The organism is Mesorhizobium ciceri WSM4083, assembly GCF_000519305.1.
Classification (GTDB): Bacteria; Pseudomonadota; Alphaproteobacteria; order Rhizobiales; family Rhizobiaceae; genus Mesorhizobium; species Mesorhizobium ciceri_B.
Map to the genome: position 1 here is coordinate 110,720 of NZ_JAFG01000009.1, position 44,281 is coordinate 155,000.

Sequence of the window (44,281 nt, forward strand, 5' to 3'; positions counted from 1 at the left end):
CCGATGCAGGCATTGGCTTCGTCGACCGTGCCGTAGGCGTCTACCCGCAGATCGGATTTCAGCCGCCTCTCGCCGGTGCCGAGACCCGTGGTGCCATCATCGCCGGTGCGGGTGTAGATCTTGTTGAGCTTGACCATTTCGCCTCCCCGGCCGCCGATACCCTCACTTGCGGGTGAAATACACCGCCAGCAGGATCAGCACCAGCGCCACCGCCTGCAGCATGACGCGCGCCTGCATCAGCTTGTTCGAGGTGACGCCGGAGCCACCGCGCATCATGTTGATGAGGCCGCGAACAAGCACGATCACCACGGCGACCATGACCAGAATGGCGAGAATGTTGAAGACGGTTGCCATTGTTTCGTTCCAGTTGTTTGGCGTTCAGGCGCGTTTGGCCATCAGGCGGTAAAGCATCGATGCCGGCAGGACGCGTTTGAGCACCGCACCGATCTTGGCCGGCACTGTTACCACATAGTGCGGGCGCGGGCGCCGCGACAGAAGTGCATGGCGCAGCGCCGCATGAACCACTTCCGGCCCTGGTTTCAAGGCCGATTGGCTGCCGCCGGCCCGCAGCCGCTCGAGTTGCGCCGCATAGTCCACGCGGTGCACGGAATTCTCGTGGTCGATATTCCTGAGAAACCAAATGAGGCCGTTGCTGGCGATCTTCGATTTCACCGGCCCCGGCTCGATCAGCGAAACGTGGACGCCGCTGCCGGCCAGTTCCTGGCGCTGGCAGAGCATCAAGGCCTCCAGTGCATGCTTCGACGCCGAATAGGCGCCGCGGAAGCGCACCGGGACGAGGCCAAGGATCGACGAGCAGTGGACGATGCGGCCCTGACCCTGGCGGCGCATCACCGGCACCAGCCGGCTGGTCAGGTCATGCCAGCCGAAGAAATTCGCCTCGAACTGCTGCTTGAGTGCTGCAACGGGTAGATCCTCGACGGCGCCCGGTTGAGCATAGGCGCCATTGTTGAACAGGGCGTCGAGTCGGCCGCCCGTGCGATCGAGCACCGCAGTCACCAGCGCGGCGATGGAGTCCGGTTCGCAATAATCGAGATAGAAGGCCTCGATGCCATCGGCTTCGAGGGCGGCGATGTCCTGCGGCTTGCGCGCCGTTGCGAACACCCGCCAGCCTTCCGCCTTCAACGCGCGGGCGCAGTACGCGCCTATTCCCGAAGACGCACCGGTGATGATAATCGAGCGCAACTTCTGCGCCGGACTGTTCGTGGTTTCGCCAAGGGTTGCCATTTGCCGCAATCCCTTCCCATATTCCCGGCGTGGAGACAATTGGAGGGCGCGGTTCTTGTTGCGGAAGATCGTAGCCCTCAAGCGGGTCCTCTACGACGCGCTTGGCCATTTCAACACCGATGACGGTTGGGCCATGGCCAGCCATCTGGCGATCACCTCGCTGATGGCGCTGTTCCCGTTCCTGATCTTCGCGACGACGCTGGCGAGCTTCCTGGGCGCGCAGGCGTTCTCCGACACGGCCGTGCATCTGGTCTTCGACACCTGGCCCGAACAGATCGCCAAGCCGATCGCGCGCGAAGTGCTCAATGTGCTGACCGTCAGGCGCACCGACCTTTTGACCTATGGTGTGGTGCTTGCGGCCTATTTTGCGTCGAACGGCATCGAGGCGCTGCGCACGTCGCTCAACCGAGCCTACCGCGTTTCGGAAACGCGCGGCATCATCTACCGCCGGGTGCAGAGCATCATCTTCGTTCTCATCGCCACGGCCGGTTTCCTGGCGATCAGCGTGCTCCTGGTGTTCGCGCCGCTGCTGGCGCGGCTCGCCGAAGCCCATATCGACTGGATCAAGCCCTATATGGGCACCATCACGCTGTGGCGTTACGTCATCGCTTCGGCGGTCATCGTCGGCGGATTGTTTGCCGTGCATTTCTGGCTGCCGGCGGGCAAGCGCCGCTTCGTCTCGCTGGTGCCGGGCATCGTCTTCACGCTGGCGGCATGGCTTATCGGTTCGACCATCTTCGCCACCTATCTCGACCACTTCTCGTCCTATGTGACGACCTATGCCGGCCTGGCCTCGATCATGATCGCCGTGGTCTTCCTCTACATGGTGTCGGCGATCTTTATCCTCGGCGGCGAGCTCAATGCCGCGATCAGCCGCTATCTGGAGGCACGTGCGCGGGTGGGATGACAGGTGGAATTGAGGAATTGAAGAACTGAAGAATTGGAGAAAAAGCGGGCCATATCCGGCGCTGTCTGTGCTTCTTCCTCAATTCCTCAATTCCTCAATTCCACAGTTCTTCCCTTGGCCTGCCGCGCCGTTGCCAGGCCAACGCCGAAGGTCGTGATCGCCATGCCGGCAATCTGCAGCGCGTTGAGCTGCTCGTCGAACAGGGCCCAGGCGATGACCGCCGTCACCGCCGGCACCAGGTAGAACAGCGACGCCACCTTCGACATCTCGCCGTCGCGGATCATCACCATCAGCAGGAAGATGGCGCCCAGCGACAGCACCAGCACCAGCCAGGCCATGGCGAAGATCAGCTCGCCATTGATGATGATCGTGTGGGTTTCGAAAGCGAGCGAGGCGAGGAGCATCAGCGAACCGCCGCCGACATATTGCCACATGGTCGCCGCGACGAGGTCGCCGCCGGAAGCGAAGCGCTTTTGCCAGATGGTGCCGGCGCTCATGCCGAGCACCGAGACCAGCGAGGCGGTCAATGTCGCCGCGGTCACGCCGCCGCCGAGCGCGCCGAGCTTCGGCCACAGCACGATGACGATACCTATGAGTCCGATGCCAAGACCAAGCCAGTGACGTGGCAGGATTGCCTCGCCGAGGAACTTGCCCGCAAGCACCGCCGTGATCAGCGGCTGCAGGCCGACGATGAGGGCCGAAAAGCCGGCCGGCATGCCCCTGTGGATGGCCCAGAATACGGCGCCGAGATAGACGCCGTGCATCAGGATACCGGCGCCGGTGGCATGCAGCGCCTCCTCGCGGGTGGCTCTCTTCGAGCCAAGCACAAGCATCAGGACGGCCAGCAGGATGGCGGCGATGACGAACCGCGCGGCGAGGAAGGTGAACGGCTCCGCCCACGGCATGGCATAGCGCGCGCCGATAAAGCCGGTCGCCCACAGGACGACGAAGGTGGCGGGGATGAACCGCTTGATGCTGTGCATGTTCCGCAGACCGCCGCGCTGGAGGGAGTTGATTGTGGCGCTGCTCTAATCCCGTTCACCCCGGCGCGCAAAGCGAAACGGTTGATCCATGGATCACCGAAATTCAACGCCCGGCGCATCTTGGCTTCCTGGTCTCACCGGGCTCAAAGCCCGACCATCCGCCTGACATCTTCGGCTGATGCGCCGGCATGGCGCAAAGCGGCAAGCCCGGTATCGCCCAGGCTCTTGGACAGCTTTCGCCCGTCAGGCCCGAGGATGAGGCGATGATGGAAATAGGCGGGTTGCGGCAGCCCCAGGAGTTCCTGCAGCAGGCGCTGCACGCCGGTGGCGGAAAACAGATCCTGGCCGCGCACGACGTGGCTGACGCCTTGCAGCGCATCGTCCATGACGACGGCGAGGTGATAGCTGGTCGGGATGTCGCGGCGCGCCAAGATCACGTCGCCCCAGTCTCGCGGGCGAGCTTCGATCGAGCGCGTCGCAAGGAGCGTCTCGTCGGAATACTCCGTCCAGGACAGGTCCTTGCCGACACGCGCCATGGCGGCCTCGACATCCAGCCGCCAGGCGAAGGGCGCATTCCCGGCAATCCGCCGCTTGCGTTCCCTGACCGGCAGCGCCTTGTCGGCGGCGGGGTAGAGCGGCACGCCATCGGGGTCGCGTGGCCAGTCGCGTCCGTGCCCTTCGCTGTCGGTGATGAAAGCGCGGATCTCGCCACGGCTCATGAAGGCGGGATAGACGAGTTCCTCCGCGATCAAACGCTCGAGCGCCGCCTGGTATTCGGCGAAATGCTCGGATTGGCGGCGCACCGGCTCTTCCCAGCCAAGCCCCAGCCATTTCAGGTCGGCAAGCACGCCGGCCTCGAATTGCGGCGTGCAGCGCGTCGTGTCGATATCCTCGATGCGCAGCAGCAGGCGTCCGTCGGCCCGTGCCGCCAGCTTCTGGTTGAGCAGCGCCGAATAGGCGTGGCCGAGATGCAGGTCGCCGTTGGGGCTGGGGGCGAAGCGGAATGTCAGGAGTGTCATCTCTCAGGCGGCAATCATGTTTTGCGGCGCTTCGCCAATTGCTACCCTGTCGACGGTCGAGGAACAAGAAAGCATGCGCCGTATCGTGACATCAGACGACATTGCCCGGGGGCTCGATGCGCTTTGCGTGATCGACCCGCGCCTGGAAAAGGTGCGCGGCATGGCCGGCGAGGTGCCGCTGCGGCTGTCCGAGCCTGGCTTCAGGAGCCTGGCGTCGATCGTCGTCTCGCAGCAAGTGTCCCGCGCCAGCGCCGATGCCATCTTCGGCCGGCTGACCAAGCTCGTCGATCCGCTGACGCCGCAGGCGATCCTGGCCGCCGGCGAGGACATGTTTCGCGAAGCCGGCCTGTCGCGGCCCAAACAGCGCGGCCTGATCGCTGTTGCCCAGGCCGTGGTCGACGGCCTCGACCTGCATCACCTCTGTTCGCTCGATGCCCAGGAGGCGATCACGACGATGACGGCGGTGTCCGGCATCGGTCCGTGGACAGCGGAAGTGTATCTCTTATTCGCCGCCGGGCATCCCGACATCTTCCCCGCGCGCGACGTCGCGCTGCAGAGCGCGGTCGGCCACGCACTCGGCATCGAGCCGCGTCCGCCGGAGAAAACCCTGATCGCATTGGCCGAATCATGGAGCCCGTGGCGAGGTGTCGCATCGCGGCTTTTCTGGTCCTATTATCGTGAAACCAGGGGGCGGGACGCCGCGCCGCCGGCCTGAATCCGCGAAAAATCATAAAAATCATGCATTTTTGGCGCTTCAGCGGCGCGACAATCCGCTTCACATCCCTGTCATGTCGGGCTTACAGTATCCGCGCCGTTCGGGTCTAGAACCAAGGAGGTGAACACGTGACGGTTGCCGTATCTCCGGATGGGCTTCCAGCACTGGTGCTGAATGCGGATTACCGTCCGCTCAGCTATTACCCCTTGTCGCTCTGGTCGTGGCAGGATGCCATCAAGGCGGTGTTCCTCGACCGGGTGAACATCGTCGCCGAATACGAGCACGCCGTCTCCTCGCCGACCTTCTCGATGAAGCTGCCGAGCGTGGTCAGCCTGAAGGCCTATGTGAAGCCGTCCAGGCATCCGGCCTTCACCCGCTTCAACGTCTTCCTGCGCGACCGCTTCCAGTGCCAGTATTGCGGCACGCCGGAGGACCTCACCTTCGATCACGTCATCCCCCGCCATCGCGGCGGTGCGACGACATGGGAGAATGTCGTTGCCGCCTGCTCGCCCTGCAATCTGAGGAAGGGCGGCATGATGCCGGCGCATGCCAAGATGTGGCCGCTGCAGAAGCCTTTCCAGCCGACGGTGCACGATCTGCACAACAATGGCCGCCTGTTCCCGCCCAACCATCTGCATGAGAGCTGGATGGATTATCTCTACTGGGATGTCGAACTGGAGCCTTGAGATCGTTCGAGAATTCGGGAGGCTGGCTCGTCTGGAGCGATTGTCTGCGCTTCCGATGCTCACGGACAAAATGTCCGCTCCGCTTCGGTTCTCGACAATCACTCCATACGACTCAGCCTGCCGAATTCTTTGAACGATCTCGCGTCGGCGCCATCGCGCCAAATCAGTCGCGGGTGAGGGCGCCGCGGAAGGCGACGGCGGCAAGGATCAGGCTGGCGATGGCGTTCCAGCCGGCCAGGGACAGGCCAAGGATGCGCAAGGCGGCTTTGTCGCAGGACGGCGGCACGAATTTGTCGAGCGCGTCGAGCACGCCCTTGCCGCCGGTGTCGACCGGTCCGGCACCCGCCGTGCAATCGGTCGGGCCGGCCCACCACTGCCATTCGACGCCGGAGTGGTAGACGCCGAGATAGAGGCCGTAGAGCATCAGGATGCCGCCGACGGCCAGCAGGCCGCGCGTCAGCCAGCTGGGTGCGTGCAGCATCGACGCAATCACCGCCAGCACCATCAGCGGCACGCCGATATAGTAGGGCGTGCGCTGTTCGAGGCAGAGGTGGCAGGGGATATAGCCGCCGAGATACTGGAAGCCGAGCGCCGACCCGACGGTGGCGGCCATGGCGACGGCGAGGAACACGGCGGTCAGCGTGCGCTGGCGTCCGGTGTCGGCATTCATGGTCGCTGTCATTTCAATCGGTCCGTCCGGCTCGCAATGGTTCTGTTCAGAACGCGTATTTGACCAGGATATAGAGCAAAATCAGGGCAGCCGCGCCGGCGCCGGCGATGAGGCCGAGGCGCTTTTCGATGAACTCGCGGATCGGTTCGCCATAGTGGCGCAACAGCCAGGCGAGCAGCAGGAAGCGGCCACCGCGGGCCACGATCGCCAGCACCACGAACAACAGCAAATTGACGCCGATGACGCCGGACAGGATCGTCACCACCTTGATCGGCGGCAGGTGGGCAGCGCCCGACGTGATCAGCATCAGGACGATGAAGCCGACGCCTGCCCCCGCGCGCAGCTGCTCGAACTCGTCGTACTTGCCGTAGAATTCGAGGATCGGCCTCGCCACCGCGTCATAGGCGTAGTGGCCGATGAACCAGCCGGCGATGCCGCCCAGCACCGAGGCGACGGTGGCGATCAGCGCATAGCGGTAGGCGCGATCCGGCCGCGACAGCGCCATCGGCAGATAGAGCACGTCGGCCGGCACCAGGAACACCGAGCTTTCGACGAAGGCGATGAAGGCCAGCCACCATTCGGCGGATTTGCGGGCCGCCAGCGACAAGGTCCAGTCGTAAAGTCCGCGAAGCATCGGCACTCCTAATGCGTGTCGTTCCATTGCGCAGGCAGGTGGGGTGTAACGGCATGCACCGAACAAAGACCCAGAGCACGCCATCCGTCCCCGCAGACGTGCCGCGCTTTGATGCGCCGCCTGTCTAGAAAGATTTTCCGCGCTGCACAATGGCAGCCCCGTCACGAAATCGAAAGGCGCAGTTTGGTCGCATCTTGGAGGCACTGGAGAATTGGCCAGTTGACGAACAGCCCTCCAACCGTATAGTCCCGCGCCATCCAGGCCGCCCGGCCTGAGCCCCTATGGCGGAATTGGTAGACGCGCTCGACTCAAAATCGAGTTCCGCAAGGAGTGCTGGTTCGATTCCGGCTAGGGGCACCATCCTTCACTCTTTGAGCTTCGGGTGGCAAATCCGCAACGCGATCAAGACGCTTTGCGCGTCACGGTGAAGTCACCGTCATTGGCCGCGCCGATCTCGCCAGCTGCCAGCAATTCGTCGAATATCCGTTCAAGATCGGCATTGTCATCGGCTGCCGGTCCGCTGAGCCGTTCCTGGCTTGTCAGCGTTTCCTGTGGTGAAGCTGGCGGTTCTCGTCGCGGCAACGAGCATGGGCGAGTTCGTCGGTCATGCCGCGCAAGCGGAGATCGGCGAGTTGAACCTTCACCGCGCCATAGTCTCGGAGCGCCGCGTCGCGCTCCTGGCGTAAGTTCGCAAGCTTGGTCTCCTAGGTTTGGCGCCGATGCTCGGCCACGCCCTCGGCGCGCTGCCCGACGCTCGGCGTTGCGCGGACCACGGTTTGATCGGTGGAGAGAGCGGTGGCGCTGCGCTGGAGCGGGCGCAACCTCTTTTCAAGTTCGACGGCCGTTCCTGCGCGGCGGCGGCGCAATCGCCGAGAACACCGCGCTGATGCTCGACCGTGGACAGCCGCGCCTGCAGGTCCTGCTGCACCAGCATCTGCGCAGAAAGTTTGCCGGTCAGTCGTTCATTGTGGAGCTGGTAGTCCGCGACCTTGGAACGAAGCAGCATGGCGGCCTGTTGCAGGGTGGAGTGCCGCGGCCAGTTGTAGGCGGCGCCACTACCGCCGCCCCAACAAGCTCTTCATGCGGTTGCGCAGCAGGCGGGCCATGTTGCGGGTTTCGCGGTAGAGGTGCAGTTGCGAGGCGGCCTGGCGGGTGAGGCGGTCGGCGTCCGGCGTCAGCCCGATCACCAGCGTGCCCATCGGCTTGCGCTCGGCCCACAGCCGGCTCATCACCGGATGGTCGGGCACCGCGCAGGAATCGGTCATCATGATGTTGGGATCGTCGAGATGCTGCCTGGTCACCTCGATCATCAGCAGCGTGCCGGGCGAATAGCTGGCCAGCGTCTCGTCATAGGCGGTCTTCCAGGTGTAGGCGATGCCGGCTTCGACGAAGACGATCAGGCAGGCGATGGTGCGGCCGTCGAGCGTCAGCGAGTGGATGCGGCACATGTCCTGCTCGGCCAGCCGGTGCACGGCTTCGCGGGCGAAGGCGGCGCGGAAGCGGTCGATCGCCATGGCGGTGCGTTCGCGGCCCTTCCAGCCGGCCGCTTCCAGCGTCAGGAAGCTTTCGATGGCGTGACGGATGTCCTCGGGACCGCGCGCGACGACATGCTCCAGCCTGCCGAGGTCGCCGAGGCGCCGCTTCAGGCGGCGGAACTCGCGATAATGGTGCGAGCGCAGCGAGGCCTTCAGATAATCATCGCCGTCGAGCTCACTCTCCAGCGCCGGGCGCTGGCTCTGGCCGGTGGTGACCAGCGTCAGGCCGCGCGCCTCGGCCACGGTGGCAAGCAGGCTCGCCACCGGGCCATCGAGCCGGATATCGGCCAGGACGAACACTTTCGGCAGCTTGAGGTGCGGGCGCGACAGCATCGAGAAGAAGTCTTCGACGACGCCGACCGGATCGTCGCGGTCGACCAGCGGCGTGCCGAGCGGACCGAACGGGCTCGACCATGTGCGCATGACCGGAACGCCGAGCGGCACCACCGGCCGCTCCACCGAGAACGGCACCAGAAGGCGCAGCCGGTTGCGGTATTCGTCGCCGTCGCGGATGACCGCCAGCCGCACCTCGCGATCCTCCAGCCGCGGCATGGCGGGCGCAAGGAAACGCGGGTTGAAGAACACGTTGGGTTCGACCGTGCGGGCGCAGAGATAGTCCAGCTCCTCGACCAGGTCGAAACCGGCGGATGCCGGGTAGATGGCGAGCTTGCGCTCGGGCCGGTTGTTGGCGAGGATCTCGATATGGGCGGGGTCGGCGTCGCGGGTCAGTCCGGCAAGGCCCGACACCATGGCGCCGGCGGTGCCGCCGCTGGTTTCCTCAAGCAACGGGATGGCAGCCATCACGCGGCTCCTTTCGCAGGGACGAAGATGAGCATGGCGATGCCGAGCTTGCGCCACACCGTGAACGAGAGCGCGCCGGCTTCGAAGATCATGGCAAAGGCGGTGGCCATTGCCGCGCCCCACAGGCCGAACATCGGGATGAGCACCACATTGAGGGCGATGTTGAAGGCCAGCGTCATGGCATAGACGGCAGCACAGATGTTCTGGTTGCCGCTCATCGTCAGCAGGCTTTCGCAGGGGCCGACGGCGGCGCGGGCCACGACACCGAAGACTAGCAGGAACAGCAAGGGATAGCCCGATGTGAATTCCGGGCCGAACAGCACCAGCATCGGCTCGCCGAGCGCCAGCACCAGCAGCGCCATCAAGAGCGAGGGCCAGAACGTCCACGACACCGTCTCGCGGGCGAAGGCGGCGAGCCTTTGCGGGTCGCCATGGGTGAACTGCGCATAGCGCTGGGCAACGCCGGCCTTGACGGCGAAATAGACGAAATGCACCAGCGCCAGCGTCTTCACGGTGGCGAAATAGACGGCGACGTCGTTGGGATCCATATAGGCGCCGACCATCAGCACGTCGGCATTGGTCAGCAGGAAGAAGAAGCTCTCGACCAGAAAGATCGGCAGCGAGACGATGAACCATTGCGCGAAATGGACCTTTGTCGGCCCGGCCGGAATCTGCCGTTCCATGCGCCGGGTGACACCGACGAGTTGTCCCAGCGTGGTGACGTAGGTGGCGGCGATCGAGGCGAAGATTGCGGTCCTGGCATCGGGTGCGTAGCCCGCAAACAGCATCAGCGCCATGAACAGCAGGATCAGCACCGGCCGCACCAGATAGGTCGGCGACAGGGCAAACAGCGCCCAGCTGTTGGCGCGTGCCAGGCCCGACAGAAGGTCGGACATGGCGATCATCGGCAGGCAGATGACGCCGAGGATGAACGGGATCACATAGTAGCTTTCGATCCAGGGTGCCGCCAGCCAGACGCCGAGCGCGCCGAGCCCGGCAATCAGCGTCGAGGCGATCAGCACGAACAGACGGCTGGCCAGCACGATGCCGCGCAACTCATCCATCAAGCCGCGCTCGCGGTATTCGGGAATGTAGCGGATGACGGAGGTGTGGAAGCCCAGGCAGGCGAGGTTTCCGACGATGACCATCGTCACCCAGACGAGGACGAAGATGCCGTATTCGAACGAGCCCATCCAGCGTGCCATCAGCACCTGGCTGACGAAGGCGATGACGGCGCTGACGATGCGGACCGAGAAGGCGATGACCGACATGCGGCTCGCCTCGCCGCGCTCGTCGGCGGTGAACAGCACGGCATCGATGCGGCCAAGCAACGGCCCCATGCGCAGCGCCCAACGCTGCGGCAAGAACCGCCCGGCAGTCGTGGCCGCGGAAAAGCGCACCCCGATTTCTCTCCGTTTTCCGCTTCTTTTCAGGCTTTGGTGTAGCGGAGACACATTAAGAAACGGTTGGGTGGGGAGCCCCCTTCTCCCCGTATAGTGACAGGGAGAAGGGAAGCGTTCGCTTACGCGAACGCCCCATGGCAGTGCTTGTACTTCTTCCCCGATCCACACGGGCAGGCTTCGTTGCGGCCGACTTTGCCCCAGGTGGCCTGGTTGTTGGGATCGCGGTCTTCGGGGGCGACGACAGCGGTCGTCTCCGGACGGACCAGGAGGGCGGTTTCGCCGCCTTCGAAGTCGTTCTCGCCGGTGGTGCCGTCGATATGGGTGCCGAACATGTCGGGGGCTTCCGGGGGCGGCGCTTCGGCGGCCTGGCGGACCAGTTCGACGCGCATCAGCTGCGCGGTGACGGCCTGGCGCAGATTGCCAAGCATGGCCTGGAACAGCTCGAACGCCTCGCCCTTGTATTCCTGCAGCGGATCGCGCTGGGCGTAGCCGCGGAAGCCGACGACCGAACGCAGATGGTCGAGATTGACGATGTGCTCGCGCCACAGATGGTCGAGCGTCTGCAGCACAACAGAGCGCTCGACATAGTTCATCACCTCGGGGCCAAAACGCTCGGCGCGCTCCTTGGCGGCGGCTTCGGCGGCCTGCGCGATGCGCTCGCGGATGTCGTCTTCGGCAATGCCCTCTTCCTTGGCCCAGTCATCGACCGGCAGGTCGAGGTTCAGGAACTCGGCGATCTCGGCCTTCAGCCCGGCAACGTTCCACTGCTCGGCATAGGCGTTTTCGGGAATGGCCTTGGCGACGATTTCGTCGATGACGCCTTCGCGCATCTCGGCGATCGTTTCGGAGAGGCCTTCGCCGTCCATCAGTTCGATGCGCTGCTCGAACACCACCTTGCGCTGGTCGTTGGAGACGTCGTCATATTTCAAAAGGTTCTTGCGGATGTCGAAGTTGCGCGCCTCGACCTTCTTCTGCGCCTTTTCCAGCGCCTTGTTGATCCACGGATGGATGATCGCCTCGTCTTCCTTGAGGCCGAGCTTCTGCAGCATGCCGTCCATGCGCTCGGAGCCGAAGATGCGCATCAGATCGTCCTGCAGCGACAGGAAAAATTTCGAGCGGCCGGGGTCGCCCTGACGGCCGGAACGGCCGCGCAACTGGTTGTCGATGCGGCGCGATTCGTGGCGTTCGGTGGCCAGCACATAGAGGCCGCCGGCGGCCAGCGCCTTTTCCTTCAGCCGCTCGATGTCGGCATTGATTTCCTTTTCCCGCGCCTCGCGCTCGGGTCCGGCCGGCATGTCGCCGAGTTCTTCCTCGATGCGCATCTCGGCATTGCCGCCGAGCTTGATGTCGGTGCCGCGGCCGGCCATGTTGGTGGCGATGGTGATGGCGCCGGGCTTGCCGGCCTGGGCGACGATCGCCGCCTCGCGCTCGTGATGGCGGGCGTTCAGCACTTCGAAATCGGTAAAACCTTCCTTGCGCAGGCGCTCGGCCAGCTGCTCGGACTTTTCGATGGAAGTGGTGCCGACCAGCGTCGGCTGGCCCTTGGCACTGGCTTCGCGGATCTCTCTCACGATCGCCTTGTATTTCTCCTCGACCGTCCGGTAGACCTCGTCGTCCTCGTCGATGCGTACGACCGGCAGGTTGGTCGGGATCTCGGTGACTTCGAGGCCGTAGATGTTGCCGAATTCCTCGGCCTCGGTCAGCGCCGTGCCGGTCATGCCGGAGAGCTTCTTGTAGAGGCGGAAATAGTTCTGGAAGGTGACGGAGGCCAGCGTCTGGTTCTCCGGCTGGATCGCCACATGCTCCTTGGCTTCGAGCGCCTGGTGGAGGCCTTCCGAATAGCGGCGGCCCGGCATCATACGGCCGGTGAACTCGTCGATGATGACGATCTCGTCGTTGCGGACGATATAGTCCTTGTCCTTCTGGAACAGTCGGTGCGCCTTCAGCGCGTTGTTGACGTGGTGGACGATGGCGACGTTCTCGACGTCGTAGAGCGACTCGCCCTTGAGCAGGCCGGCGTCGCGCAAAAGGTTCTCGAGCTTCTCGGTGCCTTCCTCGGTGAAGATCGAGGTCTTCTGCTTTTCGTCGATCTCATAATCCTGCGGCTGCAGCTGGATGATGAAGGTGTCGATGGTGTTGTACATTTCCGAACGGTCTTCGAGCGGACCGGAAATGATCAGCGGCGTGCGCGCCTCGTCAACCAGGATGGAATCGACTTCGTCGACGATCGCGTAATTGTGACCGCGCTGCACCATCTGGGCGCGCTCGTATTTCATGTTGTCGCGCAGATAGTCGAAGCCGAGCTCGTTGTTGGTGGCGTAGGTGACATCGGCGGCGTAGGCGGCGCTGCGCTCCTCGTCGGACAGGCCGTGGACGATGACGCCGACCGAGAGGCCGAGGAATTTGTAGACGCGGCCCATCCATTCGGAGTCGCGGGTGGCCAGGTAATCGTTGACGGTGACGACGTGGACGCCCTTGCCGGCGAGCGCGTTGAGGTAGACCGGCAGCGTCGCGACCAGGGTCTTGCCCTCGCCGGTGCGCATCTCGGCAATGCCGCCATTGTGCAGCACCATGCCGCCGATCAGCTGCACATCGAAGGGGCGCATGCCGAGCACGCGGCGCGCGGCCTCGCGGGCGGTGGCAAAGGCCGGGACCAAAAGGTCATCGAGCGAAGCGCCGTTGGCGATGTCCTGGCGGAATTTCGCGGTGCGGCCGACCAACTCCTCGTCGGAAAGCGCCCGCATCTCGTTTTCCATGGCGTTGATCGCCTCGACACGGGGCCGGGTCGATTTGACCCGACGGTCGTTGGAGGAACCGAAAACCTTACGGGCGAGACCGCCGAGACTGACCATCCACTGGTCCTTTCGATAGAATTCTCAATCTTGAGATGAGCGCCGGGCGGCCCCATCAATTCCACGTGAACGTGGACAAACACAAAAAGCGCCCGGAAAACGGTTCTGGACGCAAAGTCGTTGGACAGATAAGAGGGGGCTCAACTGATGTCAACGCCGCGCTGGCCCTGCTGGCTGCGCCAAATTCCGCCACAATCTGGCCGATCTGGAAGCACCCCTCTTAACAATCCCCACCGGAGTCCCCCTATGTCCCTGTTGTTTCGCCGCGCGTCGCTCGCCAGCCTTGGCTTGGCCGTCGGCCTGTCGGCCCTTTCGCTCTCGCCTGTGATGGCGCAGCAAACCGCTCCCGCTCCGGCGGATGCAGCAGCGCCAGCCGCGGCACCGGTCGATCCCAATAAGGTTATCGCCACGGTCAACGGTCAGCCCCTGACCGAAGCAGATCTGGTGCTTGCCGAAGGGGAATTGTCGCAGCAGTTCGCGCAATTGCCGCCCGAGCAGCGCCGTGCCGCCGCCCTTTCGGCTGCCATCGAGATCCGCGTCATGGCCGCCCAGGCGGTCACCACAGGGCTCGACAAGGATCCCGACTTCCAGCGCCGCATGGCCTTCCTGCAGCAGCGCGCGCTGCATGGCGAGATGGTCGAGAAGGGCGTCGTCGACAAGGTCACCGACGCCGAGGTCCGCGCCCGCTACGACCAGGAAATCGCCAACACGCCGCCCACCAACGAGCTGCATGCCCGTCACATCCTCGTGAAGACGAAGGAAGAGGCCGAGGCCATCATCAAGCAGCTCGACGGCGGCGCCGACTTCCAGAAGCTCGCCAACGAGCACACCAGCGATCCCTCAGGCAAGACCAGCGGCGGCGATCTCGGCTGGTTCGGACCTGGCCAGATGGTGCCTGAGTTCGACAAGGCGGCCTCCGCGCTCGAGGTCGGCAAATACACCGAGCAGCCGGTGCAGTCGCAGTTCGGCTGGCATGTCATCAAGCTCGAGGACAAGCGCACCAAGCAACCGCCGGCCTTCGACGACGTCAAGGACCAGGCCAAGCAGGCGGTCATCCGCGACAAGTATTTCGCGCTGGTCAAGTCGCTGCGCGCCGGCGCCAAGATCGAGATCCCCGACGCGAACCTGAAGAAGGCCGTCGATACGCTGGAAAGCGCCAAGTAAGACTGATAGCACTTTGAAAAAGGGCGCGGCAGCCAGGGTTTGCCGCGCCCTTTTTCATTGCCGTATTTTTAGGGGGCGGGCGCCGCTATGCCTTGCATCACGTAGTTGACCGCCTTGCGGATGGTCGCTTCGTCCTCGTTGAGGCGGTTGGTCAACAGATGTCTCCAGGCGAAGGAGGCGATCAGGTCTGCGACAACAGCTGAATCGATGTCGTCCGGGATTTCGCTCCTTGCCTTGGCGCGTTCGATGATCTGGCCGGTATGGGACCGTCGGCCCAGCGAGTAGTCGGCAAGGGCCGCGGCAGCGGTCTCGTCCGACTGTGCCTCGGCGATCAGCGACCGGAACACGCTTCCCGACGATGTCTCGCGCCAGTGAGCGAACAGGTTTTTCAGGAAGCCGACGAGATCCTCCTCCAGCCGCCCGGTATCGGGAACATCGACGCGCTTCTGGCGCTGATAGACTTCGAGCAGCAACGCCGCCTTGCTCGGCCACCAACGATAGATGGTGGGTTTGCCGGCGCGGGCCCGCCGCGCCACCGCCTCGATCGAGAAACCGGCATAACCGGCTTCGACCAGCACGGCCTCGGCGGCTTGGAGAATGGCATCGGCGCTGTCTGGATTGCGCCTTGCGCCAATCGATCTGCGTGCTGGATCGACGATTTCGCTCATTGGCCGTTCCTCCCAAAGCGGTTGCGTTTCGGCTGAAACGACAACCTGCCGCCACCTGTCTGCTTTGCCAATTCTTGCCAGCCAAATGGCAACCATTCCGGTGCAAAAACTCGCCTTCCCCGCCGCATTGTGCGGTCGCTGAAGCCATCTGGCCGCAAAAACGCCGATGCCGGAGATGTTATACATCATAGCTTGACGAAACGGAACGGCCCGTTTTATTCAACGAAACGTTCCGTTCCGATGGAGATCGTCATGACCACCATTATTGCATCCGGCTCCGCCCCTGCCGAGACGGCAATTTCAAGCTGGATGACCTTCTTGCTGGCTGCATCCTGCGGGCTGATTGTCGCCAACATCTATTATGCACAACCACTGATTGGCCCGATCGGCGCTGAACTTGGCTTACCGCCACACGCGGCGGGCCTGATCGTTACGATGGCCCAGATTGGCTACGGGATGGGCCTGTTGCTGATCGTGCCGCTCGGCGACCTAATTGAGAACCGGGGGCTCGTGCTTGGCATACTCGCCGTTGGAGCGCTCGCTTTGTTGGGCGCTGCATAACGCAGCCGTCGTCATTTCTGGCCGCGATGCTGTTTGTCGGCCTTGGCTCGGTCGCGGTGCAGATCCTCATCCCCTATGCGGCGCATCTGGCGCATGAGGCCAAGCGTGGCCGCGTGGTCGGTAATGTCTCGGTGGGGCTGTTGCTGGGCATAATGCTATCGCGCCCGTTTTCCAGCTTCATCACCGCGCTGTCGTCTTGGCATGTGGTCTATTTTGCTTCTTGCACGATCATGATCCTGCTGGCCTTGGTGCTGCGGTTTGCGCTGCCCAGGCGCGTGCCGACGACACGTCTGGGCTACGGCGCGCTTTTGGCGTCCATGGCGCATATCGTGCGCACCACACCGGTCCTGCGGCGGCGGGCTCTCTATCAGGCGTTCCTGTTCGCGGCCTTCAGCCTGTTCTGGACGACAACGCCGCTGCTGCTGGCCGGGCCTGATTTCGGCTTGACGCAGCGTGGCATCGGTTTGTTCGCGCTAGCCGGCGTCGCCGGCGCAATCGCCGCGCCGCTTGCTGGAAGGATTGCCGACCGCGGATGGAGCCGCCCGGCCACCGTCTTTGCCATGCTGTGCGTCGCTGTCGCGTTTCTCATGACCCACATCGCCCGCAGCGGCTCGACGCTTTCATTGGCGCTGCTGGTCGCCGCCGCCGTCGTGCTCGACTTCGGTGTGCAGACCAACCTTGTCCTCGGCTATCGAGACCTGTTCGCGCTCGGCGCCGCACATCGCAGCCGCCTGAACGGGCTCTACATGGCGACGTTCTTCATCGCGGGCGCAATCGGCTCAGGCGTCGGCGGTTGGGCGTATGCGCAAGGCAGTTGGCCCCTGGTGTCCTGGATCGGCCTGGCGCTGCCGGTTGCGGCACTGCTCTGTTTCGCGACCGAATTCATGTCGCGCGAAAGCGCGTGAACTCGTGCGCCGATCAGCTCATCATTGCATCGCTTGCGATGTCTCGGACTCGATGCGCCAGCCGCCGCCGGCCTTGAGCAGCCCAAGTGTGACGCGCGCCTTGCCGGTCAGGCGTGCCGCCGACTTGTCCTTTGGAAGATAGTCGTAGCGCATCGCAAAGACGGCCTCGGCGCGGTCCTCGCCCTGTGGAGTGACCTTCAGGCTACCGGGCTCCAGGCCAAGCGACCAGGAGGCCCATTGCGCGAACCAGTCGGTCTTCACTTTGACGATGGCATCGGCGTCGTAGCTTGTGCCGAAAATGGTGGCCGATGAGCTGTAGAGCCGCTTGACGGCCTCGCCCATCGCCTTGGTGTCCGGCGTCAGATAGTCCCGGCGCAGGAATTTCTCGATCGATGCGTTGTCGTCGCCCACCGAGCGCTCGAGCGTGGCGACTTCCGTCGAAGGCGCCGGCGTCGCGGCCGGCCTTTGTGGCTCTGCGGGTTGTCCGTCCGAGACGAATTCGAAGCGTTCGAGCAGCGAGCCTTGCTCCCAGGGGCGCTGGGTTTCGCGGGTTTGCGAAACCACGTCGCGGCGCACCGCGATCATCATGTCGTTGATGCTCTGGCCGGGCTCGGCGATGTGGCGCAGCAGGGCGGCGGCGAAGGGCGAGTTGCGTCCGCTTCCGTCCATGGCGACAGCGCCAGGTGCCGTCGAGAAGGCGATGAACGAGCCGCGCGTCGAATCGAACTGCGCCAGCCCGGCCAGCGCCGTCGCCGAGCGCGTGGTGGCGGTGCGGCTCAAGCTGCGCGCAAACGGGTTGTTGCGGCAGGCATCGAGAAACACCAGGCTGACCTTGGTCTGCTGTTCCATGATGTCGAGGACTTCGTCGATCGGCACCGCCTCGAGCTGCAGCTTGACCGGTACGTCCAGCCTGGCGTCGACCGGCACGATGTAGTTGCGCCCGTCGACCTGCAGGCCGTGGCCGGCATAGTAGAAAAGCCCGACGCCGGCGCCCTGGAGCGCATCGGAAAACGCGCCGATGCTGCGTTCGAGTTCGCGCTTGCCGAGATCATTGCCCTCGATGACCTCGAAGCCGATGGAGCGCAGCTTGTCGGCGATGTCGAGCGCGTCGTTGACAGGATTGGCCAGCGTGCCGGCTTCGGCGTAAGTGCCGTTGCCGATGACAAGCGCGACCCGCCGTTGCGGCTGCGCATCCGCGCTCAGCAGCAAAAGTCCCAGAAATGCCCATGCGAGGATCGCAAGCCTGCCCATGGGCCAGGATCATAACGCCATCGGCCCCGCCGGGCCAACGGATTTGAGATGCAGGCTTAACCCCGGGCGAGCTCGAGCTCCCGGACAGGAGCGACGAAAACGCCCTTGCGCCGGCGCGGTCTATCGGGCAAACCGGCCTTCCCTTGCGATTTTCCCGCCCGAGGCCTCCATGTCCACGACGATTTCGCCGCTTGCGCCGAAGAAATACCCGAAAATGCCAGAAATCGAGGGGGTGCGCATCGCCACCGCTGAGGCAGGGATAAAGTACAAGGGCCGCACCGATCTGCTGACCATGATCTTCGATGAAGGCACCGCGGTCGCCGGCGTGTTCACGAAATCGAAATGCCCCTCGGCGCCGGTCGACTTCTGCCGGCAGAATCTCGGCGCAGGCAAGGCGCGGGTGCTGGTCGTCAATTCCGGCAACGCCAACGCCTTCACCGGCAAGAAAGGCCGCGAGTCGACCGCGCTGACCGGCGAGGCGGCGGCGAAGGCGGCCGGCTGCACGGCAGCGGAGGTTTTCCTGGCCTCGACCGGCGTCATCGGCGAGCCGCTCGACACCGGCAAATTCAGCCATCTGCTCGCCGGGCTGGTCAGCAACGGCAAGCCCGGGCTGTGGACCGAAGCGGCAAAGGCGATCATGACCACGGATACTTATCCGAAAGTGGCGACCGCGACCGTCAAGCTCGGCGACACCGATGTCACCATCAACGGCATTTCCAAGGGCGCCGGCATGATTGCGCCCGACATGGCGACGATGCTCTCCTTCATCGCCACCGACGCGCCGATCGCCGCCCCTGTCCTGCAGGATCTGTTGTCGCGCGGCACGGCCAAGACTTTCAACGCGGTCACCGTCGACAGCGACACCTCGACCAGCGACACGCTGCTGATCTTCGCCACCGGCAAGGCCGCCAGGCGCGGCGCGCCTGACATAACCGATCCCAAGGATGCCCGCCTTGGCGCGTTCCGCCGGGCGCTCGGCAAGGTGCTGAAATCGCTGGCGCTGCAGGTGGTGCGCGACGGCGAGGGCGCCCGCAAGCAGGTCGAAGTCACCGTCACCGGCGCCAAATCGGCGCGGTCGGCCAAGCGCATCGCGCTGTCGATCGCCAATTCGCCGCTGGTCAAGACGGCGGTTGCCGGCGAGGACGCCAATTGGGGCCGCGTCGTCATGGCCGTCGGCAAGGCCGGCGAACCCGCTGATCGCGACCGGCTGTCGATCTGGTTCGGCGACAACAGGCTGGCGCACGAAGGCGAGCGCGATCCCGGCTATTCCGAGGCCGCGACGTCGGCCTACATGAAGCGCGACGACATCCGCATCCGCGCCGATATCGGCATCGGCCGCGGCAAGGCGACGGTGTGGACCTGCGATCTCACCAAGGAATATGTCGTCATCAATGGCGATTACCGGAGCTGATGGTTTTGAGCTCCAGGCATCCGGCAAGCATGCTGGCGATCGTACGCCGCTACGAGGCGGCCGGCTTTCGCGCCTGGCCGGCGGCCGCCGTCCACTATGACGGCACCTGGGTGGTGCGGCTGACCGCCGGCCACCCGGCCAAGCGGCTGAACTCGGTCAATCCGCTCGATCCCGGCGATATCATGCACATGGCCGACCGTATCGGCCGGGCCAGCCGCCGTTTCGATGCTTATGGCAGGCCGCTGACGTTCCGCATGTCGCCGTTGTCTGGTCCCGATCTCGCCGGCCATCTCGACCGCGAGGGCTGGAGCCGCTTCGACGAGTCGCTGGTCATGCGGTTGCCGCTGGCCGACGCGCAGCTCGACGACGCCATGGACCAGATTCCGCTAAAGGACATCAGCCGCTTTATCGGCGCGTCGCTCAAGGTCAGCGGTTCGGACGTTTCGCTGCGGCCTGGCCTGTCGGAGATCATCGGCGCCATCCAGCCCGAGGCCGGACTGTTCGCGCTCGAAGATGGAGCGGAGCCGCTGGCGACGCTGATCTGCGTGCACGACGGCGATCTCGCCGGCCTGTTCGAGGTCGCCACCGACAAGTCGGCACGCAACAAGGGCCACGGCCGCAACCTGATCCTGTCGGCACTGAAATGGGCACGGCTGCGGGGCGCACGGGAAGCCTGGCTGCAGGTCGAGGCCAACAATGTGCCGGCGCTAGCGCTCTACCATTCGCTCGGCTTCGAGGAAGTCTATCGCTACCACTACCGTCGGCCGCCGGGTCATGAATGACGTCGTGACCGCCGGCAAACGCCTGCTGCTGGTCGCCGCCTGCGCGCTGGTCGATGCCGATGGCCGGGTGCTTCTGGCGCAGCGGCCTCAGGGCAAGCAACTTGCCGGGCTGTGGGAGTTCCCCGGCGGCAAGGTCGAGCCGGGCGAGACGCCCGAACAATGCATCATTCGCGAACTGCATGAGGAAATCGGCATCGAAACCGACATCCCGTGCCTGGCGCCGCTCACTTTCGCCAGTCATTCCTACGACGATTTCCACCTGCTGATGCCGCTGTTCGTCTGCCGCCGCTTTCGCGGCATCGCGCAGCCCAGGGAAGGGCAGACGCTGAAATGGGTGCGGCCGAAGCAGATGCGCGACTATCCGATGCCACCGGCCGATGCGCCGCTGATCCCATTCCTCATCGATCTGCTCTGAGGCTCCCGTCCGGCCGATTCCCGGCCGAGGCGTTGTATCAGCCAGCGTTAATGGAAGATTTATCTCGTCGTGAAAAATTGAAGCATGGCCGTTCGCGGCCGAGCCGTCGATTTGCCGGGGAGCGATAGCATGAACCTAGACAGGGATTGGGACTCGATCCGGCCCGAGCGCGGCTTTCGCGCCGCCGATGCGGGCATGGGCATATTGCGCATCACGCTGCTGTTCGGTTCGGCCGCGGTGGCGCTGGCGCTGATCGCAACCCCTTTCCTCGACAGCCAGACACGCTCGCTGTCGGCCCGCGATGGTTTCGGCGGGCTCGATATGGCGACCACAGGCTCGATCGGCCATCGCGAAACCTACACGCTGCGCCGCAGCGTGCTGCAGCCGCAGCCGAGTTCGGTCTGCATCATCAGGGCCAATGGCAGGAGCAGCGGCGACTGCTGACATGGTTAAGAGATTTCGCAAAGGCGGCGGTTTCACCGCCTGTTAAGCCTTTGCCGTTAACCTTTCTTAACAGATCGGCGGTAGTCTCCTGGCGAGAGGGGTCGAGGTCATGCAGACAATACTGTTGGATTTTCTGAAGGACGAGACCGGCGCGACAGCCATCGAATATGGACTGATCGCGACCTTGGTGGCGTTGGGGATCATCACCGGCGTTGGTCAGTTTGCCGACTCGCTCACCTGGCTGTTCAGCGACAACAACAGCAAGCTTGCGAACGCTTTCGCACCCACTCCCTGATCCGACTTTTCCGCGCCTGCGGGCAGGATCATTGCCCGTCGGGCGCCTCCAGGATTGCTTTCAGCGAGACCTTGGCCGACCCTGGCTTCAGCGGTTTTTGCTGCGATGCGTCGGGCGCCCAGCCGGACATCCAGACAATCGAGAAGCTTGCCCTCACGCGGCCGTCGGGGTCGGAAAATCGCTCGGCGTAGATTTCCGCCGCACGGGCAAACAGCTTGCGCGAGCCCGGCCGCCGGCTGCGATCGGTGAGCGCATTGGTTTCGCCCATGGCCCGCAGATCCGCCATCAGGTTGAACAGGCTGGCATAGCGCACCGTCACCGTCTCGACGTCGGCGACCGGCAGAGCGAGACCGGCGCGCTGCAGCAGCGCACCGGCATCGCGCACATCGGTGAACGGTGTGACACGCGGGCTGGCGCCGCCGTAAAGCTCGGTCTCGGCCGCAAGCAGGCTTTCGCGCAATTCGAAAAGCGTGCCGGCGCCGGCAAAGGCGCCGAGGAAAAGCCCGTCCGGCCGCAACGCACGGCGGATCTGGATCAGCATGCCGGGAATGTCGTTCATCGCCTGCAGCGACAGAAGCGACACCGCCAGATCGAGGCTTTCCGCTTCGAACGGCACGGTTTCGAGCGGTGCGATCAAGCCGGCATCGCCACCGCTGAGGAAAGCCGTGTCCGCCTCGACGCGGGAGATGTCGGCGACCTTGCCGCTTTCGGCGAGCGTCTCAGCCGCCGCCGGCGTCTGGCAAAACAGCACAGCCGCCTTGCCGAACCTGCGCTCGACGGCGCCCAGCCGGTCGGCAAGATCCTCGGCCGTGCGGCGCATCAGGAAGTCCGCACCGTCGACCGGATGGGCAAGCGCGCGCCGCTTGTGCGCCAGCCACAGAGAGGTATCCATTATCGGCTGCAACGGGCAGATCCTTTGTTTGTCCACGCTCCGGGATCGTTGATATAGTGGCGCGCAGGAGCAACCACGTGGCCGATCCGATGCCCAAGATCAAGTCCATCGAGATCATGAACCTGGCCCGGTCGGTTGTCGGCTTGCCGGCGCGCATCCTGTTTCCGCCGGTCTGCGCTGGTTGCCGGCGGCATGTCTCGCAGCCCGGCGTGCTGTGCGGCGCCTGTTGGCCGAAGCTCAGGCTGCTGGAACGGCCATGGTGTCCGGTGATGGGCACGCCCTTCACCCACCATATGGGCGAGGGCTTTCTGTCGGCCGAGGCAATCGCCGATCCGCCGCCTTTCGAGCGGGCGCGGGCGGCCGTCGCCTATTCCGGCGTCGCCCGCCAGATGGTGCAGGGGCTGAAATACCAGGATCGCACGGATCTCGCGCCATGGATGGCGCGCTGGATGGTGCGCGCGGGTGCCGATCTCATCGCCGAGGCGGACGTGGTGGTGCCGGTGCCGCTGCATTGGCGGCGCTTCTTCAGGCGACGCTTCAACCAATCGGCGGAACTGGCAAGGGCGGTCTCGGCGCTCAGCGAATTGCCCTTCGCCCCCTCGGCGGTGCGGCGTGTGAAACTCACACGCCAGCAGGTCGGGCTGGAGCGCGGGGAACGCGAGGAAAATGTGCAGGCGGCCTTTCGAGTGCCCGCCGAGGCGGAAATCGAGATTGCCGGCCGCAGGGTGCTGCTGATCGATGATGTCTACACCACCGGCGCCACGGTGCGTTCCGCCACCAAGGCGCTGAAAAGGGGAGGAGCGGCCGCCGTCGACGTGCTGACCTTTGCCCGTGTGTTGCCGGGGGACTTTCGGGCCGACGAGTCCGCGACTATATAAGTCGGCAACGAACAGCGGAAATTCGTCATGGCCGATGTCACCATCTACACCCGCATGATGTGCGGCTATTGCACGGCAGCCAAGCGGCTGCTCGAGGGCAAGGGCATAGCCTTTACCGAGCACGATGCCTCCTTCTCGCCGGAACTGCGCCAGGAGATGATCTCCCGGGCGCATGGCCGCACGACCTTTCCGCAGATTTTCATCGGCGATACGCATGTCGGCGGCTGTGACGACCTCCACGAGCTGGAGGCCGCAGGGCGGCTGGACAAACTGCTCGCCAACGGCGCGACGAATTGAGGGAATGACGATGGGTGTTTTCAAAGCCGCTGCGATCCAGATGCGTTCAGGCGAGAGCCCCGAGCGCAACGCCGTCGATCTCGAACGGCTGGTGCGTGAAGCAGCCAGCCTAGGTGCCACCTACATCCAGACGCCGGAAATGACCGGCGCGCTGATCCGCGACAAGGAAGTTCGCGCCGCATCGTTCACGTCGGAGGACAAGGACATCGTCGTCGCGACCGCGCGCAGGCTGGCCAGGGAGCTCGGCATGTTCCTGCATATCGGCTCGACCGCGATTTTGCGCGCCGACGGCAAGCTCGCCAACCGGGCGCTGCTGTTCGGGCCGGATGGTGCTGCGCTCGCCACCTACGACAAGATCCACATGTTCGACGTCGATCTCGACAATGGCGAGAGCTGGCGTGAATCCGCCGCCTACGAACCGGGCACCGAGGCCGTCGTCACCGAGATCGAGGGTGCAAAGCTCGGCTTCGCCGTTTGCTACGATCTGCGCTTTCCGCAACTCTTCCGCGCCGAGGCACTGGCCGGTGCCGACCTGCTTTCCGTACCTGCCGCCTTCACCCGCCAGACCGGCGAGGCGCACTGGCACGTGCTGCTCAGGGCCCGCGCCATCGAGAACGGCGCCTATGTCGTCGCCGCCGCGCAGGGCGGCTTGCACGAAGATGGCCGCGAGACCTACGGTCATTCGCTGATCGTCGATCCGTGGGGCCGTATCATCGCGGAAGCCGCGCATGACGAGCCGGCGGTGATCGTCGCCGAGATCGACCCGGCGCAGTCGCTTGCCGCGCGCAAGAAGATCCCCAACCTCAAAAATGCGCGGGATTTTGCCGTCAATGCCGGCTTGGGCGAGTTGCCGCGGCTCAGGGGTGCAGCCTCTTGATCCGTTTTGCCCTGATCTGCGAGCACGAGCACGAATTCGAAGGCTGGTTCCGCAGCAACGACGATTTCGACACCCAGAAGAAGCGCGGCTTTGTCGACTGCCCGAGCTGCGGTTCGCACAAGGTGCAGAAAGCGCTGATGGCGCCGGCTGTCTCCACGGCGCGCAAGCAGGAAACCATAGCGCTGGCCATGGGCGAGGCGCAGAAGCAGGCTTTGGCGCAGTTAAAGGCGATGGCCGAGAAGGTGCGCGAGAATGCCGACTATGTCGGCGACAAGTTCGCCGAGGAAGCGCGAAAGATCCATTTCGGCGAGAGCGACCCGCGCGGCATCTATGGCGAGGCGACGCTGGACGAGGCCAAGAGCCTGGCCGAGGACGGCGTCGAGTTCATGCCGATCCCGGTGTTCCCGGACGATCGCAACTGAGCGCAAGGCGACGGAAAGCGGCCGTCGCGGTGTGGGGTCGGTTGACGTTGGCGGGACAGGGCGGGCGCGAAGGATCGCAACAGAAATTAGCTCACGCTCCCGATCAGCTTTTCTAGCAGACGCGAGAGTGTTTCCCGTTCCGCCTGTGTAAGGCCCGCGAGAATCTCATGCTCGTTGGTCACGTGGGCGGTAACGGCCGCATCGATCAAGGCCAGGCCCTTGTCGGTCAGCCTCACGACAATGCCGCGCCTATCGTTGGGATGCGGCTCGCGCAGGATCAATCCGGACGTCTCGAGCCGGTCGAGCCTGTTGGTCATGGCGCCTGACGTCACCATCGTCGCTTCATAGAGGGCGGTTGGCGTCAGCGCGTAGGGAGAGCCTGAACGGCGCAGCGTGGCCAGCACGTCGAATTCCCCGGACTGCAATCCATAACGGGCAAACAACGGCGCCAGGCGCTCGCGGGCGATCAGCGAGGCGGCCTCGTTCAGCCGCCCGAGCACACCCATCGGCGAGACATCCAGATCGGGCCGCTCCCGCTTCCATTGCTCGATCGCCCGTGCTGCCCTGTCCAACTGTCTCACCATCATATATCTTGACGTTAAGAATCTTTCCATTATCTTATCGTACCATGCAATGCCGGCCAAGCGCCGCGCTACAGGATTCGGTCAATGAAACTTCTCTGGGATTCGGCGCTCGGACTGCTGGTCGTCACCGGCGGCCTGCTCGGCCTGACGCTGCCGTTCGGCAAGCTCGCCACGGCTGCCGGCGTGCCGGCCATGGTCTGGGCCTTCGTCATCTCGCTCGGCGCCGGCGGCGTCTTGCTGTGCGTGCTCCTGGCTCGCGGCCAGCGGGTCCGGCTCACCGCGCACAAATTCCGCTATTTCTTCGTCACCGCCGCGGTGTCCTATGCCGTCCCCAACCTCCTGATGTTCTCGGCCATCCCGCATCTGGGCGCCGGCTACACCGGCATCATGTTCACGCTGTCGCCGGTCATCACGCTGGTGTTCTCGATCCTGCTGCGTGTCCGGCGCCCCAACATGCTGGGCATTGTCGGCATCGCCGTCGGCTTCGTCGGCGCCGTCATGGTCGCGGTGACGCGCGGCGAGGCCGGCCAGCCGGCCGATCTGTTCTGGGTGGCGATGGGGTTGCTCATCCCGGTCAGCCTTGCCGCCGGCAACATCTATCGCACGGTCGACTGGCCGGACGGCACCGGCCCGATCGAGCTTGCCGTCGGCAGCCATCTGGCGTCAGCGGCGATGCTGCTTGCCGGCATTTTTCTCCTGTTCGGCGGCAAGGCTTTCGTGCCACTCGGCGGCGTGCCGCTGGTGGTCGTCGCGCAGGTCGCGTCGGCGTCGGCGATGTTCGCCTTCTTCTTCAGGCTGCAGGCGGTTGGCGGTCCGGTCTATCTCAGCCAGATCGGTTATGTGGCGGCGGCCGTCGGCCTGTTTGCCGGCACCATCTTTCTCGGCGAGCACTATCAGCTGCTGACCTGGGCAGGCGCGCTCATCATCACCGCCGGCGTGTTCATCACCACCAAGGCACAAAGCCGGAAGGCGTGAGCGGCCGCAGGGATCCGAACTGCCTTCGCGACTGGAGCCGATTTCACCTGAATTTGTATCCAGATCTGCTTTATCTTCCTGTTTGAGCGTGATCTTTTCCGAGTGCTCTGGAGCATGCCATGAACGAACCGAAGACATCCGTAGGGACTGCCGTCGATGTAGCTGATTTTCGCGCCGCGATGCGGCTGATCGTCGGCAATGTCAGCGTCATCACCGCCGGCACCGGCGAGGATCGCTCCGGCCTGGTGGTCATTTCGGTCGTCTCGCTGTCGGCCGAGCCGCCGAAGGTGATCGCCTGCGTCAACAGGTCGTCCTCGACCTGGCCGGTGATCGAACGCTACCGGCATTTCGGCGTCAATTCGCTTGGCCCCCAGCATCAAAAGGTGGCCGAGCGGTTCTCCGGTTTTGGCGGCATCAAGGGCAAGGACCGCTATGAGGGCGCCGAATGGATGACGCTCAAGACCGGAGCTTTACTGCTTTCGGATGCGGTGGCCGCATTCGACTGCAGCCTCGACGAGATGATCGATCGCGGCACGCATTCCATCGTCATCGGTTCGGTCGAGGCCGTGCGCACGTCCGATGCCGGCCAGGCGCTGATCTACTGGCGCGGCGGCTACAGGCCGCTGAATTCTGAATGAGATCAGACCGAGCCTTTTTCCGCCAGGACCATGTAGTTGACGTCCATGTCCTTCGACCGCGCCCAGCGGTCGGCCAGCGGGTTGTAGGTGACGCCGGTGCGGTCGATGATGGTCAGGCCGGCGCCGCCAAGCGCCTTTTCGAGCTCTTCCGGACGCACCAGCTTGCCGAACTGGTGGGTGCCGCGCGGCAGCCAGCGCAGCACATATTCGGCGCCGATGATGGCCAAGCCCAGCGCCTTCAGCGTGCGGTTGATGGTGGCCACGAACATGATGCCGCCGGGCCGGACCATCTCGCCGCATTTGGCGACGAACAGGTCGATGTCGGCGACATGCTCGACCACTTCCATGTTGAGGATGACGTCGAATTTTTCGCCGGCATCGGCAAGGTCCTCGGCCGTCGTGGCGCGATAGTCGACGCTGACATTGCCCTCGGCAGCGTGCAGCTTGGCCACTTCGATGTTGGTTTCGGAGGCATCCGCGCCCACAACCTCGGCGCCAAGCCGCGCCATCGGCTCGCACAGAAGTCCGCCACCACAGCCGATGTCGAGGATGCGCAGGCCCTCGAAAGGCCTTGCAGCGCGCGGGTCACGGCCGAAGCGCGTCGCTATCTGGTCGCGGATATAGGCCAGCCGGACCGGATTGAATTTGTGCAGGGGGCGGAACTTGCCGTTCGGGTTCCACCATTCGGCGGCAAGGGCGGAAAAGCGTTCCACTTCTCCGGCATCGATCGTCGATCGTCGGGGCTCTGGCATGGTTGGTCTCCTCGAACGCTAGGAAGTCGGGCGTGAGGCCGCGAATGTCAAGGCAGCAATTTTCGATGCTGCCAAAGGGGCTGACAGACCGGCCGGGCTGGCAGCGCGGCCGACCTACTTCGTGTCCAGCACGTCACGCAGTTTCGCCCCCAGTTGCTCGATGGTGAAGGGCTTGGCGAGGAAATGCACGTCGTGGTCGAGCACGCCGTTGTGGACCACGGCGTTCCTGGTGAAGCCGGTGGTGAAGATCACCTTCAGTTGCGGCATGCGGGCAACGGCCTCTTCCGCCAGCTTGCGGCCGTTCATGACGGGCATGACGATGTCGGTGAACAGAAGGGCGACGTTAGGGCTCTCTGCCAGTTTCTGCAACGCTTCCTCGCCACTCGCGGCATGAATGACGGTGTATCCGAGTTCGCGTATGGCCTCGGTGGTGGAGACCCGCACGCGGGCATCATCCTCGACGACAAGGATCGTTTCGGCGACCGGTGCGGCGGGGCTGTTGCCTCGCCCGGCGGGCAGGGCCGGCTCTTCGGCGCCGAAATACCGCGGCAAGTAGATTTTGATCGTCGTGCCTTCGCCGGGTTCGGAATAGATGTTGACGTGGCCGCCCGACTGTTTGACGAAGCCGAACACCTGGCTCAACCCCAGGCCGGTGCCCTTGTTGACCGGCTTGGTGGTGAAGAAGGGTTCGAATGCCTTGGCCATGACATCGGGGGTCATGCCCGAACCGGTATCGCTGACGGCGATCATCACATACTGGCCGGCCGCGACTTCGGCATGGGCGGCGGCGTAGCTCTCATCGAGATGGCTGTTGGCGGTCTCGATGGTCAGCTTGCCATCATCGCCCATGGCGTCGCGCGCGTTGACGGCCAGGTTGAGAACGGCGTTCTCGATCTGGCTCGGGTCGGCATGGGTTTTCCACAAGCCGCCCGCCAGCACCGTTTCGATGCGGATGGTTTCGCCGAGTGCCCGACGGATCAGGTCGGACATGCCGGTCAGCAGACGGTTGGCGTCGACGATCTGCGGCGCCAGCGGCTGCTGGCGCGAGAAGGCGAGCAGCCGGGCCGTCAGATTGGCGGCACGGGTCGCGGCATCGATCGCCGCGTCGATGAATTGTGCGATGTCGTGCTCGCCGCGCGCCAGCTTGCGCTGGGCGAGATTCATGGCGCTGATGATCACCGCCAGCATGTTGTTGAAGTCGTGGGCGATGCCACCTGTAAGCTGGCCGACCGCCTCCATCTTGTGCATCTGGCGGATCTGGGATTCGGCCTTTTCACGTGTCTCGATCTCATTGCCCAGCGCCACGTTCTTGCGCACCAACTCATCCTGGGCAACGGCAACCTCACGGAAGCGGCGGCGCGATTCCCCGATCGCGTAGCCGGCAAGCAGGAAGATCGCCAGCAGCGCCGCCAGCGAACCGATACGTAGCCAGGCCTCGACCTGGTCGGTATGCGCGTCGCGCGCGGCGACGGCTGCGGCGCTGATGCGTCGGACCGTATCCATGCTGGTCCGGATTTCGTCCATCACGGCCTTGCCCTGGCCGCTGCGAATCAGATCCAGCGCTTTCGTCGCATTGCCCTGGTCGTAAAGGGCAATCGTCTCGGCCAGTTCAGCCTGCTTTTGCGAAAGCGCGTCCTTGATATGGTTGATCGGCTGGACGAGCTGGTCGTCGGGGGCGGTCAAGCTGTCGATGCGGGCAAGTTGGCCCGGAATGGCGCCGACAGCGCTCCGATAGGGTTCGAGATAGGATTTCTCGCCGGTCAGCAGATAGCCCCGCTGGCCGCTCTCGGCTTCCTGCGCCAGAGAAAGCAGACCCGAAAGCAATTGCTGATATTCGATTGCCTCGCGCGCGGCGGCGCGGTTGGCCCGCTGTTCCTCGACCAGCATGGCACGGCTGCCGACAATCAGCGCCAGCACGGCAAAGCCGGCGACAAGCGGGAGCGATTGCCATCGCATGGCACGTCGAAGACGAGCAATCATCATCTGTTATGCCGAATGTTATGCCGAACCAAAAGAATTCCCCGTAGGCAGCATTTCGTAGGCGGCGGCGGGGCGGAAGGCAATATGCCGGCTTCCGGAGCCGGCAATCGGCCGCCAGCCTTGCGAAACCTTCATCATTTGGCTAAGGAGGCCGCGCATTCAGCGGCCGGCGTCAGCCGGCCTTCCGCTTTTCGGGATTCCGGCTTTTGGCCGGGATCCGGCTTCAGGCAAAGGCATTTCGCTCCCATGGCGCGCATCGTGATGAAATTCGGCGGAACCTCGGTCGCCGACATCGCCCGCATCCGCAACGTGGCGCGTCACGTCAAACGCGAGGTCGACGCCGGCCATGAGGTGGCGGTGGTCGTTTCTGCGATGGCCGGGAAAACCAATGAACTGGTCGGCTGGACGCGTGAGGCCTCGCCGATGCATGACGCACGCGAATATGATGCGGTCGTCGCTTCCGGCGAGCAGGTCACGGCCGGCCTTCTGGCCATCACCTTGCAGAACATGGGCGTGCATGCCCGCTCCTGGCAGGGTTGGCAGATCCCGATCAAGACCGACAATGCGCATGGAGCGGCGCGCATCCTCGACATCGACGGCGCGTTCCTGGTCAAGCGCTTCGGCGAGGGCCAGGTGGCGGTGATCGCCGGGTTCCAGGGCATCGGCCCGGACAATCGTATCGCCACGCTCGGCCGCGGCGGCTCCGACACCAGTGCGGTTGCCATCGCCGCGGCGGTCAAGGCCGATCGCTGCGACATCTATACCGACGTCGACGGGGTCTACACCACCGATCCGCGCATCGAGCCCAAGGCGCGGCGGCTGGCCAAGATCTCGTTCGAGGAAATGCTTGAAATGGCCTCGCTCGGCGCCAAGGTTCTGCAGGTGCGTTCGGTCGAGCTTGCCATGGTGCACAGGGTGCGTACCTTCGTGCGGTCGTCCTTCGACGATCCCGACGCGCCCGGAATGGGGGATTTGCTCAATCCGCCCGGAACGCTCATTTGCGACGAGGAAGAGATCGTGGAACAGCAGGTCGTCACCGGAATTGCCTACGCCAAGGATGAAGCGCAGATTTCGCTGCGCCGGGTCGGCGACCGGCCGGGCGTTGCCGCCGGCATCTTCGGGCCGCTGGCCGAGGCCAACATCAATGTCGACATGATCGTCCAGAACATTTCCGAGGACGGCAAGTTCACCGACATGACCTTCACCGTGCCGTCGGGTGATGTCGACAAGGCGCTGGCCGTGCTTGAACGGCTGAAAGCCGAGATCGGCTACGATGTCGTGCAGTCGGAAGCCGGCATGTCGAAGGTTTCGGTCATCGGCATCGGCATGAGGAGCCATGCCGGCGTCGCCGCCACCGCTTTCAAGGCGCTGGCCGACAAATCGATCAACATCCGCGCCATCACGACCTCCGAGATCAAGATTTCGATCCTGATCGACGGTCCGTATACGGAACTTGCGGTTCGTACTTTGCATTCCGTCTACGGTCTGGATAAGCAGTAGCGAGAACGATTTGAGTTGTTGCGTGTGCGCCGGTCGCGGTGGAAACTGCGGCGGGCAGAATGCCCATTGGAGAAGAAGCCGCGATGCGTGATCAGGCCAGTGGCCCGCGCGTTTTGCTCAAACGGCTCCGCGAGCTCATGCAGGAGCCGCTGGAGCCGCAGGAGCGGCTTGACCGGATTGTGCGCGACATCGCCTCCAACATGGTCGCGGAAGTCTGCTCGCTCTATGTGCTGCGCGCCGATTCGGTGCTCGAACTCTACGCCACCGAAGGTCTGAACCCGAACGCCGTCCATTTGGCGCAGTTGCGGCTGGGCCAAGGCCTGGTCGGCACCATCGCCGCCAGCGCGCGGCCGCTCAACCTGTCCAATGCGCAGGAACACCCTGCCTTTGCCTATCTGCCGGAGACCGGGGAAGAGATCTACAACTCGTTCCTCGGCGTGCCGGTGCTGCGGGCAGGGCGCACGCTGGGCGTGCTTGTGGTGCAGAACAAGACCATGCGCCACTACCGCGACGACGAGGTCGAGGCGCTGGAAACTACGGCGATGGTGATCGCCGAGATGATCGCCACCGGCGATCTGGCGCGGCTGACCCGGCCCGGCCTTGAACTCGATCTGCGCCGTCCTGTCAGCTTCACCGGCCTGTCCTTCAATGAAGGCGTCGGGCTCGGCCATGTCGTGCTGCACGAGCCGCGCATCGTCGTCACCAATCTGTTCAACGAAGACAGCGAGGAAGAGGTCCGCCGGCTGGAGACCTCACTCAGCTCGCTCAGGCTGTCCATCGACGACATGCTGGAACGCCGCGACGTCGCCTTCGAGGGCGAGCATCGCCAGGTGCTGGAAGCCTATCGCATGTTCGCCAACGATCGCGGCTGGGTGCGCCGGCTGGAAGAGGCCATCCGCAACGGCCTGACGGCGGAAGCCGCGGTGGAAAAGGTGCAGAGCGACATGCGCGCCCGCATGCTGCACATGACCGATCCCTATCTGCGCGAGCGGATGAGTGATTTCGACGACCTCGCCAACCGCCTGCTGCGCCAGCTGATGGGGCGCGGGCCGGAGGATGTCGCCGCATCGCTGCCAAAGGACGCCATCATCGTCGCCCGTTCGATGGGCGCCGCCGAGCTGCTCGACTATCCCAGGGACAAGATGCGCGGGCTGGTGCTCGAGGATGGTGCCGCGACCAGTCACGTCGTCATCGTCGCGCGTGCCATGGGCATTCCTGTCGCCGGGCAGATGAAGGGCGCCGTTTCCATGGCGGAAAACGGCGATGCCATCATCGTCGACGGCGAAGAGGGCGTGATCCATTTGCGGCCGCAGCCCGACCTCGAAGCCGCCTATGCCGAAAAAGTGCGTTTCAGGGCGCGTCGGCAAGAGGTCTATCGCGAGCTGCGCAAGAAGCCATCGACGACCAGGGACGGGGTCCAGGTCGATCTGTTGATGAATGCCGGTCTTGCCGTCGACCTGCCGCAGCTTGCCGAGGCGGGTGCGGCCGGCATCGGCCTGTTCCGCACCGAACTTCAATTCATGGTCGCCTCGACATTTCCCCGGGCCGAGGCCCAGGAAAAGCTCTACCGCGACGTGCTCGAAGCGGCGCGCGGCAAGCCGGTCACCTTCCGCACCATCGATATTGGCGGCGACAAGGTGCTGCCCTATTTCAAGGGCGCGATCCAGGAAGAGAACCCCGCGCTTGGCTGGCGGGCGATCCGCCTGACGCTCGACCGGCCGGGCCTGCTGCGCACCCAGATACGCGCTTTGCTCAAGGCCAGCGGCGGCCGCGAATTGAAGCTGATGCTGCCGATGGTGACCGAGCTTGGCGAGATCGCCCAGGCACGCGAGATCATCGACCGCGAAGTGCGGCATTTGTCGCGCTTTGCCCATCATTTGCCGACCAGCCTGAAGCTGGGGGCGATGCTGGAAGTGCCGTCGCTCCTGTTCCAGCTCGATGAATTGATGAAGGCGGTCGATTTCGTCTCGGTCGGTTCGAATGACTTGTTCCAGTTCGTCATGGCCGTCGACCGCGGCAACACGCAATTGGCAAACCGCTTCGACACGCTGTCGGCGCCGTTCCTGCGGGTGCTCAAGCAGATCGCCGATGCCGGCGTCCGCAACAATACGCCGGTGACGCTGTGCGGCGAACTCGCCGGCAAGCCGATCTCGGCGATGGCGCTGATCGGTCTCGGTTTCCGCTCGATCTCGATGTCGCCGGCCTCGATCGGTCCGGTCAAGGCGATGCTGACGGAACTGCCGCTGGACGAGTTGAAGGCGTTTTTCGACGACAATCTGATGGCTCCGGCACAGGGCTTGCCGATGCGGGCGCTGCTGCAGGCCTTTGCCGACGACCGTTCGATTCCATTGTAGCAGCCTCATCATGGTCAATTTGCCCCGCGATCGTATGGATCAAGTCGTCAAGCGTTTCGAGATGCTCGAAGCGCAGATGTCGGCCGGTCCGGCGCCGGAAGCCTATGTACGGATGGCGTCCGAATATGCCGAAATCCAGGACATGGTGGCCAAGGTCAGGGCACTGCGCCTGGCCGAGCGTGAGCAGGCCGACCTCGAAGCCATGCTTGCCGACAAGGGCACCGATGCCGAGATGCGGGCGCTCGCCGAGGCCGAGCTGCCCGAGGTCGAGGATCGCATCGAGGCACTGCAGAAGGACATCCAGATCCTGCTGTTGCCCAGGGATGCCGCCGACGACAAGAACGCCATTCTCGAAATCCGCGCCGGCACCGGCGGCGATGAGGCGGCGCTTTTCGCCGGCGACCTGTTTCGCATGTATGAGCGCTACGCTGCCGAACGCGGCTGGCGTTTCGAGACGGCCTCAGCCAGCGATGGCGATGCCGGCGGCTACAAGGAAATCATCGCCACCGTGTCGGGCAAGGGCGTCTTTGCGCACCTGAAATTCGAATCGGGTGTGCACCGCGTGCAGCGCGTGCCGGCGACCGAGGCCAGCGGGCGCATCCACACCTCGGCGGCAACCGTCGCGGTGCTGCCCGAAGCCGAAGAGGTCGACATCGACATCAGGGCCGAAGACATCCGCATCGACACGATGCGCGCCTCGGGTTCGGGCGGCCAGCACGTCAACACCACCGATTCTGCTGTCCGCATCACCCATTTGCCGACCGGCATCATGGTGGTGCAGGCGGAAAAGTCGCAGCACCAGAACCGCGCTAAGGCGATGCAGATCCTGCGGGCCCGGCTCTATGACCTGGAACGCGGCAAGGCGGATGAGGAGCGCTCGGAATCGCGCAAGTCACAGGTCGGTTCCGGTGACCGCTCGGAACGTATCCGGACCTACAATTTCCCGCAAGGCCGCGTCACCGACCACCGCATCAATTTGACGCTCTACAAGCTCGACCGGGTGATGATGGGCGAACTCGACGAGATCATCAACGCGCTGATCGCCGATCACCAGTCCAAGTTGCTCGCCGACATCGGCATCGATGGCTGATCCCGAGACGCTGGGGCAGTTGCTGCGGGAAGCGCAGGCTCGGCTTGCCGCCGCCGCTGTCGACGATCCGGCGCTCGATGCGAGGCTGATCGTCGAGCATTTTTCCGGCACGACCCGAACGCAGGCCATCGCGGAGCCCGAACGCAAGGTCGACGCCGGCGTTGTTGCCGAAATCGGTGCCGCCTTGAGACGCCGCGCTGGCGGCGAGCCGGTACACCGCATCCTCGGCTATCGTGAATTCTACGGTCTGCGCCTGTCGCTGTCGCCGGAAACGCTGGAGCCGCGGCCGGATACCGAAACGCTGGTCGAGGCGATATTGCCCTTCGTCAAGGCCGTTGCGGGGCGGGAAGGCGAGTGCCGCATCCTCGATCTTGGCACCGGCACCGGCGCCATTGCGCTGGCGCTGCTCAGCGCCGTGCCGACGGCGATCGCCACAGGCGTCGATCTGTCCGCGGGTGCGCTGGCGACGGCGGCCGGTAATGCCAGGCAACTGGGCCTTGCAGGCCGGTTCACGACGCTGCAGTCGGACTGGTTCGAAAAAGTTTTCGGCCGGTACCATGTAATCGCCGCAAACCCGCCCTATATAAGCACGGAAGACATTGGAAATCTGCAGGACGAAGTCCGCAATTTCGATCCGCGCCTGGCCCTCGATGGCGGCGCGGACGGTCTGAACCCCTACAGAGCCATCGCCGCGGAGGCGGCAAGGTTTTTGGAAACTGAAGGCAGGATTGCGGTCGAGATCGGCCATACGCAACGCAACGAGGTCTGCGAGATATTCGCTGCAGCCGGCTACGTGCCGGGCGGTGCTTTCCGTGACCTCGGTGGAAACGACAGGGTTATTGTCTTTGAAAGGATAAAGCCTTGACGCAGTGCAAAAAAGCGCTTGGCAATGCCGGGGAATGCGGCTAGGGTCGCCTTAACCGGATGAGACGAAGCAGGCAGTGCTCTTAGCGATTCGGTTTTCCTTGGAAATAGCTGCCTTCTTGCGCAAACGATGCCCAAGCTTCGTGCGGGAATCGTCCGGCAAGTGATGTAACCGGAACAGGATGGCACGTGGCGCCAACGCAATCGATGCGGGCGAACGCCGGTGAAGAGACGAAACGGCTGGCTGCATGAGCGCCTCCGTTCGTGAAGAGTTTTTCGAAAATTTCAAAATGAAGAGAGTTTGATGAGGCCACAACAGCAGAACAGGCGCATGCGCGGTCGCAACAATAATGGCGGCGGCGGTGGGAACAATAACAACAATAATAACAACAACAACCGCAAGGGGCCTAATCCCCTGACGCGCAACTACGAGAGCAACGGCCCGGATGTGAAGATCCGCGGCTCGGCTCAGCAGATCGCCGAAAAATACGCCACCCTTGCCCGCGATTCTCACAGCTCCGGCGACCGGGTCATGGCGGAGAACTATCTCCAGCACGCCGAGCATTACAATCGCATCATCGCGGCCGCACAGGCGCAGATGCCGATCCAGAACGCGCAGCAGAATCGCGATGATTTCGACGATGACGGCGATGAGGACCGCGACGATTTCGATAATAGCGGCAACAACAGCAACGCCGCTTCCGACGTCCAGATCCCGGTGGTCAACCATGGTGCCGGCCCGCAGCCGGTCATCGAAGGTACGCCGGCCGAGGTCGCGCTCAACCGGGAAGGTGGCCGCGAGGCCCGCGACAACAATGGCGGGCGCAACAATGGTGGCCGCGACAACAATGGCGGGCGCCATCGCGATCGTCGCCCCAATGGCGGTTATGGCCAGAACGGCCAGCGCGACTTTGGTTCGCCGATGGAGCAAGCTGGTCAGCCCCAAGGCAACGAGTCCCCGATTCAGAGCGAAGCCGTTTCGCCGACCGAATCTGTAGCGCCGGCCGAACCGGCTCCGGTGTTCGAGAATCTTTCCCCGGCAGGTCTTGCCGCCCAGGCCGAACTCAACGAGGCGGCCGCCGAAAGTGGGGCTGCCCGTCGTCCGCGTCGTCCGCGCCGCCCTCGCGTCAACGCCGATCAGGTTGATGGCGGCAGTGACAATGCCAATTCCGGGACCGATGCCGGCGAGGTGGCTGCGGCCCCGGTCGACAGCGGCAACGCCCAACCGGTCAATGTCGATCTCGACAACTGATCGAACGGCATTTCAAGGCATTGAACGGCGGAGAGAGATCTCCGCCGTTTTCGTTTTGCGCGGCTGTGCAATATTATGCGGTTGCCGATATCGAGACGTCTTGAGGGTTCGGGGCCTGTGCACCATATCAGCCTCAACTGGACCCGGCTCGAATGAGCGGGTCCGTCACCGCAATCGGATCCGGTGCCGCAAAGCGGGCCGGTGATGGAAGGAGACAGATATGAACCTTGAGAAATACTCAGAGCGCGTGCGCGGCTTTATCCAGTCCGCGCAGACCATGGCGCTTTCCCGCAACCATCAGCAATTCACCCCTGAACATATCCTGAAAGTGCTCGTCGACGACGACGAGGGCCTGGCCGCGTCGCTGATCGAACGCGCCGGCGGCAACGTCCGCGACGTCAAGCTTGGCGTCGAGACGGCGCTCGAAGCGATGCCCAAGGTCGAGGGCGGCAATGGCCAGCTCTACCTGGCGCAGCCGCTGGCAAAAGTGTTTTCGACCGCCGAGGAACTGGCCAAGAAAGCCGGCGACAGCTTTGTCACGGTCGAGCGGCTCTTGCAGGCGCTCGCCATGGAGAAATCTGCCAAGACCGCCGACATACTGGCCAAGGCCGGCGTCACCGCGCAGGCGCTCAACCAGGTCATCAATGACGTCCGCAAGGGCCGCACCGCCGATTCGGCGAGTGCCGAACAGGGCTACGACGCGCTGAAGAAATACGCGCGCGACCTGACCGCGGATGCGCGCGCCGGTAAGCTCGATCCGGTCATCGGCCGTGACGACGAGATCCGCCGCACCATCCAGGTGCTGTCGCGCCGTACCAAGAACAATCCCGTGCTGATCGGCGAACCGGGCGTCGGCAAGACGGCGATCGCCGAGGGCCTGGCGCTGCGCATCGTCAACGGCGACGTACCGGAATCGCTGAAGGACAAGCAGCTGATGGCGCTCGACATGGGCGCGCTGATTGCCGGCGCCAAATATCGCGGCGAGTTCGAGGAGCGGCTGAAGGCTGTGCTCTCCGAAGTCACCTCGGCCAACGGCAACATCATCCTGTTCATCGACGAGATGCACACGCTGGTCGGCGCCGGCAAGGCGGATGGCGCCATGGATGCGTCGAACCTGTTGAAGCCGGCTTTGGCGCGGGGCGAGTTGCACTGCGTCGGCGCCACCACGCTCGATGAGTATCGCAAGCATGTCGAGAAGGATGCAGCGCTTGCCCGGCGCTTCCAGCCGGTGTTCGTCGATGAGCCGACGGTGGAAGACACCGTTTCGATCCTGCGCGGTCTGAAGGAGAAGTACGAGCAGCACCACAAGGTGCGCATTTCGGATTCGGCGCTGGTGGCGGCGGCGACGCTGTCCAACCGCTACATCGCCGACCGCTTCCTGCCTGACAAGGCGATCGACCTGGTTGACGAAGCCGCATCGCGGCTGCGCATGCAGGTCGATTCCAAGCCCGAGGCGCTGGACGAGATCGATCGCCGCATCATGCAGCTCAAGATCGAGCGCGAGGCGCTGAAGGTCGAGACGGACGATGCTTCGAAGGACCGGCTCGCCCGCCTGGAAAAGGAACTCGTCGGCCTCGAGGAAGAATCGACCGAGATCACCGCCAAATGGCAGGCCGAGAAGCAGAAGCTCGGGCTTGCCGCCGATCTGAAGAAGCAGCTCGACGAGGCGCGCAACGACCTTGCCATTGCCCAGCGCAAGGGTGAATTCCAGCGCGCCGGCGAGCTTGCCTATGGCAAGATCCCGGAGCTGGAAAAGAAGCTGAAGGAGGCCGAGGCCCAGGACGGCAAGGCCGGCATGGTCGAAGAGGTGGTCACCCCCGACCACGTCGCCCATATCGTCTCGCGCTGGACCGGCATTCCGGTCGACAAGATGCTGCAGGGCGAGCGCGACAAGCTGCTGCGCATGGAAGACGAGATCGGCAAGCGCGTCGTCGGCCAGGGCGAGGCGGTGCAGGCTGTCTCGAAGGCGGTGCGGCGCGCCCGCGCGGGCCTGCAGGATCCGAACCGGCCGATCGGCTCGTTCATGTTCCTCGGGCCGACGGGCGTCGGCAAGACCGAGTTGACCAAGGCGCTGGCGAGCTTCCTGTTCGACGACGAGAGCGCGATGGTGCGCATCGACATGTCGGAGTTCATGGAAAAGCACTCGGTCTCGCGGCTGATCGGCGCGCCTCCCGGCTATGTCGGCTATGAGGAAGGCGGCGCGCTGACCGAAGCTGTGCGGCGCAGGCCCTATCAGGTCGTGCTGTTCGACGAGATCGAGAAGGCGCATCCGGATGTGTTCAATGTGCTGTTGCAGGTGCTCGACGACGGCCGCCTGACCGACGGGCAGGGCCGCACCGTGGACTTCCGCAACACGCTGATCATCATGACGTCGAATCTCGGCGCCGAATATCTCGTTAATCTCGGCGAGGGCCAGGATGTCGATGAAGTCCGCGACGAGGTGATGAACGTCGTCAAGGCATCGTTCCGGCCGGAGTTCCTCAACCGTGTCGACGAAGTGATCCTGTTCCACCGGCTGCGCCGGCAGGATATGGGCCGCATCGTCGAGATCCAGCTCAAGCGGCTGGAGAGCCTGCTTGTCGACCGCAAGATCACGCTGTCGCTGGACCAGGAGGCGGTCGACTGGCTGGCCGCCAAGGGTTACGACCCGGCCTATGGCGCGCGGCCGCTGAAGCGGGTGATGCAGAAGGAATTGCAGGACCCGCTGGCGGAGAAGATCCTGCTCGGCGACATCCTCGACGGCTCGACCGTCAAGGTGACAGCCGGTTCCGACCGGCTGAACTTCCGCTCGAAGCCGACGATCGTGGCGGCCGAAGCGGCGGCCTGATCCTAACGCCGCGCGTCCATGCTGGACGCGCGGCTTTTTCATACACACGTGGGGCGGGGATGACGCTGGACGACTACAACGGCTTTTGCGCCTCGCTGCCCGCGACGAGCCACGTTGTCCAATGGGGCGGCGCCCATGTCTGGAAGGTTGGAGCCAAGGTCTTCGCGATCGGTGGCTGGGATCAAGGCCAGCAGCTCTTCGTCACCTTCAAATGCTCCGATGTCGCCTATGACGTGCTCAAGGAGCAGCCGGGCCTGCGGCCCGCGCCCTATCTTGCCTCGCGCGGCATGACGTGGATCCAGCGTCGGACAAGCCAGAGCATGGATGATGCCGCACTGAAGGACTATCTGCGTGAGAGCCATCGCCTTGTCGCCCTGAAGCTGACCAGGCAGGCGCGCAAGGAATTGGGACTTGCCGAAGCTAGCTAATATTCCTCAAGGCGCCGGAAAACTGCCATCTTCATGCCCGGTTCATATTGGAACCTTATGCTTAGCAAATGGTTTGCTGGCGAAGGGGTTCGCCAAGGGATGATGCCGGGCGGCGGCAATTACGGACCGGAGAGTTTCGCCACTATGCTGCGCACGATCTTCACCCTTTCGGTACTCGCCGGCGGGCTTTTGTCTTCTGGCGCGCTCGGCGCGCCGACGCAGGACAGCGCACCACGGATTGTCCGCGCCGCCAATGACGGCGGCATCCTTGTCGCTCAGGACGGCAATCTCGACATCTACTACGACGCCAGGGGCAATCGCGTCATCGTCGATGCCGATACCGGCAAGGTGATCGCCATCCAGCCGCCGCAGACCCGGCTCGACCGCCGCGCCTTGCGCCGCGATACACGACTGCGCGAACTGGGCCGCGCCCCCGAGGGCGACGACCGTTATTATCTCGACGATCCGGAAGACATGGCGCGGTTCCGCCGCCAGCAGTTGGAAGAGGAAGGCCGCGTGATCCCGCCGCCGGCGGACGAGTACGATCCCTATGGGGACAATTCCGTCGAAGCCTACCCGCCGGCGCCGCGGGACGATGGCAGCTACGACGACAATTTTCCCGACGCGCCGCGGCCGGCAAAGCCAGGTACCATCAAGCGCCAGCCGCTGAACGAGGCCTCGATAGACCCTGCCCCGCCGGCGACGTCAGCCGATCAGGCGGCTCTGCCGCCAAAGGCTGGCGACAAGACCACTGTTGCCCCGGCACTTTCGCTGGGAGCGCGCCAGGAAGTCGCCGCCCTTCAGGTGCTGCTCGACCGGGGTGGCGCTTCGCCTGGCGTGATCGACGGGCGTTTCGGTTCGAATGTCGACAAGGCGCTCGCCGCCTACAACCAGATCACCGGCGCCAGTCTGCGATCGACCGACGCGGTCGCCATCCAGGCGGCACTTGCGCAATCCGGCGGCGATGCCTTCGCCAACTACACGATCACAGCCGAGGATGCGGCCGGTCCCTATGTCGCGTCGATCCCGGAAGACTACAGCCAGAAGGCGCAACTCGACCGCATGGGTTATACGTCGGTGACCGAGGCGCTCGCGGAGCGCTTCCACATGGACGAGAATTATCTCAAGGCGCTCAACCCGGACGTCGATTTCAATCGTCCCGGCACGATCATCAAGGTTGCCAATTTCGGCAGGCTGGTTTCGACGCCGGTAGCCCGCATCGTCGCCGACAAGGACAAGAAAGAGGTTTTCGCCTATGACGCCGGCGGCAAACTGGTCGCCGCCTATCCCGCAACCATCGGCTCATCGGACACGCCGTCACCGTCCGGCATACACACGGTGTCGCGCGTCGCGCTCGATCCGAACTACACCTACAACCCCAGCATCAATTTCAAGCAGGGCCAAAACGACAAGGTCCTGACCATTCCGCCGGGCCCGAACGGTCCCGTCGGTTCGGTCTGGATCGCCCTGGACAAGCCGACTTACGGCATCCACGGCACGCCGGACCCGTCGAAGATCGGCAAGACCGAAAGCCATGGCTGCGTACGCCTGACCAACTGGGACGCGCGGGAACTGGCCAAGCTGGTTTCGCCGGGTGTGACGGTGGAGTTTGTCGGCGGACCTTCAGCCGATAACCTTGCGCAGCAGTGAACTGTGACGTGCGGCGGGATGGACCAGCTGCACGATCAGGATGAAGCCGAGCTTCAGGGGTCCTCATCGAAATTCCCGCAGGCTGCACGCAACGAGGCCAGCATGACTGTGCCATCTGCACCCTGACAGGGTGCAGCCCTGGCCAAACCGCTGGTTTCAGCGACAGCAAGCCACTGGCTGGTTGTTGCCGGAGCGCTGGGGGTTTAAGCAAGATTTCATGCATTCACCAAGTGAAGCCGCCGCCGTCCCGCTGCCCAGTCCGGTCACGAATGGGACGTTCTGTCCGCAGTCGCGGCGGCGATTTGTGCTGATCGCGGCAATCCTGGCCTCGGCGCTTGGCTTCATAGACGGCTCGATCCTGGCCATCGCCACGCCGGCGATCCGCGTTAACCTTGGCGCCAGCCTTGCCGAGGCGCAGTGGATTTCCAATGCCTATGCGTTGACGCTGTCGGCGCTGATCCTGGCCGGGGGTGCTGCCGGCGACCGATTCGGTCTGCGCCGCGCCTTCGTGGCGGGCATTGCGCTGTTCATCGTCGCTTCGCTGGCCTGTGCGCTGGCGCCGAATGCCATTGTGCTGATCGCCTTTCGCGCGTTGCAGGGCATCGGTGCGGCAATCATGGTGCCCGGCAGCCTCGCCATCATCGCCAAGGCCTACCCGAAGAAAGAACGCGGCCGCGCGATTGGGATCTGGGCGGCGGCTTCAGCGCTGACCACGGCACTTGGCCCGGTGTTCGGCGGTTTCGTGCTGTCGGCCTTCGGCGACGGCATCTGGCGGGCGATCTTCGCCATCAACCTGCCGCTGGGCTTGATCTCGATCTGGCTTCTGCTGGCCAAGGTTCCTGCCGATACGCCGACGGAGAAACGCAGCCTGGATCTCGGCGGTGCAGCGCTCGCGACGTTGGCCTTCGGTGCGCTTGCCTATGGGCTGACCTCGATGAGTGCCAGCGGCGAGGGCCTCATGGCAGGGCCGAGCATTGCCGCCGGCGTCGTATTGCTGGCGGTCTTCATCGTCTTCGAGCTTCGGCAGCGCCAGCCGATGATCGACCTCAGCCTGTTTCGCGTCGGTGCTTTCGCCGGCGCCAATGTAGCGACGTTCTTCCTCTATTTTGCGCTGTCGGCCAACCTTTTCTATCTGCCGATGCTGCTGATCGCCGGCTGGGGGCTGAGCACGGCCGAGGTCGGCTTCATCTTCCTGCCCTTGTCGGCAGCGATCGCGCTTTTGTCGGGACCTGTCGGCAAGCTGTCGGACCGGATCGGACCGCGTTTTCCGATCGCCTGCGGCAGTCTGGTCGTGGCTTTTGCGTTTGCCGGGCTGGCCTTGCTCACCTATGCTGGCATCCACAATTTCTGGACGGGAACATTCCCGCTGATGGGGCTGATGGGGCTCGGCATGGCTCTGGTCGTGTCGCCTTTGTCGACCGCGATCATGACGGCGGTGGAGGACAAGGATACGGGGGCGGCCTCCGGCATCAACAATGCCGTCTCACGCATCGGCGGTTTGATCGCGGTGGCGGCGATGGGCTCGCTTGCCGCATGGGTCTACGCGAATGCATTGGACGCGAGCGCAACGTCCGGCATCCCGGGATTTGGTGAACCGGCGCCAGCCGGGCTTGCGCCGGCCATCGATGCGGCAAGGCTCGCCGCCAGCGACGCCGCTTTCGCCGCGGTTTCTTCGGTGACCGCGCTGCTTTGCCTGCTTGCGGCTGTTATCGCCTGGGCGACCATTCCCGGTGAGCGATTGCCATGGCCGCGACAGGCCGAAGATACGCAAAGCTGAAGCGGATCAACCGTCGATCTTGGCGCTCGCAACCTTCAGCGAATCGCTGTCTTCCTGCTTCAGCAGTTCGTCGATGCGCTCGCGCTCGCGCTTGAAGGCGACGAGGTCATCGCCCTTCAGCACCTTGCCGACCGGCAGGCGGACACGCATCGGATCAACCTTGGTGCCGTTGACGATAAGCTCGTAGTGAAGATGCGGGCCGGTGGCGAGGCCGGTCTGGCCGAGGAAGCCGATGGTCTGGCCCTGGCGGACGTGCACGCCCGGTTCGATGCCTTTGGCAAAGGCGCTCTGGTGATTGTAGGACGTTTCGTAGCCATTGGCGTGGCGGATGATGATCTGCTTGCCGTAACCGCCGGCCCAGCCGACCTTCTCGACCGTGCCGTTGCCGGCGGCGATGATCGGCGTGCCGATGGGTGCTGCCCAGTCGACGCCGGTGTGCATGCGGACATAGCCGAGGATGGGATGCCTGCGGGCGCCGAAACCGGAGCGGAATTTCCCGGCGGGCAGGGGATTGCGCAACAGGAACTGCTCGGCGCTCGAGCCGTCCTCATCGAAATAGTCGGTGCCGCCGTCCTGCATCTGGAAGCGGTAGAAGTTGCGGGTCTGGCCGCCGAACGTCGCCGAGACGTAAAGGAGTTCGGAGCTGTCCGAGGTCTGGTCGTCGCCGTCGGGCTGCGAGAACAGGACTTCGATGCGGTCGGCGGGGCTGAGGCGGGACTGGAAGTCGACGTCGGACGCCAGCAGCTTGATCAACCGCTGCGTCATCGCCTTGGACATGCCGTAGGAATAGGCGGCGCGGTAGATGCCGTCATAGACGTTGGGCAGGTTGCCGCGCACCACGACCGGCGCCGACGAATCATCGAAGGCTGTCAGCAATTCGGGGTTCGGATCCGGTTCC

At 64.2% G+C, this 44,281-nt stretch carries 42 protein-coding genes, 1 tRNA gene and 1 pseudogene (2 of these 44 cut by a window edge); 27 read left to right on the forward strand and 17 right to left on the reverse strand.

All coding sequences use genetic code 11. From position 1 onward, the window contains the following. The 3 genes in view from MESCI2_RS0120115 to MESCI2_RS0120125 are tightly spaced (at most 25 nt apart) and all read right to left on the reverse strand, a layout consistent with a single transcriptional unit that may run on beyond the window. Positions 1-137: the beginning of a cob(I)yrinic acid a,c-diamide adenosyltransferase gene (locus tag MESCI2_RS0120115; RefSeq protein ID WP_027038148.1), read on the reverse strand. The gene continues 445 nt to the left of window position 1, outside the view; only the first 137 of its 582 coding nucleotides appear in the window; its start codon is at positions 135-137; its stop codon lies off the left edge, out of view. A gap of 25 nt (positions 138-162) precedes the next feature. Beyond that, positions 163-354, reverse strand: coding sequence for a twin transmembrane helix small protein (locus MESCI2_RS0120120; protein WP_027038149.1), 192 nt, complete (start codon positions 352-354; stop codon positions 163-165). Between the two features lie 24 nt (positions 355-378). Beyond that, complete coding sequence (locus MESCI2_RS0120125; protein ID WP_081738817.1) at positions 379-1,245, reverse strand: SDR family oxidoreductase; 867 nt, start codon at positions 1,243-1,245, stop codon at positions 379-381. 55 nt (positions 1,246-1,300) lie between these two features. On the opposite strand from MESCI2_RS0120125, the gene MESCI2_RS0120130 reads away from it, so the two are divergent. After that, entirely contained in the window at positions 1,301-2,152 is an 852-nt protein-coding gene (locus tag MESCI2_RS0120130) for a YihY/virulence factor BrkB family protein (RefSeq protein WP_013529430.1), read from the forward strand. 86 nt (positions 2,153-2,238) lie between these two features. Here MESCI2_RS0120130 and MESCI2_RS0120135 read toward each other — a convergent pair whose 3' ends face one another. Continuing rightward, on the reverse strand, positions 2,239-3,135 hold the full coding sequence (locus MESCI2_RS0120135; protein ID WP_027038151.1) for a DMT family transporter: 897 nt from the start codon (positions 3,133-3,135) through the stop codon (positions 2,239-2,241). 143 nt (positions 3,136-3,278) lie between these two features. Beyond that, the gene (gluQRS, locus tag MESCI2_RS0120140; RefSeq protein WP_027038152.1) at positions 3,279-4,154 is read right to left on the reverse strand and encodes a tRNA glutamyl-Q(34) synthetase GluQRS; all 876 of its coding nucleotides are present in this window, start codon (positions 4,152-4,154) and stop codon (positions 3,279-3,281) included. A gap of 73 nt (positions 4,155-4,227) precedes the next feature. Between gluQRS and MESCI2_RS0120145 the strand changes: the two genes are divergently transcribed. Together MESCI2_RS0120145 and MESCI2_RS0120150 are read left to right on the forward strand one after the other, a co-directional pair. Beyond that, entirely contained in the window at positions 4,228-4,869 is a 642-nt protein-coding gene (locus MESCI2_RS0120145) for a DNA-3-methyladenine glycosylase family protein (protein ID WP_027038153.1), read from the forward strand. 128 nt (positions 4,870-4,997) lie between these two features. Further along, entirely contained in the window at positions 4,998-5,555 is a 558-nt protein-coding gene (locus tag MESCI2_RS0120150; RefSeq protein WP_006328497.1) for an HNH endonuclease, read from the forward strand. 163 nt (positions 5,556-5,718) lie between these two features. Here the strand turns inward: MESCI2_RS0120150 and MESCI2_RS0120155 are convergent, their stop codons facing one another. Continuing rightward, positions 5,719-6,237, reverse strand: coding sequence for a disulfide bond formation protein B (locus MESCI2_RS0120155; protein WP_027038154.1), 519 nt, complete (start codon positions 6,235-6,237; stop codon positions 5,719-5,721). Positions 6,238-6,271: 34 nt separating this feature from the next. Further along, positions 6,272-6,859: a YqaA family protein gene (locus MESCI2_RS0120160; protein WP_027038155.1), complete on the reverse strand. Its 588-nt coding sequence runs from the start codon at positions 6,857-6,859 to the stop codon at positions 6,272-6,274. A gap of 275 nt (positions 6,860-7,134) precedes the next feature. Here MESCI2_RS0120160 and MESCI2_RS0120165 point away from each other — a divergent pair. After that, positions 7,135-7,219, forward strand: a tRNA-Leu gene (locus tag MESCI2_RS0120165). A gap of 176 nt (positions 7,220-7,395) precedes the next feature. After that, positions 7,396-7,545 carry a hypothetical protein gene (locus MESCI2_RS1000000138505; protein WP_197031572.1) on the forward strand — a complete coding sequence of 50 codons (150 nt, stop codon included), beginning with the start codon at positions 7,396-7,398 and terminating at the stop codon, positions 7,543-7,545. Between the two features lie 369 nt (positions 7,546-7,914). Here the strand turns inward: MESCI2_RS1000000138505 and MESCI2_RS0120185 are convergent, their stop codons facing one another. The 3 genes from MESCI2_RS0120185 to secA all read right to left on the reverse strand — a co-directional run bounded on the left by MESCI2_RS0120185 (position 7,915) and on the right by secA (position 13,450). Continuing rightward, positions 7,915-9,195, reverse strand: a complete 1,281-nt coding sequence (locus MESCI2_RS0120185; protein WP_027038157.1) for a GNAT family N-acetyltransferase — start codon at positions 9,193-9,195, stop codon at positions 7,915-7,917. Further along, entirely contained in the window at positions 9,195-10,595 is a 1,401-nt protein-coding gene (locus MESCI2_RS0120190; protein ID WP_027038158.1) for a lipopolysaccharide biosynthesis protein, read from the reverse strand. The genes MESCI2_RS0120185 and MESCI2_RS0120190 overlap by 1 nt, the downstream gene beginning before the upstream one ends. Positions 10,596-10,717: 122 nt before the next feature. Beyond that, on the reverse strand, positions 10,718-13,450 hold the full coding sequence (gene secA, locus MESCI2_RS0120195; RefSeq protein WP_027038159.1) for a preprotein translocase subunit SecA: 2,733 nt from the start codon (positions 13,448-13,450) through the stop codon (positions 10,718-10,720). A 246-nt stretch (positions 13,451-13,696) separates the two neighbouring features. On the opposite strand from secA, the gene MESCI2_RS0120200 reads away from it, so the two are divergent. Continuing rightward, positions 13,697-14,614: a peptidylprolyl isomerase gene (locus tag MESCI2_RS0120200; protein WP_027038160.1), complete on the forward strand. Its 918-nt coding sequence runs from the start codon at positions 13,697-13,699 to the stop codon at positions 14,612-14,614. A gap of 68 nt (positions 14,615-14,682) precedes the next feature. On the opposite strand, the gene MESCI2_RS0120205 is transcribed toward MESCI2_RS0120200, so the two are convergent. Next, positions 14,683-15,282, reverse strand: a complete 600-nt coding sequence (locus MESCI2_RS0120205) for a TetR/AcrR family transcriptional regulator (RefSeq protein WP_027038161.1) — start codon at positions 15,280-15,282, stop codon at positions 14,683-14,685. 252 nt (positions 15,283-15,534) lie between these two features. Between MESCI2_RS0120205 and MESCI2_RS01000000134945 the strand changes: the two are divergent. Continuing rightward, positions 15,535-16,748, forward strand: a pseudogene (locus MESCI2_RS01000000134945) (MFS transporter). Positions 16,749-16,769: 21 nt separating this feature from the next. On the opposite strand, the gene MESCI2_RS0120215 reads toward MESCI2_RS01000000134945, so the two are convergent. After that, a complete protein-coding gene (locus tag MESCI2_RS0120215) occupies positions 16,770-17,999 on the reverse strand; it encodes a caspase family protein (protein ID WP_027038162.1) in 1,230 nt (409 codons plus the stop codon). Positions 18,000-18,168: 169 nt separating this feature from the next. Here MESCI2_RS0120215 and argJ point away from each other — a divergent pair, with 169 nt between their 5' ends. From argJ to MESCI2_RS0120240, 5 genes are all read left to right on the forward strand, one after another. Then, positions 18,169-19,410 (forward strand): bifunctional glutamate N-acetyltransferase/amino-acid acetyltransferase ArgJ, encoded by a 1,242-nt coding sequence (argJ, locus tag MESCI2_RS0120220; protein WP_027038163.1) that lies wholly within the window; start codon positions 18,169-18,171, stop codon positions 19,408-19,410. Between the two features lie 29 nt (positions 19,411-19,439). Then, positions 19,440-20,192 (forward strand): GNAT family N-acetyltransferase, encoded by a 753-nt coding sequence (locus MESCI2_RS0120225; protein WP_027038164.1) that lies wholly within the window; start codon positions 19,440-19,442, stop codon positions 20,190-20,192. Further along, positions 20,185-20,607, forward strand: a complete 423-nt coding sequence (locus MESCI2_RS0120230) for a (deoxy)nucleoside triphosphate pyrophosphohydrolase (RefSeq protein ID WP_023811151.1) — start codon at positions 20,185-20,187, stop codon at positions 20,605-20,607. The genes MESCI2_RS0120225 and MESCI2_RS0120230 overlap by 8 nt, the downstream gene beginning before the upstream one ends. A 129-nt stretch (positions 20,608-20,736) precedes the next feature. After that, positions 20,737-21,051 carry a hypothetical protein gene (locus MESCI2_RS0120235; protein ID WP_027038165.1) on the forward strand — a complete coding sequence of 105 codons (315 nt, stop codon included), beginning with the start codon at positions 20,737-20,739 and terminating at the stop codon, positions 21,049-21,051. A gap of 109 nt (positions 21,052-21,160) precedes the next feature. Next, the gene (locus tag MESCI2_RS0120240) at positions 21,161-21,346 is read left to right on the forward strand and encodes a Flp family type IVb pilin (protein WP_027038166.1); all 186 of its coding nucleotides are present in this window, start codon (positions 21,161-21,163) and stop codon (positions 21,344-21,346) included. 28 nt (positions 21,347-21,374) lie between these two features. Here the strand turns inward: MESCI2_RS0120240 and MESCI2_RS0120245 are convergent, their stop codons facing one another. Further along, a complete protein-coding gene (locus MESCI2_RS0120245; RefSeq protein WP_027038167.1) occupies positions 21,375-22,250 on the reverse strand; it encodes a methyltransferase domain-containing protein in 876 nt (291 codons plus the stop codon). 65 nt (positions 22,251-22,315) lie between these two features. Here MESCI2_RS0120245 and MESCI2_RS0120250 point away from each other — a divergent pair, with 65 nt between their 5' ends. Genes MESCI2_RS0120250 through MESCI2_RS0120265 form a run of 4 tightly spaced genes read left to right on the forward strand, consistent with a single transcriptional unit; the run spans position 22,316 to position 24,712 of the window. Then, positions 22,316-23,116: a ComF family protein gene (locus MESCI2_RS0120250; RefSeq protein ID WP_027038168.1), complete on the forward strand. Its 801-nt coding sequence runs from the start codon at positions 22,316-22,318 to the stop codon at positions 23,114-23,116. Positions 23,117-23,143: 27 nt separating this feature from the next. Next, the gene (grxC, locus tag MESCI2_RS0120255) at positions 23,144-23,413 is read left to right on the forward strand and encodes a glutaredoxin 3 (protein ID WP_027038169.1); all 270 of its coding nucleotides are present in this window, start codon (positions 23,144-23,146) and stop codon (positions 23,411-23,413) included. A 10-nt stretch (positions 23,414-23,423) separates the two neighbouring features. After that, complete coding sequence (locus tag MESCI2_RS0120260; protein ID WP_027038170.1) at positions 23,424-24,290, forward strand: carbon-nitrogen hydrolase family protein; 867 nt, start codon at positions 23,424-23,426, stop codon at positions 24,288-24,290. Beyond that, positions 24,287-24,712, forward strand: a complete 426-nt coding sequence (locus tag MESCI2_RS0120265) for a DUF1178 family protein (protein ID WP_027038171.1) — start codon at positions 24,287-24,289, stop codon at positions 24,710-24,712. The genes MESCI2_RS0120260 and MESCI2_RS0120265 overlap by 4 nt, the downstream gene beginning before the upstream one ends. Positions 24,713-24,798: 86 nt before the next feature. On the opposite strand, the gene MESCI2_RS0120270 is transcribed toward MESCI2_RS0120265, so the two are convergent. Next, entirely contained in the window at positions 24,799-25,284 is a 486-nt protein-coding gene (locus tag MESCI2_RS0120270) for a MarR family winged helix-turn-helix transcriptional regulator (protein WP_027038172.1), read from the reverse strand. 96 nt (positions 25,285-25,380) lie between these two features. On the opposite strand from MESCI2_RS0120270, the gene MESCI2_RS0120275 reads away from it, so the two are divergent. Together MESCI2_RS0120275 and MESCI2_RS0120280 are read left to right on the forward strand one after the other, a co-directional pair. Further along, positions 25,381-26,271, forward strand: a complete 891-nt coding sequence (locus MESCI2_RS0120275; protein WP_027038173.1) for a DMT family transporter — start codon at positions 25,381-25,383, stop codon at positions 26,269-26,271. Between the two features lie 119 nt (positions 26,272-26,390). Further along, positions 26,391-26,909 carry a flavin reductase family protein gene (locus tag MESCI2_RS0120280; RefSeq protein WP_027038174.1) on the forward strand — a complete coding sequence of 173 codons (519 nt, stop codon included), beginning with the start codon at positions 26,391-26,393 and terminating at the stop codon, positions 26,907-26,909. A 2-nt stretch (positions 26,910-26,911) separates the two neighbouring features. Here the strand turns inward: MESCI2_RS0120280 and ubiG are convergent, their stop codons facing one another. Further along, positions 26,912-27,661 (reverse strand): bifunctional 2-polyprenyl-6-hydroxyphenol methylase/3-demethylubiquinol 3-O-methyltransferase UbiG, encoded by a 750-nt coding sequence (gene ubiG / locus MESCI2_RS0120285; RefSeq protein WP_023811162.1) that lies wholly within the window; start codon positions 27,659-27,661, stop codon positions 26,912-26,914. Positions 27,662-27,775: 114 nt separating this feature from the next. Then, positions 27,776-29,617, reverse strand: a complete 1,842-nt coding sequence (locus MESCI2_RS0120290) for a CHASE3 domain-containing protein (RefSeq protein ID WP_027038175.1) — start codon at positions 29,615-29,617, stop codon at positions 27,776-27,778. Between the two features lie 270 nt (positions 29,618-29,887). Between MESCI2_RS0120290 and MESCI2_RS0120295 the strand changes: the two genes are divergently transcribed. The 9 genes from MESCI2_RS0120295 (at position 29,888) to MESCI2_RS0120335 (ending at position 43,383) form a co-directional block, all read left to right on the forward strand. Next, on the forward strand, positions 29,888-31,141 hold the full coding sequence (locus MESCI2_RS0120295; RefSeq protein ID WP_027038176.1) for an aspartate kinase: 1,254 nt from the start codon (positions 29,888-29,890) through the stop codon (positions 31,139-31,141). 83 nt (positions 31,142-31,224) lie between these two features. Then, the gene (gene ptsP, locus MESCI2_RS0120300) at positions 31,225-33,495 is read left to right on the forward strand and encodes a phosphoenolpyruvate--protein phosphotransferase (RefSeq protein ID WP_027038177.1); all 2,271 of its coding nucleotides are present in this window, start codon (positions 31,225-31,227) and stop codon (positions 33,493-33,495) included. 10 nt (positions 33,496-33,505) lie between these two features. Further along, positions 33,506-34,585, forward strand: a complete 1,080-nt coding sequence (gene prfA, locus MESCI2_RS0120305; RefSeq protein ID WP_027038178.1) for a peptide chain release factor 1 — start codon at positions 33,506-33,508, stop codon at positions 34,583-34,585. After that, on the forward strand, positions 34,578-35,450 hold the full coding sequence (prmC, locus tag MESCI2_RS0120310; RefSeq protein ID WP_027038179.1) for a peptide chain release factor N(5)-glutamine methyltransferase: 873 nt from the start codon (positions 34,578-34,580) through the stop codon (positions 35,448-35,450). The genes prfA and prmC overlap by 8 nt, the downstream gene beginning before the upstream one ends. Before the next feature lie 303 nt (positions 35,451-35,753). Further along, positions 35,754-36,701, forward strand: coding sequence for a DUF4167 domain-containing protein (locus tag MESCI2_RS0120315; protein WP_027038180.1), 948 nt, complete (start codon positions 35,754-35,756; stop codon positions 36,699-36,701). Positions 36,702-36,921: 220 nt separating this feature from the next. After that, complete coding sequence (clpB, locus tag MESCI2_RS0120320; RefSeq protein ID WP_027038181.1) at positions 36,922-39,528, forward strand: ATP-dependent chaperone ClpB; 2,607 nt, start codon at positions 36,922-36,924, stop codon at positions 39,526-39,528. A 59-nt stretch (positions 39,529-39,587) separates the two neighbouring features. After that, on the forward strand, positions 39,588-39,956 hold the full coding sequence (locus MESCI2_RS0120325) for an MmcQ/YjbR family DNA-binding protein (protein WP_027038182.1): 369 nt from the start codon (positions 39,588-39,590) through the stop codon (positions 39,954-39,956). 144 nt (positions 39,957-40,100) lie between these two features. Next, positions 40,101-41,606 carry a L,D-transpeptidase family protein gene (locus tag MESCI2_RS0120330; protein ID WP_027038183.1) on the forward strand — a complete coding sequence of 502 codons (1,506 nt, stop codon included), beginning with the start codon at positions 40,101-40,103 and terminating at the stop codon, positions 41,604-41,606. Between the two features lie 217 nt (positions 41,607-41,823). After that, on the forward strand, positions 41,824-43,383 hold the full coding sequence (locus MESCI2_RS0120335) for an MFS transporter (RefSeq protein WP_027038184.1): 1,560 nt from the start codon (positions 41,824-41,826) through the stop codon (positions 43,381-43,383). Between the two features lie 6 nt (positions 43,384-43,389). Here MESCI2_RS0120335 and MESCI2_RS0120340 read toward each other — a convergent pair whose 3' ends face one another. Further along, positions 43,390-44,281: the 3' end of a M23 family metallopeptidase gene (locus MESCI2_RS0120340; RefSeq protein ID WP_027038185.1), read on the reverse strand. The gene runs 1,076 nt beyond the window's last position; the window shows 892 of its 1,968 coding nt (coding positions 1,077-1,968); its start codon lies off the right edge, out of view; its stop codon occupies positions 43,390-43,392.

What these genes read in the sequence shown, in the direction of transcription:
- gluQRS (WP_027038152.1), bottom strand. Translation starts at nt 4,154, where the DNA reads ATGACACTCCTGACATTCCGCTTCGCCCCCAGCCCCAACGGCGACCTG.
- MESCI2_RS0120335 (WP_027038184.1), top strand. Translation starts at nt 41,824, where the DNA reads ATGCATTCACCAAGTGAAGCCGCCGCCGTCCCGCTGCCCAGTCCGGTC.
- secA (WP_027038159.1), bottom strand. Translation starts at nt 13,450, where the DNA reads ATGGTCAGTCTCGGCGGTCTCGCCCGTAAGGTTTTCGGTTCCTCCAAC.
- MESCI2_RS0120325 (WP_027038182.1), top strand. Translation starts at nt 39,588, where the DNA reads ATGACGCTGGACGACTACAACGGCTTTTGCGCCTCGCTGCCCGCGACG.
- MESCI2_RS0120215 (WP_027038162.1), bottom strand. Translation starts at nt 17,999, where the DNA reads ATGGGCAGGCTTGCGATCCTCGCATGGGCATTTCTGGGACTTTTGCTG.
- MESCI2_RS0120295 (WP_027038176.1), top strand. Translation starts at nt 29,888, where the DNA reads ATGGCGCGCATCGTGATGAAATTCGGCGGAACCTCGGTCGCCGACATC.
- MESCI2_RS0120200 (WP_027038160.1), top strand. Translation starts at nt 13,697, where the DNA reads ATGTCCCTGTTGTTTCGCCGCGCGTCGCTCGCCAGCCTTGGCTTGGCC.
- argJ (WP_027038163.1), top strand. Translation starts at nt 18,169, where the DNA reads ATGTCCACGACGATTTCGCCGCTTGCGCCGAAGAAATACCCGAAAATG.
- MESCI2_RS0120235 (WP_027038165.1), top strand. Translation starts at nt 20,737, where the DNA reads ATGAACCTAGACAGGGATTGGGACTCGATCCGGCCCGAGCGCGGCTTT.
- MESCI2_RS0120315 (WP_027038180.1), top strand. Translation starts at nt 35,754, where the DNA reads ATGAGGCCACAACAGCAGAACAGGCGCATGCGCGGTCGCAACAATAAT.
- clpB (WP_027038181.1), top strand. Translation starts at nt 36,922, where the DNA reads ATGAACCTTGAGAAATACTCAGAGCGCGTGCGCGGCTTTATCCAGTCC.
- MESCI2_RS0120260 (WP_027038170.1), top strand. Translation starts at nt 23,424, where the DNA reads ATGGGTGTTTTCAAAGCCGCTGCGATCCAGATGCGTTCAGGCGAGAGC.
- MESCI2_RS0120120 (WP_027038149.1), bottom strand. Translation starts at nt 354, where the DNA reads ATGGCAACCGTCTTCAACATTCTCGCCATTCTGGTCATGGTCGCCGTG.
- MESCI2_RS0120125 (WP_081738817.1), bottom strand. Translation starts at nt 1,245, where the DNA reads ATGGCAACCCTTGGCGAAACCACGAACAGTCCGGCGCAGAAGTTGCGC.
- MESCI2_RS0120135 (WP_027038151.1), bottom strand. Translation starts at nt 3,135, where the DNA reads ATGCACAGCATCAAGCGGTTCATCCCCGCCACCTTCGTCGTCCTGTGG.
- MESCI2_RS0120145 (WP_027038153.1), top strand. Translation starts at nt 4,228, where the DNA reads ATGCGCCGTATCGTGACATCAGACGACATTGCCCGGGGGCTCGATGCG.
- MESCI2_RS0120185 (WP_027038157.1), bottom strand. Translation starts at nt 9,195, where the DNA reads ATGGCTGCCATCCCGTTGCTTGAGGAAACCAGCGGCGGCACCGCCGGC.
- grxC (WP_027038169.1), top strand. Translation starts at nt 23,144, where the DNA reads ATGGCCGATGTCACCATCTACACCCGCATGATGTGCGGCTATTGCACG.
- MESCI2_RS0120155 (WP_027038154.1), bottom strand. Translation starts at nt 6,237, where the DNA reads ATGACAGCGACCATGAATGCCGACACCGGACGCCAGCGCACGCTGACC.
- MESCI2_RS0120230 (WP_023811151.1), top strand. Translation starts at nt 20,185, where the DNA reads ATGAATGACGTCGTGACCGCCGGCAAACGCCTGCTGCTGGTCGCCGCC.
- ubiG (WP_023811162.1), bottom strand. Translation starts at nt 27,661, where the DNA reads ATGCCAGAGCCCCGACGATCGACGATCGATGCCGGAGAAGTGGAACGC.
- MESCI2_RS0120160 (WP_027038155.1), bottom strand. Translation starts at nt 6,859, where the DNA reads ATGCTTCGCGGACTTTACGACTGGACCTTGTCGCTGGCGGCCCGCAAA.
- MESCI2_RS0120275 (WP_027038173.1), top strand. Translation starts at nt 25,381, where the DNA reads ATGAAACTTCTCTGGGATTCGGCGCTCGGACTGCTGGTCGTCACCGGC.
- MESCI2_RS0120290 (WP_027038175.1), bottom strand. Translation starts at nt 29,617, where the DNA reads ATGCGATGGCAATCGCTCCCGCTTGTCGCCGGCTTTGCCGTGCTGGCG.
- MESCI2_RS0120225 (WP_027038164.1), top strand. Translation starts at nt 19,440, where the DNA reads ATGCTGGCGATCGTACGCCGCTACGAGGCGGCCGGCTTTCGCGCCTGG.
- MESCI2_RS0120330 (WP_027038183.1), top strand. Translation starts at nt 40,101, where the DNA reads ATGCTGCGCACGATCTTCACCCTTTCGGTACTCGCCGGCGGGCTTTTG.
- MESCI2_RS0120240 (WP_027038166.1), top strand. Translation starts at nt 21,161, where the DNA reads ATGCAGACAATACTGTTGGATTTTCTGAAGGACGAGACCGGCGCGACA.
- ptsP (WP_027038177.1), top strand. Translation starts at nt 31,225, where the DNA reads ATGCGTGATCAGGCCAGTGGCCCGCGCGTTTTGCTCAAACGGCTCCGC.
- prmC (WP_027038179.1), top strand. Translation starts at nt 34,578, where the DNA reads ATGGCTGATCCCGAGACGCTGGGGCAGTTGCTGCGGGAAGCGCAGGCT.
- prfA (WP_027038178.1), top strand. Translation starts at nt 33,506, where the DNA reads ATGGTCAATTTGCCCCGCGATCGTATGGATCAAGTCGTCAAGCGTTTC.
- MESCI2_RS0120205 (WP_027038161.1), bottom strand. Translation starts at nt 15,282, where the DNA reads ATGAGCGAAATCGTCGATCCAGCACGCAGATCGATTGGCGCAAGGCGC.
- MESCI2_RS0120280 (WP_027038174.1), top strand. Translation starts at nt 26,391, where the DNA reads ATGAACGAACCGAAGACATCCGTAGGGACTGCCGTCGATGTAGCTGAT.